This is a genomic window from Mesorhizobium sp. WSM4833, assembly GCF_055811095.1.
The window spans coordinates 517,312-566,948 of sequence record NZ_JBVVQG010000001.1 but is presented as its reverse complement, the minus strand read 5'-3'; the positions used below and the strand labels follow the sequence as shown (position 1 = coordinate 566,948).

Genomic DNA, 49,637 nt, shown 5'->3' with positions numbered 1-49,637 from the left:
GCGCGGCCGCCCCCCCCCCCGCCCCCCCCACCTGCTATTTGCCCACCCCCCCGCCCGCCACCCCCCCCCCCCCCCCCCCCGCCCGGGGCGCCCCCCCCTTCTCTCCGGTGGGGAGAAGAGACTGGCGCCAGCGCTGGCCGTCTCCTCTCCCCTCGGGGAGAGGTCGACCGAGCGAAGCGGAGGGCGGGTGAGGGGGCACTTTGCTCATCGCGTCCATCACCATCAGCGCCTTACGGCGCCTTGATCTCCATCATGCCGGTGGCGGTGCGGGCCGAGTATTGCGGCCGATACATGTCTTCCACCGTTGCCGCGGGGTGCGCATAGGTACCCGGCGTCACGGCGCGCACGACATAGGCGAGGGTCAGATTGTGGTCGTGGTCGCCGTCGGCCGGGTTGAATGCCGCGACGAAACGGTCGTCGCGGAATTCGAGATGGGCCGCATCGGTCTGCGCAAGCCACGAGAAGTTCGTCAACTGGGCGCTGGAGACCAGGCCGGGATTGTCGATCTCGAAGCCGGCCGGCAACAGGTCGGTGACCAGCAGGCGCGACGGCCATGTGTTCTGCTCGTTGACCTTGAGCACGACGACATAGCGTTCGTTCTGAGTCGCCTCCGTGACATTGGCTTCGGTGCCGTCGAGCTTGTAGTAAGTGCGGCTGATTGTGAAGCCGTCGCCGCCGGCCGGCAGCGGCTGGACCGGCGACGCCACCGTGGTGACGACGGCCTGCAGCGGGGTCTTGCCGGTGTTGGCGATGGTCAGCGGGCTGTCGACAAGGTCAGAGCCTTCGACCTGGTTGGAGTAGCCGCCGGAATGCGCCGCGCCATTGACGGTCAGCGTGATCGTATCATTGCCTTCTTTCAGCGCGCGGGCCGCCAGCAGCATCCAGGATTCGTCCTGGGTGCTGGTCCAGCGGGCTTCGGCGCGTTCCCTGGTCACCAGCTTGATCAGCTCCGGCACGATTGTCGGTACCGGCTTGGATTCCGCCGCCAACGCCAGCATCGCCGCGCCATCACGCAGCCGCGAACCGTAGTCGGAGCGGTAGTAGTCGTAGTCGGTGGTCGACTTGGCCAACTGCAGGGCAGTTTTGAACGTCGATTCCGCACGCGGTGTATCGCCGTAGAGCGCCAGGCTTGCCGCCAGCTGGGCAACGGCCATCGGGCTGGAAAAAGCTTCGAGTTGCGTGTCCGCATAGTAGCGCAGGTCGCCGATCGAGGCCTTCTTGTTGCGGGCCAGAACGTAGAGGGCGTAGGCGATCTCGCTGCCCCGGTCCTGGACGCTCTGGTCGTAGCCGAGTGAGTTCTGCAGGTTGCTGAGCGCCTGGTTCATGGCCAGGCTCGGCACGTCGTATTTCTGCTCGCGTGCCCTGGTCAGGAAGTCGGTGACATAGGCATCGAGCCACAGATCGCCGGAGCCCGGGCCCCACAGGCCGAAGCTGCCGCCCGAGGCCTGGTAGCTCAGAACCTTGTAGATGGCGTCCTGGATGCGGCCATGGATATCGGGATCGCTGGCCATGCCGATGCCGGACGCCAATTCATTGACGTAGAGAAGCGGCATGGCGCGGCTGGTGGTCTGCTCGGCGCACCCATAGGGGTAGCGGTCGAGCGTCATCAGCAGCGAAGGCACGTCGAAGGCGGCAGCCTGCGAAACGCCGACGCTGACAGAGGCGCCGTCGAGCAGGCTTGCCGCGAGCAGCTCCTTGTCGACGCGAAGCGCGCCGCCATCGCCCTTGAGGTCGACCACCAGGCGGGTGGTGACCGGTAATTGCGCCGGGCGCACCGGCACATAGAGCGTCTGCTCGACCTTGGTGCCGTCGGCATGGGCAAGCTTGATGGTGAGCGAGGCATTGCCGGCCGTCTGAGCGATCAGCGGCACGGTCAGCGTCTGGCGCTTGCCCTGGGCGAGCGTCAGCTTCTGGGGCAGAGGCTTGTCGCCCGTCGACAGGTCGCCCGTCGTTTCGATCGAGAACGCATAGTCGCCGGCCGGACCCTCGGTGTCGGCGACGTCGAGGCGCATAACGGCGGCGTCACCAGGCGCCAGGAAGCGCGGCAGGCCGGCGGTGATGACCACGGGATCGCGCACGATCACGTCGGACTGGGCGTGGCCGACCGCGTCCTTGGTCCAGGCGACGGCCATGACGCGCACGGTGCCGTTGAACTGCGGGATGTCGAAGTCGACCCGCGCCTTGCCGTCGGCGTCAAGCTCGACGACGCCGGAAAAGAAGGCGACAAGCTTTTCGGTCGGCGGGCTGCCTTGCGCCTGCATGTTGGCGCCGTCGCCGCCGGTCCTGAGCTTGCCGGCGTTGCCCAGAGAACCGTCGATCAGGCGACCGTAGATGTCGCGGATTTCCATGCCCAGCATGCGCTGGCCGAAGAACCAGTTCTCCGGATCCGGCGCCTTGTAGCTGGTCAGATTGAGGATGCCGACATCGACGGCGGCAACCATGACATAGGCATTGCTGCCCGCCTGCACGCCGGCGACCGAAACCGGGATCGACAGCTGCTGGCGCGGCATGGTCTTGTCCGGTGGCGTCAAGGTGATGGCGAGCTTCTTCGAACCCGGATCGACCTTCAGCCATTTCACGCCGATGGCGCGGGCCGGCATGCGCGTCTCCTGCGCATCGCCCGGCCGGAACAGGGTTGCGGTGACATAGGCGCCGGCGCCCCAGTCGTCGCCGACCGGAATGTCGACGGTGCTGCCGCCGGCCGGCACTGACGCCGTGATGGTCTTCAACAGCTTGTCGGAGCCGATGTTGATCAAGAGTTCGCCGGCAAAATGCGGCGAGATTTTCAGCTTGGCCACTTCGCCGGCGGCATAATTGTCCTTGTCGAGGGCGATTTCGAGGCCGTCAGGCGTTTCGGTGGTGGTCGAGGAGACATACCAGCCGGCGTCGAACTCGTAGCTGGTCGCCGGTCCTTCGGGATCGGCGGTTTCAACCTCGAGCCTGTACTGACCCCAATCGACCGGCACGGAGACCGTTGCGTCGCCGTCGGCGTTGAGGTCGACCTGGCCGTTGGCGATCGACTTGGTGAAGGTCACCGGCTCGTAATTCCACGAATTGTTGGAGCGGTACCACTGGTAATTGCGTTCGACCTTGACTAGCGTCCATTGCGCGCCTTTCAGCGCCTCACGCTTGCCGTCGGGATCGACGGCGATCAGGCTGAACTTGGCCGTGCCGCCTTGCGGCACTTCATTGTCGGCGAAATCCGGACGAATGCCGATCATATGGCCCTGCGGGCGGATGCCGATGTTGAGCGAGCGCTCGATGGCGCGGCCGCCGGTTTCACGCATCCTGACCGTCACCTTGGCGTCGACCAGCTTGGTGGTCGAGGGCAGTTGGTCGACGGAGACCGGGAAGGTCACCTTGCCGTCATCGCCAACCACCGGCAGATCGGCGAGGGGGGTGACCGTGGGTTCGGCCGACTGCTCGTCGGCGAGACCGAAGGAAAAGCCCTGGAAACGGTCCCAGTCGCGCGACGTCGACAGCGTCAGCTCGCCTTCCAGCGCCAGGCCTGCTGCCGGCGCGCCATAGAGGAAGCGGCCGTCAATGTCGATGTTGGCGGTTTCGCCCTGGGCGATTTCCTGCTTGTCGGCCTTCATGTCGAATTCGATGCGATCCGGAACGAAATCCTCGACCAGGAACATCTGGCTGGCCACCGCGGGCTGCTTGGGATCGGTGTAGATCGACACCGACCAGGTGCCGCGCATGGCGTTGGGGGCGAGCGGCAGGTCGACGGCATGGCCGCCGGCCGATGCGCCGTCGCTGACGATACGGCGGTCCTCGACGCCGTCGGGGCGCGAGAAGATGAAGGTCAACGGCAGGTTTTCGACCGCCTTGGCGGCACCGTCGCGAGCAAGTGCGGCGACATGAACATCCTCGCCGGCGCGGTAGATACCGCGTTCGGTCCAGGCATAGACGTCGAGCGCACCTGGCGCCGCGCGCCCGGTGACGCCGCGGTCGGACAGGTCGAAGCCGGCCCGGCCCATGTCGAGGAAGACGAAGTCATTGTCGCCCTGCTTGGCCATCAGCACGGCCGGCACCATGCCGCCGTCGCCGCGCGTCAGGCCGGGGTTGAAGACGGCATGGCCGTCGGCATCCGACGTCGCCGTGCCCAGAACCTCATTGTTCCTGGCGACCAGCGTCAGTTCGGCGCCGGCGATCGGCTTGGCGCTGCCCAGCGAACGGGCAAAGACATTGAGCCCGTCCTGACCGGTATAGGTCGACAGGCCGATGTCGGAGACGACGAACCATTGCGTGGCCATCGAGTTGTAGTCGTCGCTCTTGTCGTTGACGGCCTGGGCGGTCAGCACGTAGACGCCGGGCTTGCGCTGCGGCACCGCCTCGTCGACCGGGAAGGAGGTGGTGACCTCCTTGTTGAGGTCATTGGCGATGTCGAGCTGGCCTTGCCAGACCGGCGCGCCCATCTGCTCGGAAATGTTGGAGATGTCATAGCCGTCCAGCTGGTGCAGGAATTGGTAGCCCGACAGAAGCTGGGCGAGCGAACGATCGCCGATGCGATAGAGCTTCATCTCGGCAGCGTTCATGTTGACGGTAACGATCGGAATACCGCGGCGCGCGCCGGCCGGCAGCACGAAGCTATCACCGGTGAAGCGGGCGGACGGTGCGCGGTCCTGGACATAGATCGACAGCACCACGGGTGCCGCGGTCACTTCGCCGATTGCCGCCGGCAGGCCGGCGCGGAAGGTGACGTCGTAGTGCTGGCCATGCTCCAGCCCTTCGACGCAGATCTGCTTGTCCTTGGCCTCGACGCCCTTGGGCGGTGCATTGTCGACGGTGACGAATTGCGCGTAATCGACGCCGGTCTTGACCAGATCTTCGGAGAATTGCGCGCAGATGCGCGGCGCGCTGGTGTCGGCGTCGATGGTGTGGTCGATAACGCGGAAACCCTTGCGCGCCTTCAGATCGGCATAGTCGGCCTGGACCGCCGGCGACGGGTTCAGGGCAAGGCTCGCCTCATAGGCCTGTAGCGCCGGCCGGTAGAGATCGCGCTTGTCGAGGCCGTTGCCGAGCAGCGCCAGCACTTCGGCGCGCGTCTTGGTGGTGCGCAGTAGTTTATAGGCATTGAATGCGGCCGAAGTGCCGTTCGTCGGCAAAGTGGAAGCTTCGGATGTGCTGGCGGCGGGCTGCACGGCCAGCGTTTCACGCGCCAGGTTGAGCCAGAGCTGGCCATCATCGGGCAGTACCGAGACAGCGGCCTCGTATTTCAGCATGGCGGAGCGGTGGTCGCCGGTCAGCACGGCCTGTTCGGCGGCACTCAGCAAGGCAGCCATGCCTTCTGTCGGCTTGTCATAGGCCGGGCCGAGCAGCTTGTTGCGGTATTGCTGGGCCTGGTCGGCCATCCAGTTGGGGAAAAAGGCGAGTTCCGGCGGCGCGCCGATATCAGGATCGCCATCGATGTTGACGACCTTGCCGGCGACCGCGCCGTTGAAGGTTTTCAACTGGTTGTAGTCGGATTTGAGGAAGCACCATTTGGCTTTTTTATTGTAGGTGAAGGCGCGGCAGGCCGGGTCTCCCAGGCATGTCGCCTTGCACTGGTCGATTGTCACATTCTGGTCGGACCTGAGATCAAAACCGAAATAATCGGAATTGTCCGTTGTCGCGATACGCCGGGCCTCGGCCGCCTGCGAGACGCTGCTCCAGGCCAGGACATTGGCCCAGGCAAAAAACAGGAGAATCAGAATCGAAAGACCACGAGCCGCGCGCATTGCCATAACACCCCTCCAGACACAGCTGACGTCCGGGCATGATCAAGCTTCAGTCAGGCTTGTCAACACAAGGACGCGGCAGGGTTCCGCCTGCCAACGGTTTCCTTTCCGGTCGATGACCGGTAGTACCTCCATAGGACAGGGGATCACGCTTTCTTGCGGCGACGCAAAAGGTGTGAATTCCAAGCCCGTCCTATTTCAGACAATTGGATTGTGGCCCCTTTACGAGCGCTTCAGAACTTCATTCCAATTTTAGTTTTGTAACCTAGGTTGTCTTAATGCCGGCGCATGAAGAGCAGATGTCAGGAGGTCGCGCGCCAGGGCGTGCGCTTCCGCGCGCCCTGCTGCTGGCCATGATGTGCTCGACCGTGCTCGTCGCCGAATCGCCCCCGGCGGCCGCTTTCGAGCTTTTCGGCATCAAGCTGTGGGGATCGTCCAGCGACGAGGATGCCGACATCGTCGATCCTCTGCGCTACGCCGTGACCATCAATGCCCCCGACGCGGACAAGGACCTGGTCAAGAAGCTCGAAAATGCCTCGGCGCTGAAGAGCGACGAGGAGCGTCCGGTTTCAGGCTCGCTCGGGCTGATGGCCAAGGCGCGCAGCGACCGAGAACAGCTTGTCGCCGCGCTTTATGCCGATGCCCGCTACGAAGGCGTCGTCACCGTCACCATCGACGGCAAGCCGCTCGACGATTTGCCGCCGGATGCCGAATTCAAGGGTCCGCAGCCGGTTCCCGTGGCGATCGACATTGCAACCGGGCCGAAATTCACCTTGGGCAATATCAGGCTGCAAGGCGACGCGGCAGGACTGATGAGCGCCGATTATGGCCTGATATCAGGCGGCGACGCCGGATCCGGCGCAGTGCTCAAGGCCGAGGCGCTGATCGTGCGGACGCTGAAGGAGCAAGGCAGGCCGCTGGCAGAGGTGACGGACCGCCAGATCGTCGCCGACCATGCCACCTCGACGCTCGACGTGACGCTGACGGTCGCCGCCGGACCGGTCGCCGGCTATGGCCCGACCACCGTGGAAGGCACCGAGAAGGTCGACCGCGACTTCACCGAATACATGACCGGCCTCAAGCGCGGCCGGCAATACTCGCCGCAAGAGATCGACGATGCGCGCGACCGGTTGCTGGCGCTCGAGGTCTTCAACAGCGTGACGTTCAAGGAAGCCGACAAGCTCGATGCCGACGGCAACATTCCGATCGGCGTCCAGGTCAGCGAGCGCAAGCCACGCTATTTCGGCGTCGGCGGCACTTTTTCCAACACCGAGGGGCTGGGCCTCGAGGGCTATTGGGGCCACCGCAATTTGTTCGGCCGGGCCGAGAAGCTGCGCATCGATGGCAAGATCAGCGGCATCGGCAGCAACGATCTCGGCGAACTCAACTACAATGCCGGCATCATGTTCGAGAAACCCGGTGTGATCGGACCGGCATCGAAGTTCTTCGCCGGCGTCAAGACGGTGCTCGAACATCCTGATGCCTATGACCATTTCTCGGTCAAGGGCAGCGCCGGCCTGTCCTACGAACTGACCAAGAAGCAGACGGTTTCCGCCGAGGTGGCGCTCGACTATTCCCGCATCCACGACGCTTTCGGCAAGCACAAATACCTGATCGCCAGCATTCCGCTGCAATATGTCTACGACAACAGGGACAACCGCCTGAACCCGACCAGCGGCTTCCGGGTGCTGGCCTATGCCGAGCCGAGCTACGACATTTTGAATGGTGCGGCCTTCCTGAAGCTCAAGGGCGAGGGATCGGCCTATCAGTCGCTGGATTCGGCTTCCAAGTTCGTGCTGGCCGAACGTGTCGCCATCGGGTCGATCGTCGGCACCGGGCTTCAGAATGTGCCGGCCGACCGGCGCTTCTATTCCGGCGGCGGCGGTTCGGTGCGCGGCTACGCCTATCAGGGCATCGGTCCGAAGGATTTCACCGGCCAGCCGATCGGCGGCCTGTCCTTCTTCGAAACCTCGGTCGAGATGCGCATCGCCATCACCGACACGATCGGCATCGTGCCGTTCGTCGATGCCGGCACCGTGTCGACCAAATCGGTTCCCGATTTCTCCGATGTCAAGGTCGGCGCCGGCGTCGGCCTGCGCTATGTCACGCCGTTCGGGCCGCTGCGCATCGACGCGGCCGTGCCGCTCAACCGCGATCCGGGCGATCCGCATTTCGGCATCTATGCCGGCATCGGACAGGCATTCTGAGCGATGAAAACAGTCTGGCGCATCCTCCGCATTGTTCTCTACACCCTGCTGATCGTGATTGCGGGAGCGATCGGCGCGCTGGTGGTGCTAACCAAGACCGAGCGCGGCCGCGACAATCTCGCCGGCATCATTTCGCGGCTGGCATCGACCGACGACCGCAAGATCACGGTCAGCGGCATAGACGGCATCTGGTCGGGAGCCCTCAGCGTCGACCATGTCGTGCTGGAGGATCGCGAGGGTGCCTGGCTGGTGGCGCGCAAGGTGGCCGTCGACTGGTCGCCGCTGGCGCTGCTGTCGAAAAACTTCAGCGCCGACCGCATCGCTGCCGAGCGCATAGAACTCGCCCGGTTGCCGGTGGCCAGCACGCAGCCGGCGCCGAGCGGCGGCACGACGACGCTGCCGGTTTCCATCGACATCAAGCAGATCGACCTGCCCGAGATCGCGCTTGGCCAGCAACTGGCCGGCAGCGGCATCGCCGAACTTGCCGCCAGGGGCATGCTCAAGGCCGATGCCGCGCCGCTGGCGGTCGAGACGGTGCTCAACGTCACCCGCCATGACGGCAAGCAAGGCAATGTCGACGCCAAGATCCACTTTGCGCCGGCGGACAACAGGCTCGATCTTGACCTCAAGGCCTCGGAGCCGGCAGGCGGCATCATTGCCAATCTGCTCAAGCTTCCCGATACGCCGCCGGTCGACATAATTGTCTCGGGCACCGGGCCGCTCGCCAATTGGAACGGCATCGGCACGTTCTCGGTCGACGGCAAGATCGTCACCCAGCTGACAGGCCGGCACCAACTGACCGACAAGGGTAATCATGTTGAGGCCAAGGGCGACGGCGATTTCGCTCGCTTCCTGCCTGAGAATCTCAAGCCGCTGTTTGCCGGCAAGACCAGCTTCGATGTCGCCGGCACCGCCACATCGGCCGGTGGCGTCAGTGTCGACCGCGCCAACATCGACAGCGATGCGGTGCACGGCACCGCGACCGGCATTGTCGATCCTGCCGGCGCCAGCGACCTCTCGATCGAACTCGCCGCCAAGGGTCCGCCCGTTGTGATCAGCGTCGGCAGCAAGGCGCAACCGATCACGCTGGCGATCAGCAATGCCACCGCCCGCGCCTTCGGCGACGGCAAGGCACCGATCATCGACATCGGCGCCTCCTTCGTCTCCATCGTTGCTGGCGGCACGCGGCTGGATGATCTGGCGGCGCAGATCCATTCCGACGGCTTTGACATCCAGAACCGCGCCGGGCCGGTCACCGTCAAGCTGCAGGCGGGTGGTCTCAACACCGACGTGGCGACGCTGGCGCCGCTGATCACCGGCAAGATCGATGTCGATCTGGCCGGGTCGGTCAGCAAGGATGCCATTGCCATCGACCAGGGCACGCTGCGCTCCGATGCGCTCAACGCCTCTCTGACGGCGACGGTGGCGCTTGCCGACCTGTCGATGCAGCTGAAGATGAACGCGGATGCCGTGGCGACGGCCTTTCCGCCGCAGATCGCCTCGGTGCTCGGCGCCCGGGTGAAATTCTCGGCCACCGCGGCCCGCGATCCGCAGGGATCCTTCGCCGCCAACTCGATCGAATTCACGTCCGGCACGCTCAGCGCCGCCGGCACGGCCAGCATGCAGGGCACCGACATCCAGGCCGACATCAAGGGCAAATTGGGCGACGTTTCCGTGCTGTCGCCGACAGTCGGCGTGCCGGTTGCCGGTGGCGTCGATTTCGCGCTGTCGGCAAGCGGCGCGATGACGGCGCCGGATTTCACCGTTACCGCCGATAGCGACAGCCTGACGGCATCGGGCCGCACGGTGAAGAGCATCAAGCTGACGGCGAGCGGCAAGGCCGATATCACCAGTCCCGCCGCCAACGTATCGCTGACCGGCTCCGTCAACGACCAGCCGCTCGATATCAAGGCAGCACTGGTGACAAGCGAGGGCAAGCGTTCGATCAACGGATTCCTGGTCTCGCTGGGCGACAACAAGGTCTCGGGCGATCTCGCGCTGGACGACAAGTACATGCCGCTCGGTACGCTGACGCTCGACGCGCCCGCTATCGACCAGTTGGCCGCACTGGCCGGCCAGGCGGTGACGGGCGACATCGACGGCACCATCGGCTTTGCCAAGGAGGGCGACGCGCCCTCCGTCACGATCGATGCGAAGAGCACTTCGATCGCGCGTGGCGACGTGACGGCCAAGGCCATCACCGTCAATGCGCTGATCGCCAATTATCTCAAGGCGCCGGCGATCGCCGGTTCGATAAAGGCTGACAGCGTCACTTCCGGAACCACCGAAATCAGCGGCATCGGCGTCGACCTGAAGCGCCACGGCGATTGGACCAATTTCACCGGCGGCGCCACCATAGCGGGCATTCCGGCGACCGCTGCCGGCCGGGTGAAGATCGCCGACGGCAAGACGAGCGTCGAGATTACCTCGGGCGAGGCGACGGTTCGCGGCATCAAGGCCGCAATCGCTCAGGCGTCGACACTGAGCATCGCCAACGGCACGGCCAGCATCGAGAAACTGGCGCTCGATGTCGGCGGCGGTTCGGTGACGCTGTCGGGCACTGCCGGTCAGACGCTCGACCTCGCGGCGCAATTTTCGGCACTGCCCGCGGCGCTCGCCAATGAATTTTCGCCCGGCCTCGACGCTGTCGGCACGCTCAGCGGCACGGTTGGAGTGACCGGACCGCCGGCCGCTCCCGATGTCCGCTTCAATGCGCAACTGGCCGGTGTCGAAACCAGCCAGACCCGGCAGGCCGGGCTCGGGCCGCTCGCCGTCGATGCGGCCGGCAGCTACACCTTGGCCGGCGGCGTGATGCTCGATCAGGCGACGCTGACCGGCGACAAGATTTCCGGCAAGGCGACCGGCACCCTCAATCCGAACGGCGCCAGCGATTTTGCGCTCGATCTCATCTCATCCGGCCCCAGCCTGCCCCTGACTGTCGGCAGCGCCGAGAGCCCGGTCAAGATCGAGATCCGGTCCTTGTCGGCAAAGGTGGCGGGCGAGAGCACGCGGGCCCGCCTGGATGTCTCCGCGATCCTGCCCTCGATCGTCACCAGTCCGGCGAGGGTGGACGGGCTTGCCCTGGCGTTGCACTCGGATGCGTTCGATCTGAAGAACCGTGCAGGGTCGGTTTCCGGCACAGTGTCGGTGGACAAGGTCGGTCTCGACAATCCGGTGATTGCGCCGCTGATCGCCGGCAAGGTCACGGCGGCGCTCAGCGGTCGCCTGACAGCCGATGCGGTTGCCATAGACAGCGGCTCGCTCAAGAGCGATGCGCTGAACAGCCAGGTTGCCGGCCAGGTATCGCTGCGTGACGGTGCCATAGACCTCAACCTGAAGGCGGATGCCCCATCGTCGGCCTTGCCGGCGGCGGCACGCGGCATGCTTGGCGAACGCGCTGAGATCAGCGCCACGCTGAAGCGCGACCCCAACGGCAGTATCGCTATAGGCGGATTGAAGCTGACCTCGGGCGCGCTGACCGCAGACGGGCAAGCCAGCCTTGCCGACAACAAGGTGGCCGCCGACATCAAGGGTGCGCTGAGCGACATCTCGCTGCTGTCGAAAGACGCCAAGGGCGCCATCGCTTTTGCGTTGAACGCGCAGGGCCCGGCCGCGGCGCCGGACCTGTCGTTGACGGTCGATAGCGACAGGCTCCTGGTGGCATCGCGCGAGATCACCGGGCTGAAGCTGACCGCCACCGGCAAGGCCGATGCTGCCAATCCGGCGGCGAATGTGCAGCTGACCGGCAATGTCGCCGGCCAGGCGCTGCAAGGCAGTGCGGTGCTGGCGACGGCGGACGGCAAGAGCGCCATCAATGGCCTGCTGCTGTCGCTCGGCAAGAACAGGATTTCCGGCGATCTGGCGCTGGATGAAAAGTTCGTGCCGGTCGGCACCATCGCGCTCGACCTGCCCGATATCGGCCCGCTGGCAGCACTTGCCCTGGAGAAGGCCGAAGGCGATGTGCGCGGCACGATCGCCTTTTCGAAGAACGGCAATGCGCCACAGGTCGCAATCAAGGCGGCGACAGCATCGATTACGCGCGGCGACCTGCAGGCGAAAGCCGTCTCGATCGATGCGCTGGTCGCCAACTATCTGGCGGCGCCCGTGATCTCCGGAAAGATTCGCGCCGACACCGTCACGTCGGGCGGCACCGTGATCAGCGGCATCGATGTCGACTTGAAGCGCGACGGCGACTGGACGGGCTTCTCCGGCGGCGCAACCGTCAAGGGCATTCCGGCACAGGCCGCCGGCCGGGTGAAAGTGGCCAACGGCACGACGACCATCGAGCTTGCCTCCGGCCAGGCGACTGTCCAGGGCATCAAGACGGCCATCGCCCAGGCCTCGACCGTCAGCATTGCCAACGGCACAACGACGCTGGACCGGCTGGTGCTCAACCTGGGCGGCGGCACGGCGACGGTGACCGGCAAGGTCGGCACGGCGCTCGACATCAATGCGACGCTGGCGCGCGTGCCGATGTCGCTCGCCAACAGTTTCTCGCCGGGGCTCGACGCCGCCGGTTCGATCTCAGGCACGGTCAAGGTGACGGGTGCGCCGGCGAACCCCGCCATTGCCTTCAACCTCGACGCGGCCGGCGTGCAGACCTCGCAGACGCGCGGTGCCGGTGTCGGTGCGGTGAGTGTCTCCTCGTCGGGCACCTTCGGCGGCAACAAGCTGACCTTCAATGCCAATGTCGGCGATGGCGCCGGCCTTGGCCTCAAGGGCGGCGGCACCGTGACGACGGCCGGCACGCCGTCACTGGTGCTCGACTTCAATGGCGTCGTGCCGTTCGGCCTGCTCAGCCAGAAGCTTGCCGCGCAGGGCCTGTCACTGTCTGGAACCGCCAATGTCAACGTGCAGGTGCGCGGTCCCGCGACATCGCCCGTCATCGGCGGCAGCATCAGCACCTCGGGTGCGCGCCTTGTCGATGCGCGCTCCGGCCTCGCCGTCAACGATCTCGCCGCCGATGTCTCGATTGCCGGCGGCGTCGCCAGGATCAACCGGCTGACCGGAACGCTGTCGACGCGCGGCAGCCTGTCGGCCAGCGGCACGGTCGGCATCAACCCGGCGCAGGGTTTCCCGGCCGACCTGTCGATCAAGCTGGTCGACGGCCGCTATACGGACGGCAGGGTGGTGACCGCCAATCTCGGCGGCGACCTGACGATCAAGGGACCGCTGACCTCCGCACCGGTCATCGCCGGCACCGTCAATCTCGCCAAGACGGTGATCACCGTTCCCGACAAATTGCCGGGCTCGCTGGCGGCGCTCGACGTCAAGCACAAGAACGCGCCGGGCGCGGTCAAGGCGCAGGACAAGGCGCTGCGGCCGCCGACGACCAGCGGCAAGGGCGGCGGTAGCGGCCTTGCGCTCGATGTCACGGTCAACGCGCCGAATCAGATATTCATCCAGGGCAGGGGCGTTGATGCCGAACTTGGCGGCTCGCTGAAGCTGACCGGCCCGGCCTCGTCGCCGCAAGCGGTCGGCACCTTCACCTTGCAGCGCGGACGACTGTCGATCCTCGGCAAGCGGCTGACCTTCACCGAAGGCACGGTCGGGTTTTCCGGCTCGCTGGTGCCCTATCTCAATTTGACGGCGACCACGACGACGACCAGCGCCACCGTCACCATCGTGGTGTCGGGCGAAGCGACCAATCCGAAGTTCACCTTCTCCTCGGTGCCGGCGCTGCCCGAGGATGAGGTGCTGGCGCAATTGATCTTCGGCCGCTCGATGTCGAACCTGTCGCCGCTGCAGATCGCCCAGCTCGCCGAAGCGGCGGGGCAGCTGGCCGGCGTCGGCGGCTCGACGTCGCTGCTGGAAAACCTGCGCAGCGCCATTGGCGTCGACGATCTCGACGTCACCACCGACGATCAGGGCGGCACGGCGGTTTCGGCCGGAAAATACCTCAACGACCGCACCTATGTCACCATCCAGAAGGGCGACAAGCCGGGCTCGGGCAAGGCGACGATCGACCTCAATGTCGGGCGCGGCGTCAAGCTGCGCGGCGAGGCCAACGATGCCGGCGAAGCCAAGGGCGGCATCTTCTACGAGAAGGAATACTGACAGTCCGGCGGGGCTTTTGGCCTCATGGTGGATCGATTCTGGTGCTGTGCGGGCCAGAGTAAATGTCTCAGTTTAATCGACTATCGCGATTCCAGAAGAATCCGTCGGACAGTAGCAAATTTGCGCCAAGACTGTCGTTATCACGCGAACCGCTCCCCTTTCAAAGTTGCACATTCCCTAACATGTTCTCAATCCACGCCGTCTTTGACATCATGGCCTGGATGCGGAATGTTAAAAGGCGGAAAGCCAACAATGGGAGTTAAGTCATGACAATTTATAAGAGTAATGGCGATCGCGTTCCGGATCACATCCTGGCCATGGCCGAAGAAGCCAAGGCAGGCAAGGTGGACCGCCGCGAATTCCTGGCCATGGCCAGCGTCTTCGGCGCATCGACGGCAATGGCTTACGGCTTGCTCGGCCTCGCCGATCCGACGCCGGCGAAGGCCGAAGAGGTAAAGGGCAAGAAGGGCGGCACGCTGAAGATCGCCCAGTGGATCAAAGATCCCAAGGACCCGCGCAAAGCCGACTGGTCGGAAATCGCCAATGCCGAGCGCCAGGCGCTGGAGCCGCTGGTCAAGTACACCTCCGAATACACGTTTCGCCCCTATCTGCTGGAAAGCTGGGACGTCAACGACGACGCCACGCAGTATACGCTGCATGTGCGCAAGGGCGTCACCTGGTCGAATGGCGATGCCTTCACCGCCGATGACGTCATCTTCAACCTGAAGCGCTGGGCTGACAAGAAAGCCGAAGGCAATTCCATGCCCGGCCGTCTCGGCTCGCTGGTCAAGGACGACAAGCTCGACGAAAGCGCCGTGACCAAGCCGGACGACCACACGGTCGTGCTTAAGCTCAGCAAGCCGGACATCGCGCTGATTCCGAACATGTGCGACTATCCCGGGCTGATCGTCCACAAGACCTTCGATGAGAAGGGCGGCGACTTCAAGGCCTGCCCGATCGGCACCGGTCCGTTCGAACTCGTCTCCTACGATGTCGGTCAGAAGGTGGTCTACAAGCGCCGCACCGATGACAAGTGGTGGGACGGCGAAGTGTTCCTCGATGGCCTGGAATTCATCGACTACGGCACCGATCCGGCAGCCATGGTCAGCGCTTTCGAGGCCGGCGAAGTGCACACCAATTTCGAGACTTCGGCCGACTATGTGTCGATCCTCGACGGCATGGACCTGGTGAAGTCGGAAATCGTCACCGCGTCGACCATCGTCTGCCGCACCAACGTCAACAACAAGCCCTATGGCGACCAGAAGGTGCGCAACGCGCTGCAGCTTGCGGTCGACAACAATGTCGTCTTGCAGCTCGGCTACGGCAATGCCGGCTCGGTCGCCGAAAACCACCATGTCTGCTCGATCCATCCGGAATATTACGAGCTGCCCAAGGTTGCCCGTGATCCGGCCAAGGCGAAGGCGCTGATGGCGGAAGCCGGCCAAGCCGACTTCGAACACGAGCTGATCACCGTCGACGAAGACTGGCACAAGAACACCGGCGATGCGATCGCCGCCCAGCTGCGCGACGCCGGCATCAAGGTGAAGCGCACCGTTCTGCCTGGTTCGACGTTCTGGAACGACTGGACGAAGTATCCGCTGTCGATGACCAACTGGAACATGCGTCCGCTCGGCGTCCAGGTTCTGGCCATCGCCTATCGCACCGGCGAGGCCTGGAACGAGGCCGGCTGGTCGAATCCGGACTGGGATGCCAAGCTCAATGCGGCGCTCGCCGTTGCCGACGCCGCCAAGCGCAAGGACATGATGAAGGACATCGAGCAGATACTGCAGGATTCCGGCATCATGATCCAGCCGTACTGGCGCAAGCTCTACAGCCACTCGGTGAAGGCGGTGCAGAACTACAAGATGCACCCGACCTTCGAGCGCGACTACGGCAAGGTCTGGCTCGACCAGGCTTGATATCGCATCGACATGGAGGGAAGGGGCTCGCTCCCTTCCCTCGCTCTTTGCATTGTCCGTCCCTGCTGGTCCGCACATTCTCAAAAAAGTTGCGGACTCGCGGGCAAGGCCATGCAACAAAAACAGGGTTGATCGCATCCGAAGGCCTGTTTGACAGCCAGCCCCGCCGGTCACGGCAGGGTTGGCTTTCATAGCCGGCTCAAACCCCAACCCATCGGCAGGGGGCCGCCATGCTTTCCTTCGTTATCAGGCGTCTAGGCACCATGGCATTGACGATGCTGTGCCTGACCATGGTCGTCTTCTTCCTGATCAACCTCGAACCCAATCTGAAGAAGCTGGCGATCAGCCAGACCGAAATGCATACGTCGGCCGAGCAGCTCGAGAGCTGGCTGGTCAACCATGGCTACCGGCAGAACTTCTTCGTCCGCTACGGCCAGTGGCTTGGCGTCTTGCCCAAGCAGCCGGTAACCGACCCGGCGACCGGTAAGCCGGCGCAGCGTTTCTCCTTCTGCAACGATCCGCTCGTGCCGACCTTTGCCGGCGTTTTCCAGGGCGATTTCGGCTGCTCGACCAAGTTCAAGGCGACCGTCGCCTCAAAACTGTTTCCGGCACTCGGCGCTACCGGCATCCTGATGTTCTGGGTGCTGGCGGTGATGGTGCCGATCTCGCTGCTGATCGGCATTCTGGCCGGCATGCGTGAGGGGTCGCGAACCGACCGGGTGCTGTCCGTGGCGTCGATCGCCTCGACGGCGACGCCTGAATATGTGTCGGGCGTCATCTTCACCGTCATCTTCGCCTCATGGTTAGGCTGGCTGAACGGCTCGGCGGCTTCGGCCAGCCAGGGCATCACCTTCTACAATTTCACACTGCCGGTGATGACGCTGGCGATCTACGGCATCGGCTATATCGCCCGCATGACGCGAGCTTCGATGGTCGAAGTGATGACGCAGCAATATATCCGTACCGCGCGGTTGAAGGGTCTCTCCTTCGGCAGCGTGGTGGTCAAACATGCCTTGCGCAACGCGCTGATCGCACCGTTCACCGTCATCATGCTGCAGTTCCCTTGGCTGCTCACCGGCGTCGTCATCGTCGAGGTGATGTTCCGCTACCAGGGCTTCGGCTACACGCTGGTCGAGGCGGCCGGCAACAACGATATCGACCTTTTGCTCGGCTGCTCGCTGGTCTCGGTGTTCATCGTCTTGATCACGCAGCTCATTTCCGATGTCGGCTACGCATTTCTCAATCCGCGTATCAGAGTTCAGTAGGGAGCGAAGCCGATGCCGGTTCAATACATCAGTGGCTTCACCGTCGTTTTCGAAGTGCTGTCGCGCTTCTGGCCGGTCTGGATCGCGCTCGTCATCGTCATGGGCGCGAGCTTCGCCTACAAGAAGAAGCTGGCGCTCTACGGCCAGCTGTTCGACAGCGGTGTCGGCATCGTCGGCGTCGGCATCTGCCTGTTCTGGCTGTTCACGGCGATCTTCGCCGCGACCATATCGCCCTTCGATCCGCTGGCCCAGATTCCGATCATGAAGGACGTGCTGCCGGGCGCCGTCGAACCGCAGTCGGGACTGACCTATCTGTTCGGCGGCGACAAGCTGGCGCGCGACGTGTTTTCGCGCATGGTCTATGGCAGCCAGATCGTGCTGATCATCGCGCCTGCCGCGACCGGCTTCGCGCTGATGGTCGGCATCACGCTCGGCCTGCCCGCCGGCTATTACGGCGGCAAGATCGACACCGTGCTGTCGTTCCTGGCCAACCTTGTGCTCGCCTTCCCGGTGATCCTGCTGTTCTACCTCTTGGTGACGCCGGGTATCATGGACACGCCGATCCCGTACGGCATGGCCGGCGTGTTCTTCCTGTTCCCGATCATCTTCTTCAGCGTGCTGTTCTGGACCCGCTACAAGAACCGGCCCGACCGGCTTTACATCCTGCTCGGCATCACCCTGATCCTCGGTGGCTGGATCTATCTCGGCCTTGTGTTCGATAAGGACCCGCTGCACATCGTCCATATCGATCCAAACCAGCTCAACATCTTCGTGGCGGTGGTGTTCGCCTCCAGCCCCGGCGTGTTCCGCATCGTGCGTGGCCTGGTGATGGACATCAAGACGCGCGACTATGTGGCGGCGGCGCAGACGCGCGGTGAATCGCCCTGGTACATCATGCTGTGGGAGATCCTGCCCAATGCGCGCGGGCCACTGATCGTCGATGCCTGCCTGCGCATCGGCTACACCACGATCCTGCTCGGCACGCTCGGTTATTTCGGCCTTGGCCTGGCGCCGGAAAGCCCGGACTGGGGCACCGCGATCAAGGACGCCAGCCGCCTGCTGCGCTCCTTCATCCATCCGGCGCTGCCGCCGACCATCGCACTGATGTCGTTCGTGCTGGGCTTGAACCTGCTCGCCGACTCGCTGCGCGAACAATCGATGAAAGACTGATGTCGCGGGTTTCGACCCGATGGGCCTGAGAGAAACAGGCCTGGAAGAACCAGGATTGGAGCGACCCATGAACGAGGCAGTTCGAAATCCCGCCAAGCCGACCCCCGGGCCAACCAAAGGGCCGATCATCGAGATCGAGAACCTTTCGATCTCCTTCTTCACCCGCAAGGGCGAGATACCGGCGGTCATGGATTTTTCCTGCACCGTCATGCCGGGCGAGGCGATGGGCATCGTCGGCGAATCCGGCTGCGGCAAGTCGACCGTGTCGCTCGGCATCATGCGCGACCTCTCCAACATCGGGAAGATCGTCGGCGGCAAGATCAAGTTCCAGGGCAAGGACATGGGCGAACTCTCCGACGAGGAGTTGCGTTCCATCCGCGGCAACAAGATCGCCATGATCTACCAGGAGCCGATGGCGAGCCTGAACCCGGCGATGAAGGTCGGCCAGCAGCTGATGGAAGTGCCGCTGATCCACGACAAGGTGTCGAAGGAAGAGGCCTATAAACGCGCCCTCGATATGGTGCGCTCGGTCAAATTGCCCGATCCCGAGCGTATGATGCGCTCCTATCCGCACCAGCTCTCCGGCGGCCAGCAGCAGCGCATCGTCATTGCCATGGCGCTGCTGTCGAAGCCGGCGCTGCTTTTGCTCGACGAGCCGACGACGGCGCTCGACGTGACGGTGGAGGCGGGCATCGTCGATCTGGTCAAGGGGCTGGGCGAGAAGTTCGGCACGTCGATGATCTTCGTGTCGCACAATCTCGGCCTGATCCTGGAAACCTGCGATCGCATCACGGTGATGTATTCGGGCGAAGCGGTGGAGACCGGCAAGATCAAGGACGTGTTCGACCGGATGCGCCACCCCTATACGCAAGGGCTGTTCCGCTCGATCCCGCTGCCGGGCGCCGACAAGAACTCACGGCCGCTGATCTCCATCCCCGGACAGCTGCCGCTGCCGCACGAGCGGCCCAAGGGCTGCAATTTCGGCCCGCGCTGCCACCATTTCGTCGAGGGTGTCTGCAACGCCGCCGAAATCCCGATGATCGAGGTCGCTGGTCACGAAGGCCATTTCTCGCGCTGCGTGCGCTTCAACGAGATCGACTGGGAGGCGCTGCCACCCGGTGCCAAGAAGGTCAATGAGCGCGTCGTGCCCGGCGCGCCGGTGCTCAAGATCGAGGACCTCAGAAAATATTACAGGGTCGGCGGCAGCGAGGTGTTCGGCTCGAGCGAGGGCCGCGTCGTCAAGGCCAACGAGACGATCTCGTTCATGGCGCGCGAATCCGAGACGGTCGCCATCGTCGGCGAATCCGGCTGCGGAAAGTCGACGCTGGCCAAGGTGCTGCTCGGGCTGGAGACGGCAAGTGCCGGCACGGTGACGCTGGGCAACACGGAAATCCAGTCGACGGGCATCGACAAACGGAGCGTCGACACGGTGTCGTCGATCCAGATGGTGTTCCAGAATCCGTTCGACACGCTCAATCCCAGCCATTCGGTCGGTTCGCAGATCATCCGCACGCTGGAGAAGTTCAATGTCGGCAAGACGGTTGCCGATCGCCGCAAGCGCATGCTGGAGCTGCTCGACCTAGTGAAGCTGCCGCGGGCATTCGAAACCCGCAAGCCGCGTCAGCTTTCGGGCGGCCAGAAGCAGCGCATCGGTGTGGCGCGAGCCTTTGCCGGTGACGCCAAGGTGGTGGTGGCCGACGAGCCGGTCTCGGCATTGGACGTGTCGGTGCAGGCGGCGGTGACCGAACTGCTGATGGACATCCAGCGCAAGAACAAGACGACGATGCTGTTTATCAGCCACGATCTGTCCGTCGTTCGCTACATCGCCGACCGCGTCGTCGTCATGTATCTCGGCTACATCGTCGAGCAAGGCACCACCGACCAGATCTTCGCACCGCCCTATCATCCCTACACCGAGGCGCTGCTGTCGGCGATCCCGATCGCCGACACGAGTGTCGTGAAGAAGCACATCGTGCTGGAAGGCGACATCCCGTCGGCGATGAACCCGCCATCCGGCTGTCCGTTCCAGACCCGTTGCGGCTACAAGAAGCTGGTGCCGGACAATCTCTGCGAGACCAAGGTGCCGCCGGTCAAGCATCTCGGCGACGGTCATATGAGCCTGTGCTGGCTCTCCGACGACGTGCTGGCCAAGATGGAGCCCGTGATCAAGTTCGACAAGGAACACGCCGCGCACGAAGGTATGCCGGACGACGCGCCGCATGGCGATGGCCCCGGTTTTGCTGGCACGCCACCAAAGCGTCCGCGCGGCAAAAGGCCGAGCTGACCGTCCGAAGATCGAGATTAACGATGCGGCAAGCTCAGTTCCCGCACTCGCTCAACTGCTGGGCATAGTCCCGCGCCATCTTGTCGGTGGCCCGGGCATAGCCCTGCACACCGGCATCGCCCCTGTTGCCGCGGCCATAGGCGGTCCAGCCGAGATAGTAGGCAAGGTAGAGATTGTAGGTGTCGTTGCGGGCGACGCCGTAGGTGTCAGATGTCTTGGAATGATACCAGCCGACGAAATCGACCGCATCGGCGAATTTCGTCCGCCGCGCCGCCCAGTTGCCGGTCTCGCGCTGATATTGCGACCAGGTGCCGTCCAGCGCCTGCGAGAAGCCGGTGGCCGTGGAGACGTGCTTCCACGGAATGAAGCCGAGCAGCTTGGTACGCGGCGGCCTTGCATTGCTCTTGAAGCCCGATTCCTTGCGCACCGTCGCCATCAGTACGGGAACGGGAATGCCATATTTCTGTTGGGTGCGCTCGGCGGCAGACTGCCAGTTGTCGAACCAGCCGTCATTCTGGTCGAAGACGGCGCAGACATTGTTGATGTGGCTGGGCGGCGTGGCGCAGGCCGAAAGCGCCAGCAACACGCAAACCGCACCAATTTTACTAAAACTCGAACTACGCATCGGCAGAGCAATAGGCCGAAATCATAAAGGGAATCTTGCAGCGTCCATTAACGCTTCGCCCGAGCGGTCGCTCGAGGAAATCCCATATCAACAATCCGACATATTTCGTCGTATTCTATAAATGGATACTGCGGAAATGCCGCCGTGGCTAAAATCACGCCCGCAAACGGCGTATTTATGACAGCTTGCCTGGTTTGCCGGGGCTTTGATGCCAGGCATGAACGAACCAAGACGCAAACGCGGCGCCGAGCGCACCAGCAATCGGGGGCCATCGGCCATTCCGCAACTGCCGCTCAGGCGGGTGACCAATCCCTATCCGCCAATGGCCATGCTGTCGCCCGATCAGATCGAGCAGATCCATCAGGCGTCGATGCACATATTGGAGAATTTCGGCATCGAGGTGATGAGCCCGCGGGCGTTGTCGCTGTTCGAGAAGGCCGGCGCCAGGGTCGACCATGCCTCAGCGAATGTCCGCATCGATCGCGGTCTGATCGAAGACGTGCTGAAGACCACGCAGCCCAGCTATGTGTTGACGCCGCGCAACCCGGCCAACGCGGTTCATCTGGGCGGCAACACCATTAATTTCACCCTCGTTGCCGGGCCGCCCAATGTCCATGACATGGAGCGCGGCCGCCGCGCCGGCAATTTGCGCGACTATTCGGATCTCACACGGCTGGCGCAGCATTTCAACTGTATCCACATGCTGGGCAACCAGGTCTGCGCGCCGGTGGAGCTGCCGGCAAACTCCCGCCATCTCGACACTTATTTCACCAATCTGACGCTGACCGACAAGAGTTTCCACGTCTCGGCGATCGGCCGGGGCAGGGCGCTTGATGGCATCGAGATGATGGCGATTTCGCGTGGGCTGACGCTCGACCAGATGCGCGACGATCCCGGCATCACCACCATCATCTCGGTCAACTCGCCGCGCCGCTTCGACGAGATGATGGCCGAAGGCCTGATGACCATGGCCGAGTTCGGCCAGTCGGTGGCGGTGACGCCGTTCATGCTGATGGGGGCGATGAGCCCGGTGACGCTGGCCGGGGCGCTGGCGCAGCAGAATGCCGAGGCGCTGTTCGGCGTCGTGCTGACGCAGCTTGTCCGTCCGGGCGCGCCGGTCATGTATGGCGCCTTCACCTCAAATGTCGACATGAAGTCGGGCGCGCCGGCCTTCGGCACGCCTGAGAACACCAAGGCCAACATTGCGTCAGGGCAACTGGCGCGGCGCTACGGGCTGCCCTACCGCACGACGCCGGGCTCGGCCTCCAACGCCGCCGATGCGCAGGGCGCCTATGAGACGCTGATGGCACTGTGGGGCGCGGTGCTCGGCCACGGCAATCTCGTTTACCACGCCGCCGGCTGGCAGGAGGGCGGGCTGACGGCGTCGTTCGAAAAACTCATCATCGATGTCGAGATGATCCAGCATATGATGGAGTTCTTGCGCCCGATCGAAGTCAATGAGGCGGAACTCGCCGTCGAGGCTTTGGGTGCGGTGCCAACCGGTGGGCATTTCTTCGGCGAGCCGCACACGCTGGAGCGCTACGCCACTGCCTTCTACCAGCCGATGCTGTCCAACTGGCAGAATTACGAAGCCTGGCAGGAAGCCGGCGGCCTCGACGCCACGGCACGCGCAACGCGGCTGTGGAAGAAAGCGCTGGAGGACTATGTCGAGCCGGTGATGGATATCGCCGTGCGCGAGGCACTAGAGGCTTACATGGCCAGGCGCAAGGAAGCGATCGGGCAGGGCGAGCCGTGATCGTTCCCAGCTTGAGTCCATTCACCCATTCAACTCACTGATATCAGAGAAAAAATCCATGAAATCGCATGCAAAGGTCGTGGTCATTGGCGGTGGCGTCGTCGGATGCTCCGTGTTGTTCCATCTCGCCCGCCACGGCTGGACCGATGTTGTCCTGCTCGAGCGCGACGAGCTGACCTCAGGCTCGACCTGGCACGCGGCCGGGGGCATGCACACCATCAATGGCGACCCCAACGTCGCCAAGCTGCAGAAATACACGATCAATCTCTACAAGGAGATCGAGGAGCTTTCCGGCCAGGCGACCGGCGTGCATCTGACCGGTGGCGTGCTTCTGGCAGCGACCGAGGCGCGGCTCGACTGGCTGCGCGGCGTCGTCGCCAAGGGCCGCTATCTCGGCATCGAGCTCGAGGAGATCTCGCCCAACGAAGCGGCCGAACTGATGCCGCTGCTCGATCCCAAGCAGTTCGTCGGCGCGGTCAGGAACAAAGAGGACGGCCATCTCGATCCCTCCGGCGTCACCCACGCCTATGCCAAGGCCGCGCGGAAACTTGGGGCGGAAGTGGAACGTTTCACCAAGGTCGAGGACATCGTGCGGCGCCCTGACGGGCTGTGGCGGGTCATCACCAACAAGGGCGAGGTGGTGGCCGAGCATGTCGTCAACGCCGGCGGCCTGTGGGCGCGCGAGGTCGGCCGCATGGTCGGCCTCGAACTGCCGGTGCTGGCCATGGAGCACATGTACCTGATCACCGAGGACATGCCGGAGGTCGCCGCCTGGAACGCCAAGACCGGCACCGAGATCATCCACGCGGTCGACTTCGACGGCGAGCTTTACCTGCGCCAGGAGCGCGGCGGCATGCTGATGGGCACTTACGAAAAGGCCAACAAGCCATGGTCCGAATACCAGACGCCATGGAATTTCGGCCATGAATTGCTGGCGCCCGACATCGACCGCATCGCGCCGTCGCTTGAGGTCGGCTTCCGCCATTTCCCGGCCTTCCAGAACACGGGCATCAAGCAGATCATCAACGGGCCTTTCACCTTCGCGCCCGATGGCAACCCACTGGTCGGGCCGGTGCGTGGCCTGCCGGGCTTCTGGGTCGCCTGCGGTGTCATGGCGGGGTTTTCGCAAGGCGGCGGCGTCGGCCTCGCTTTGTCGAACTGGATGATCGAGGGCGATCCCGGCGCCGACATCTGGGCGATGGATGTCGCGCGCTACGGCGACTGGGCGACGATGGCCTATACCAACGCCAAGGTGCGCGAGAATTATTCCAGGCGCTTTTCGATCCGCTTCCCCAATGAGGAGCTGCCCGCCGGGCGGCCGCTGAAGACGACGCCGGTCTACGACCTGCTGTCGGCCAAGGGTGCGCAATGGGGCGTTGCCTATGGGCTGGAAGTGCCGCTGTGGTACGCGCCGGAAGGCGTCAAGGACGAATTCTCCTGGCGCCGCTCGAGCGATTTCACGCAGGTCGCCAAGGAGGTCGCCACAGTTCGCGACGGTGTCGGCCTGTCGGAGATTTCGAGCTTCGCCAAATACAAGGTGACGGGTGAGGGAGCGGCCGCCTGGCTCGACCGGATGCTTGCCTGCAAACTGCCCAAGCCCGGCCGCATGACGCTGGCGCCGATGCTGAAGGAAGACGGCAGACTGATCGGCGATTTCACCCTCGCCAATCTCGGAAGTGAGGGCTGGTTCCTCGCCGGCTCCGGCATCGCCGAGCAATACCATATGCGCTGGTTCGAGAAGCACCTGCCTGACGATGGATCGGTCCGCATCGAGGCGCTGGGCGCGAAGCTCACCGGTCTGTCGATCGCCGGCCCGAAGGCGCGGGATGTGCTGGCAAAGGCGACGCGCTCGGATGTCTCCAACGCGGCCTTTTCCTTCATGGCCATTGGCCGGATGGATATCGGCATGGCGCCGTGCCTGGTCGGCCGTGTGAGCTATACCGGCGATCTCGGCTACGAGATCTGGGTGGCGCCGGAATACCAGCGCGCCGCCTATCAAGCGCTGATGGCGGCGGGCGGGGAATTCGGCATCGGCCTGTTCGGCTCGCGCGCGCTCAATGCGCTGCGGCTGGACAAGAATTACGGCTCATGGGGGCGCGAGTACCGGCCGATCTACGGGCCGCTGGAAGCGGGGCTCGACCGCTTCGTTGCTTACGGCAAGGACGCCGATTTCATAGGCAAGGCCGCGGCGCTGGCCGAGCGCAGGCAGGGCGGCAAATTGCGCCTGCGCGCTTTTATCGTCGATGCCGACGATGCCGATGTCATTGGCGATGAGCCGATCTGGTTCGATGGTGCGGTGCGCGGCTGGGTGACGTCGGGCGGCTATGCGCATCATTCGAAGAAATCCGTCGCCGTCGGCTATGTGCCGAAGGAGATCGCTGATGAGAGCGACGGCTTCGAGATCGAGCTGCTGGGCAAGCGCCATGCGGCGCGCATTCAGGCGGTGCCGCTGTTCGACGCCAATTTCGAACGGATGCGTGCTTGAAGCGCTTCGGCTTCGCCGATGCGCTTCAGATTCCTGTTTTGTGGATGTCGTTGTCCCAAGACCGCCGGGCACTTTTGGGCGACATGCACCAGGCCCGCATCCTCTTTCTGGCGTCAGGCGCTGCGGCGGCTGTCCAGCGCGAAGGCGCCGGCGCCGGCAAACACCAGATAGAGGAAGATGAAGCAGAACGAGATCGCCGAATCGCCGCCATTGTTGACCGGGAAGAAGTCGCGCGGCATGTGCGCCATGAAATAGGCGATCGCCATTTCGCCGGCCAGAAGGAATGCCACCGGTCGCGTGAACAGGCCCAGCGCGAGCAGGATGCCGCCGGCGAATTCGAGGATGGCGGCAGTCGTGGTCAGCCCGGAAAGGGCGTGCGGATCGACGCTGACGGGGAAGTTGAACAGTTTCTGGCTGCCATGCTCGATGAACTGCAGCGCGGTCATGATGCGCAACACGCCGAGCGCCTGCGGCTGGTATCTGGAGAGGCTTTCGAAAAGCTTCATAATGACTCCATTTTCAATCCGTCCGGCCATAGATTATCGCCCAGGAATGGACCATTCACTTCCCATGGCCTGGCGTCAACAATCGGTGATTGAAAATGTCCCCAGCTTGACCCTTCATATTTTTCCCGCAAAGGTTGCATTTCTATCGTTGTGGTTGTATTAGTGCGGCCACTCTAGAAATGTGGGTTCCCTTTGCCATGAAAAAAGTCGCCATCAGCCTCTTCGCAATTCTTGCAGGCACCAGCTTTGCCATGGCCGAGGACGCCGGCTGTGAGGCCTTCAAGTGGCCCGTGACGCGGGAGCAGACCCTGTTTGCCGCGGCACCGGCAACGCCGTCCGGAGCGGCACTGGCGGTTGGTGCGGCTGCGGACCTGGCGCTGGTGCCGGTAGAGAAAGCCGGTTTTGCGGTAGCGCCCGAACGTGCGCCGGCATCAGACAGTTTCGGGGCCGTCGCCAGCGTGGAGGTGCCGTCCGAGGGAGCCATCCAGATAAGTCTCTCGGGGGAGGCCTGGATCGATGTTATCCAGGATGGCCAGGCCATCAAGTCGGCGGGCTACAGTGGCGTGAAAACATGCCCTGGCATCCGCAAGAGCGTGCGCTTCAAGCTTGCGCCCGGCCCGGCCACCGTCCAGTTCAGCGGCGCGAAAAAAGCTGAGTTGAAGGTTGCGGTGCTGGCGCCGGAATGAGGCGGCGCCAGGCAGGGGGGAGAGGCCTTCATCGGTGGTCCGATGAAGGCCCGCACTTTGTGTCGGCGGTGTTCGATCGCCGTCAGCGGACTGGCGCCATCAAGGCGAAGTGTGCGCCTTGCGGGTCCTGGCACTGCACGATCCAACTGCCGCCGGGGACCTCCATCGGCCCCATCAGGATCTTGCCGCCATTGTCGGTGACCCGTTTGGCCGCCGCGTCGATGGCCGCAACGTTGAAGTAGAATTGCCAGACCGGCACCGGGATCTGCGCGGGCTTGTTCATGATGCCGCCGCCGGATTCGGGGCCGGCCGTAAAAGTCTGGTACGTGCCCATCGGGCCCATGTCGAAATCGCCGGCGTCGACCCAGCCGAACTGGTCGGAATAGAAATCGAACGCGGCTTTCCAGTCCGACGTGTAAAGCTCGTGCCAGCCGATGTGGCCCGGCGTGCTGGCCGGCACGACAGGCTGGTCGGGACCGTTCGGCTGCAGGAACATGAAGGTCGCGCCTTGCGGATCGGCGACGACGGCAAAGCGGCCGACGCCCGGAATGTCGTCGGGCTGGCGGTGAACGGTGCCGCCGGCTTTCTCCAGCGATGCAGTTGCGGCATCGACATCCCTGGTGTGGATATAGCCGAGCCAGGCAGGCGGCATGCCCATCTTGGCGGCATCCTCGGGCAAGGTCATCAGGCCGCCGACGCCACGTTCGCCGACATTCATGACGATGTAGCGCGGCATGCCGGGTGCCTTATCGAAGGGCTGCGCCGTCCAGCCGACCACTTGGGTGTAGAACGCCTCGGCGGCGTCGAGATCTGATGTCATCAATTCGTACCAGAAGAAGGGCATCGGGGTTTTTGGCATTTTCGGTCTCCTCACCTTTCATGGATCGATCGTCGTCCATCATAGGACGATCCTCACGACGGAAATCCGACACCGCCCGGACAACAATGGGTGTGTGTGCCAAGCGTTCCCTGATTGCGCATCCAGCGGTTTTCGATTTCTCTGCGGTCATGAGGGGTTGTCGTCCATGCGCTTGATGTCGCTCACGCCCGAGCTTGTCGCACTGTGCCATCGGGAAGAGGCCGATCCCGGTTCGGACCCGAGCTGGACAGACATGAACGACGAGGACTTTCGAACCCTCGCCTTGCGACTGTCCAATGAAGCCGATGAGGGACCGTTATGGGTGTTCGCCTATGGGTCGCTGATCTGGAAGCCGGAATTCGAGTCGGTCGAGCAACAGCTCGCCACGGCCTTCGGCTGGCACCGCTCCTTCTGCCTCGACATGGTGCGCTGGCGCGGCAGCGCCGAGCAGCCTGGGTTGATGATGGCGCTCGAGCGGGGCGGGCGCTGCAACGGCGTGATCTATCGCTTGCCGGAGGGTGAGAAGCCGGCGCAGATCGAAAGGCTGTTGCGGCGCGAGATCAGCGACCATGAAAGCATCGAGACGGTTCGCTGGCTGCCGGTGCATACGCCGCAGGGTAAGCTGCGCGCGCTCGGCTTCTGGGTCGGCGTGAAGGGCAGGGGAACGTCGCTGAACCAGCCGCTGGACAGAGTGGCGAGCGTGCTGGCCGGAGCCTGCGGGCATATCGGATCCGGCGCCGAATATCTCTACAACACGGTCAGCCATCTCGAAGCATTCGGCATCCGCGACCGCAATCTGTGGCGATTGCAGGAATTGGTGGCGCAGGAGGTCAGGGCCATCCATGGCCGCAAGCTTGAGCCTGGCCTTTCGCTCGCACTGCAAGCCCGACCGCAGTCGCAATAATATGAGTAAAAAAATCATATTATTGCCGAGCCTTTTCAGGGACTTGCGCCGAAAATTGACCAATTGATAAAAAAATAAAACGTGCTAGCCTTCCTCAAAAGAAAACATGGGGAACTGACGATGCCAGAAGGCCAATTCAGGGAAGGCATTGCGGGCGGCAGGCTCTCGGCCGACCAGTATGCGGATAATTTTTCCGACCTGCATCCGCCGCTCGATCACCACGAGGCGCTGGTCGAATCCGACCGCTGCTATTTCTGCTACGACGCACCGTGCATGAATGCATGCCCGACTTCGATCGACATTCCGTTGTTCATCCGCCAGATCTCGACCGGCAATCCGATCGGTTCGGCCAAGACCATCTTCGATCAGAACATATTGGGCGGCATGTGCGCCCGCGTCTGCCCGACCGAGACGCTGTGCGAGGAAGTCTGCGTGCGCGAGGTGGCGGAAGGCAAGCCGGTGCAGATCGGCCGCCTGCAGCGCTACGCCACCGACGTCGCCATGGGCGAGAACAAGCAGTTTTATCCGCGCGCCGAGCCGACCGGCAAGACGGTCGCCGTGGTCGGCGCCGGGCCGGCCGGCCTTGCCGCCGCGCACCGGCTCGCCCGCCACGGCCATGACGTGACCATCCTGGAGGCGCGCGCGAAGGCCGGCGGCCTCAACGAATACGGCATCGCCGCCTACAAGAGCGTCGACGATTTCGCCCGGGCCGAAGTCGACTACGTGACCGCGATCGGCGGTATCGACATCCAGAACGGCAAGGCGCTCGGCCGCGACTATCAGCTGTCGGATCTGATCCGCAACTACGACGCGGTGTTTCTCGGCATGGGCCTTGGCGGTGTCAATGCGCTGCGTGCCGATGGCGAGGACGCTGACGGCGTCATCAACGCGGTCGAGTTCATTGCCGAGCTGCGCCAGGCCAGCGACCTTTCCGGCCTGCCGGTTGGTCGCCGCGTCGTCGTCATCGGTGGCGGCATGACGGCCATCGACGCCGCGGTACAGTCGAAGCTGCTCGGCGCCGAGGAGGTGACGATCTGCTACCGGCGCGGCCAGGAGCACATGAATGCGTCTGAGTTCGAGCAGGATCTGGCCGCTGCCAATGGCGTCAGCATCCGTCACTGGCTGCAGCCGAAGCGGGTGATCGCCGAGAGCGGCAAGGTCACTGCCGTCGAACTCGAATACACCGCCCTCAACGGCGACAGGCTTGCCGGCACCGGCGAGACGCTGACGCTCGTTGCCGACCAGGTGTTCAAGGCGATTGGACAGAGCTTTGTCCCGGCCGCCCTCAATGGCAGCGGTGCATCGATCGGCCTCGAAGCCGGTCGCATCAAGGTGGATTCGGAAGGTCGCACGTCGCTTGCCAAGGTCTGGGCCGGTGGCGACTGCATCTTCGGTGGCGACGACCTGACCGTCTCGGCGGTCGCGCAGGGACGCGACGCTGCGGAGAGCATCAATCGGGCACTGACCTCGAACGGGAGGGCATGAGCATGGCGGATATCAGAAACAATTTCGTCGGCATCAAGTCGCCCAATCCGTTCTGGCTGGCCTCGGCGCCGCCGACCGACAAGGCCTACAACGTCATCCGCGCCTTCAAGGCCGGCTGGGGCGGCGTGGTGTGGAAGACGCTGGGCGAGGAAGGGCCGCCTGTCGTCAACGTCAACGGTCCGCGCTACGGCGCGATCTGGGGCGCCGACCGCCGCCTGCTCGGCCTCAACAACATCGAACTGATCACCGACCGCGACCTGCAGGTCAATTTGCGCGAGATCAAGCAGGTCAAGAAGGACTGGCCCGACCGCGCCATCGTCGTCTCGCTCATGGTGCCTTGCGTCGAGGAGGCCTGGAAGGCGATCCTGCCTGTGGTCGAGGAGACGGAGGCCGACGGTATCGAGCTCAATTTCGGCTGTCCGCACGGCATGTCGGAACGCGGCATGGGCGCCGCCGTCGGCCAGGTGCCGGAATATATCGAAATGGTGGTGCGCTGGTGCAAGCAGAACACCCGTATGCCCGTCATTACCAAGCTGACGCCCAACATCACCGATGTGCGCAAGCCCGCGCGCGCAGCACATGCCGGCGGCACCGACGCGGTGTCGCTGATCAACACCATCAATTCGATCACTGGTGTCGATCTCGACAGCTTCGCGCCGCAGCCGACCATCGACGGCAAGGGCTCGCATGGCGGCTATTGCGGGCCGGCGGTGAAGCCGATCGCCATGAACATGGTGGCCGAGATCGCGCGCGATCCGGAAACGCAGGGCCTGCCGATCTCCGGCATCGGCGGCATCACCACCTGGCGTGACGCGGCCGAATTCATGGCGCTCGGCGCCGGCAATGTGCAGGTCTGCACGGCGGCGATGACCTACGGCTTCAAGATCGTGCAGGAGATGATCGCGGGCCTGGAAAACTGGATGGACGAGAAGGGGCACGCCTCGCTCGACGACATCATCGGCCGCGCCACGCCCAATGTCACCGATTGGCAGTATCTCAACCTGAACTACGTCGCCAAGGCGCATATCGACCAGGATGCCTGCATCAAGTGCGGCCGCTGCCACATCGCCTGCGAGGACACTTCGCACCAGGCGATCACCAGCATGGTCGACGGCGTCAGGCACTTCGAGGTCATCGAGGCCGAGTGTGTCGGCTGCAATCTCTGCGTCAATGTCTGCCCGGTCGAGAACTGCATTACCATGGAGCCGCTGGCAGCCGGTGTGATGGACCAGCGCACCGGCAGGCCGGTATCGCCGGTCTACGCCAACTGGACCACGCACCCGAACAACCCGATGGCCAAGGTGGCTGCGGAGTAGGAACTACCCCAAGAGAAAAGCGGCGCTTTCGAGCGCCGTTTTTCATTTTCCTATTGCAGATAAGAATTATCCACGATAGTATGTATCCATGAATAAGGAACCTGTTCGATGAAGCTGGGCGAGGGTGTTGAAGCAGCCATCCATTGCGCCGCCACGCTGGCCAGTGTGGAAGGCAATAGCACCATGCCGGGCGCCGCTCTCGCCGAGGCCTTTGGCCTTTCGCCGAGCTATCTGCTCAAGCATCTCAACATGCTGAGCGCGGCGCGCATCCTGGAATCGGTGCCCGGGCCTGCCGGTGGCTATCGGCTGGCGCGGCCAGCCGAGCGCATCACGCTGCTCGACATCGTGCTGGCCGTCGAGGGCCGCGAGCCGGCCTTCCGCTGCGGCGAGATCCGCCAGCGCGGTCCGGTGAAGCTCGATGCGTCGGCCTATGTGAAACCCTGCGGCATCAACGCCGCGATGCTGAAGGCCGAACGCGCCTATCGCGCCGCGCTCGCCGAGACCAAGCTGTCCGATATCGTGGCCACCTACGCGGCAGAAGGCGATCCCAGGTCGCTTGCTGCGAGCTGCGCCTTTGTCGAGCGCCACCAGCGGCCGCAGAAATCCAGATAACCCCAAAACCTCAAAACCCAAGCAGACGTGAAAGGACAAGACGATGAAACAGAGGCTGCAATTTTTCGCCAAGGCGCCGGAGATCATGAAGGCGGTGTCGGCGCTCAACAAGGCGGTGGACGAATGCGGGCTCGAGGTGAGCCTGCTGCACCTGATCAAACTCAGGGCTTCGCAGATCAATGGCTGCTCGTTCTGCGTCGAGATGCACAGCCGCGAGGCCAGGCGCGACGGCGAGACCGAGCAGCGGCTCTATCTGGTTTCAGCCTGGAAGGAATCGCCGCTGTTCTCGGAGCGTGAACGCGCGGCTTTGGCCTGGACCGAAGCCGTCACCCTGATCGCCAACAATGGCGTGCCGGACGAACTTTATGCACGTACGCTGGAGCATTTCTCAGAAGAGGAGCTGGTCAAGCTGTCCGTTGCGCTCGGCATGATCAACACCTGGAACCGGCTGTGCATTCCGTTCCAAGCCATACATCCGATGCCGGCGGCCAAGGCCGCCTGATTGTCCAATCATGTTGGGAGCGCCGTAGAGAGCGCGCTCCCACTGCCTTAAACCTTTAAAGGGGAGAGTTTGATGCCTGCGGATTTGCCTTCGACCTTGTTGTTTCTCGCTCGCTTGCTGCTCGGCGGCGCCTTCGTTTTCGCCGGCCTGCGCAACATCCAGAACGCGGCCTTCCTGACCCAGCTGATGGCCGCGCGCGGTGTGCCGCAGGCGCGGTTGGCACTGTGGACTGGTATCGTGCTTCAGGTCGCCGCCGGTGTGCTGGTCATCGCAGGATTGTGGACGGCACTCGCGGCCACGGTGCTGCTGCTGTTCCTCATCGTCGCCACGCCGATGTTCCACAATTTCTGGGACCATCAGGGTCCGGACCGTGCGTCCCGCATCAATGGCTTCGTCGGGAATGTTGCCCTGAGCGGTGGCTTTCTGACCCTGATCGCGCAATCCGTTTAACGCACAGTTCCATGCCGACTGCGGCCTCTGGTGCCGACGGCTCGACCATAAAATCGGAACCAATCGAGCCGTTGACGCATTTCACACCTGCATGCCCAGCATCCAGGATGAAATATGAAAATCGCCCATGTCGCGCCGCTTTATGAATCGGTGCCGCCAAGGCTCTATGGCGGCACCGAGCGCATCGTCTCGTATCTGACCGAAGCGCTGGTCGATCTGGGTCATGAGGTGACGCTGTTTGCCAGTGGCGACAGCCAGACCTCCGCGAAGCTGGTACCCAGCCGGGAACGCGCGTTGCGCCTCGATCCGCGTCCGCTCAAATCCGAGATCGCGGCGCATCTTTCGATGCTTGCGCAGGTGAGGGAACGGGCGTCGGAGTTCGACGTCATCCACTTCCACCTCAGCCACTTCCTGCACTTTTCCTTCTTTGAGGATATTGCGGAGCGGACGGTGACGACGCCGCATGGCAGGCTGGATTATGTCGACCTGGCGCCGGCCTATGAACGGTTCCCGCGCTTTCCCCTGATTTCCATTTCGCACAGCCAGAAGGCGGGCCTGGCCAACGCCAACTGGTTGGCGACGATCCATCACGGATTGCCGACTGCTCTCTACGAGCCGACGTTCGAGACGGCCGCCGAAGAACCCTACCTTGCCTTCCTCGGCCGGTTCTCACGCGACAAGCGCCCGGATCGCGCCATCGAGATCGCCTTGCGTTCGGGGCTCAAGCTCAAGCTCGCGGCAAAGATCGGCGACGACGATCGCGCCTATTTCCGTGAGGTGGTCGAGCCTTTGATCGATGGCGATCGCGTTGTCTATGTCGGTGAGATCGAGGAAAACCAGAAGGCGGAATTTCTCGGCAAGGCGGCCGGCCTGCTGTTCCCGATCGACTGGCCGGAGCCGTTCGGCCTTGCCGCCATCGAGGCAATGGCCTGCGGCACACCGGTCATCGGCTGGAGTTGCGGTGCGCTGCCGGAGATCATCGATCAAGGCGTCACCGGTTTTATCGCTGACACAATGGATAGCGCGGTCGCTGCGGTGCCGGACTTGCTGCAACTCGACAGGCGAAAGGTGAGGACCGTTTTCGAAAAGCGGTTCTCCGCCCGAAGAATGGCCGGCGACTATCTGGCCGCCTATGCGGGCCTGATCGGCGTCCCGAGCACGGCGAAGGCGTCTTGAGCAGCGACGTGCTCGAGCCACGGCAACGAAACAACAGGGATCTTTGACGAATGGCCCAACTCGATGAGCGCCAGCTCGATCCTGCGGTTGCGCTTGCATCGCTCGACGCCACCGCCCCTCGCGAGCCGCATCGGTTGTTTGCGCTCAAGCAGGGCGATTGCTTCGCCGTTGCCGACGCCTATGGCGACATACGTGGCGCCGGCGACGGTTTCTTTCGCGACGACACGCGGGTCCTTTCCGAGTTCCGGCTGACCGTCGGCGGCAGGCAGACATCTCTGCTCGGCGCCTCGCTCAGCCAGGACAATGTGCTGTTCACCACCAATTTGACCAATCTGCCGATACAGAGCGCCGGTGGACGCGACATCCCGCAGGGAGCCATTCACATCGAACGCGTCAGACTGCTTTGGCAGGACAGGCTGTTTGAACGCATCACCCTTTCCAATTACAGCCGGGAACACTCGACGATCAGCGTTTCCCTGCACTATTCCGCCGATTTCCGCGACATGTTTGAAGTGCGTGGCTCGACACGGCTGAAGCGCGGGCTGGCCCATGCCGCCGAAACAAACGCGACGTCGGTCCTGCTGCGCTATGATGGGCTCGATGGCCTGGCCCGCCTCTCGGCGATATCGTTCTCGCAGGCGCCGGACCAACTGAGTGCCAACCGTGCCGATTTCCTGATCGCCGTGACCAAGCGCAGCAGGAAGGTGCTTTATGTCGAGGTCGGTCCCGAGGTGGCCGACAAGCCCGACCGCGACCGGTTCCGCGCCGCTGCCGCCCGCGCCCGTTTTGGCATGCGGGCCAAACGTCGCCATGGCGCGACGGTGCGCAGCTCGGGCCGTGTCTTCAACGACTGGGTCGAGCGCGCCCGCGCCGATGTCGCGCTGCTGACCACCGAGCTGGCGACCGGCCCCTATCCCTATGCCGGCATCCCCTGGTTCTCGACGGCGTTCGGCCGCGACGGTGTCATCTCGGCACTGCAGATGCTGTGGCTCAATCCGGGACTGGCGCGGGGCGTGCTGGCCTTTCTGGCCCAGCATCAGGCGACCGAGACATCGCCGTTCAGCGATTCGCAGCCGGGCAAGATCATGCACGAGACCCGCAAGGGCGAAATGGTGGCGCTGCGGGAGCTTCCCTTTGGCCGCTACTACGGTGGCGTCGATACGACACCGCTCTACATCTATCTTGCCTGTGCCTACGCCGATCGTACCGGTGACATGGCGTTCATCGACGGCCTGTGGCCGTCGCTGTGCGCCGCGGCCGAATGGACGGAGGAGGCGGGCCGGGAGACCGGATTCGTGACTTACCAGCGAGCGGCGGAGTCCGGCCTCGCCAACCAGGGATGGAAGGACAGTTTCGATTCGGTCTTCCATGCCGATGGCCGCATTCCCAAGGGCCCGATCGCCCTTGTCGAAGTGCAGGGCTACGTCTTTGCCGCCTTCCGGGGGCTGGCGGCACTTGCCCGTCGCCGGGGCGAGAACGACAGGGCCGACCACTGGGATGATCGCGCCGAAGCGATGCGGGTTGCCGTGGAACGGGATTTCTGGCTTGACGATCTCGGCTTCTATGCGCTGGCAATCGACGGTGCCGGCGAGCCCTGCAAGGTGCGGACCTCGAATGCGGGGCATCTGCTCTTTGTCGGATTGCCTGAGCCTGCGCGGGCCCAGATGGTGGCTGACCAGCTGCTTTCCGCCTCCTTCCATTCGGGCTGGGGACTGCGGACGCTCGCCGACGATGCCGTGTTCTTCAATCCGATGTCGTACCACAATGGCGCGATCTGGCCGCACGATACCGCCCTTTGCGGTGCCGGGCTGGCGCGCTATGGCGAGCGCGAAAGCGTGGTTCGCCTGATGAGCGGCACGTTCGAATCCGCGGTCCATTTCAACATGCGGCTGCCCGAACTGTTCTGCGGTTTTACACGTGCGCCGGGCGAAGCACCCATCGCCTATCCCGTCGCCTGCCTGCCGCAAGCGTGGTCGGCGGGCTCCGCTTTCATGTTGATGCAGGCCTGTCTTGGCCTGGAGATCGACGGCTGGGAGGGTGAGATTCGCGTTGGCCGCCCCAGGCTGCCGATCGGCATCGACACGCTGACACTGCGGCACCTGGGCGTCGGCGACCGGGTCGTCGATCTCACCTTCCAGCGCGTCGGCGACCGGGTCGTCGCTTTCCTGGCCGACCGCCATGAAGGGCTGGTGCCGCTCATAGTAAGAACATGATCCGAACAAAATTGGCGGAACCGATCCAGGCCTTGTGCGTTGCAAAAACACTGGTCCGAACGCCGACCACGTGGCCGGCGGACCGTTTCAAACGGGAAACACGAACAAACGGTCGCCGACGGCCGGGGTGAGTTGACGTTCAATGACAAACTACGGTGCGGACCTGCTCTGGGTTCTGATTTTCGCGAGCCTCGGTTTTTCCGCTCTTGCCGTATTCCTCTCCATATCGCGGCACCGCCGCCGTCATCCTCCTGCCGTCCCACATACGGCAGGCGAAGATGTGGCCGCGGAGGCCGCGCGCAAGGTGATCCGGGAGTTCGAAAAGAACGGCCAATCGGCCGATGCCGCGCTGGTGACCTGGTCGCCCGAAACATTGCGCAAGATCCTGGCCGACGATCTGCCCGATGCGCAGGTTATCGTGGTGTCCAATCGCGAGCCGTACATCCACAATGTGAAGGACGACGGCGTCGAGTTGCTCGTCCCGGCCAGCGGGCTGGTGTCGGCGCTCGAGCCCATTACCCGCGCCTGTGCGGGCACCTGGATCGCCTATGGCGGCGGAACGGCGGACCGCCTCACCGTCGACGACCACGATCGCGTGCAGGTGCCGCCTGGCAACCCGTCCTACACGCTGCGCCGGGTCTGGCTGACGGAGGAAGAGCATCAGGGCTATTATCTCGGTTTCGCCAATGAGGGCCTTTGGCCGCTTTGCCATATCGCCTTCACCCGGCCGATTTTTCGCGCCTCCGACTGGGCTGCCTATGAAGCCGTCAACCGGAAGTTTGCCGATACCGTGGTTGCCGAGGCGCGCAACGAGCGGCCGATCGTGCTGGTTCAGGATTACCATTTCGCGCTGCTGCCGCGCATGATCCGCGAGCGCCTGCCGGAGGCGATCGTCATCACTTTCTGGCACATCCCGTGGCCAAATTCGGAAGTGTACAGCATCTGCCCATGGCGTGAACGCATCCTCGAAGGCCTGCTCGGCAGCTCGATCATCGGCTTCCACACCCAGTTCCATGCCAACAACTTCACCGAAAGCGTCGATCGCTTCCTGGAAAGCCGCATCGAGCGGGCCGATGCGGCCATCTCCTACGGCGGACGGACCACATTGGTGCACGCCTATCCGATCTCGATAGAATGGCCGGCGGACCTGCTGGCGAAACTTCCCGCTGTCGACGATTGCCGCGCTCGCATGCGCGAGAGGTTCGGCCTTAAAGCGGATGTGAAGCTGGCCGTCGGGGTCGAGCGCCTCGATTATACCAAGGGCATTCTCGATCGGTTTCACGCTTTGAACGAATTGTTCAAGCGACAGCCTGAGTGGATCGGAAAACTGGTCTTCCTGCAGATCGCGGCACCCAGCCGCGGCACGCTGCCCGCCTACAAGCTGCTCCATGACGAGTGCCACCGTTATGCCGAAGAGCTCAACCGGCGTTATGGCAGCGAGGGCTACAGGCCGGTGATCATGGTGGCCGAACATCACTCGCAAGAACAGGTCTACGAGATCTATCGGGCCGCCGACATATGCATGGTCACCAGCCTGCATGACGGCATGAACCTCGTCGCAAAGGAATTCGTCGCCGCGCGCGACGACGAGCAGGGCGTTTTGATGCTCAGCACATTCGCCGGCGCCTCGCGCGAATTGCTGGAGGCGCTTATCGTCAACCCTTACGATGCCGCCATGATGAGCGGAGCGCTGTTGCAGGCACTGACCATGTCGCCCGAAGAACAGCGCGAGCGCATGCGCCCCATGCGCGAGACAATCCGCAACAACAATGTCTATCGCTGGGCCGGCAGCATGCTTCTGGATGCGGCGCGTTTGCGCAAGCGCGGGGACCTCGATCGGGTGACCGGTGCCGTCAGCGATCCGCCGCCCAGCGTCGACAATGTCGTCTCCATTTTTGAGCGCAGACGGGTGGCGATGTCATGAGCGATGCGCTGCAAAACATTGTTGGCGAGACCCTGCACAAGCCACAGGCCGTCATGGAGAAACCGCACACTGTGCTGACCGGCGAATGGGCGTTGTTCCTCGACGTCGACGGCACCCTGCTGGAACATGCCGAACACCCGGACGCCGTCTCGGTCAGCGATGAGCTCCGCTCCTTGCTGCAAGGCCTGGATCGCAAGCTGAACGGGGCATTGGCCTTCATAACAGGCCGTTCCGTCGCGGCTGTCGATCATCTGTTTCAGCCTTTGAAGCTGCGCGCCGCCGGGCTCTATGGCCTGGAACATCGGCTCCTACCGAACGACGACGTCGAAGTCGCGGATGAGCCGGCGGATATTTCTGCGCTTGCCGACGAGATCGAGGCCGAGCTCGGTCGTGGCGCCTATATCGAGCGCAAAGGACGGGTGCTGGCCATCCACACGCGCGCCGCCCCGCATCTGCTTCCGCGCGCGACGCAGCTTGTCGAGCAGGCGCTGGCCACGCTGCCAAAGGGCTACCGGGTGGTTCCCGGCAATGCCGGTGTGGAACTGCTGCCGCTCGAGGCCGCCAAGGGCGCCGCGATCCGGCGTTTCATGGAAATTGCGCCATTCACGGGCCGTCGCCCGGTCTTCCTGGGCGACGACACGTCGGATGAAAACGGTTTTGAGGCCGTCAATGATGCCGGCGGCATATCGATACGCGTCAAACCACCAGCGCACACCGCAGCGCGGTACGGGCTTGCCGACGTTGTCGAGACGCTGGCCTGGCTGAGAGGTCAACTTTAGATCCAGCCGACGCAACCGCGATCGCGCCTCCTGGAAAGGGCAAGGAAAGGAACGGTTTCGATGGGACGCTTTGCACAATTGGTCCGAGAGATCACCCCGAACTGGCTGCACTCTCGCTCCTCCCGCCATGACATTGCCGACGTTTCACCGTCCGACGCGGATTTCAGCTGGCAAGAGGCGATCGACAACAAGATGTATGGGGCTGATACGCCTGATTATTCCTACGTTCCGGAAAAGCCCGCTGCGGTGAGACCGGGCGGTGACAGCCCCGGCGAAAAGAGCGTGCGGGGCGGTCCAAAGAGAGCCAATTGAGGGTGAAAGCCTGTCGGCGCCCGATGAACGCTACGCCGCAAATCGCAGTCCGCCGTCGCAGGTCAGCACCTGACCGGTCATGAAGCCGTTGGAGACGAGGAAGGCTATTGCCGCGGCGACGTCTTCGGCGCGACCGATGCGGCCGACCGGGGTCCTGCCGGCATAGTCGGCAAACAGCGCCTGCCTCTGCTCCTCGGCCAGAAAGTCCCACCAGGGCGTGTCGATGACGCCTGGCGCCACGACATTGACGCGCAGCGGTTTCAACTCCATCGCCAGGATCGGCACCACGGTCAACAGCATGCCGTTGATGGCGGCGATACCGGCGACGCCGGGCGTTGCGAGCTGCGCCGACACCGCCGAGATGAAGGTGACCGATCCGGCCTTGTTGAGTGTCGGCAAGGCGGCCTGCAGGCAGGACAGCTGCGGGCGGACCTTTTCCTCCACGCCACTGCCGATGTCACTCAGGTCAAGCGCCGGGAACGGGCCGAGGCCCTTGCCGCCGCTGGCCGCCAGCACCAAGTGATCAAAGGGGCCGAGGCGCTCGAAGAATTGACGGACCTCATCCGGCTTCGACGCGTCGAAAGCGGCCTTCTCGGCAGCACCGCCAAGGCTCTTCCAAGCGCTCTTCAGTTTCTCCTCGTTGCGCCCGGTGATGGTCACCTTCATGTCCGGGCCAAGCAGTTTGCGCGCCGTCGCCAGCCCGATGCCGGACGAGCCGCCGATGATGACGGTGTGTTGGATTGCCTTGGTCATCAATGCTGTTCCTTCGATGTGGGGGAGGCCGGACCGATGAGATCGAGGCTCAAGCTTCTCAGCTGTTGCCTTGCCTTGGCGTCGTAGGCCTGAGCATCGGCGCGGGATTCCCGCAGGCCGTCGAAATAGAGGCCGCTTTTCCCGTTAAGCGTGGGTGAGGTGGCGAGATTGAGGATGGCATCGGCGCCGGTCTCGACCGAGCTCCACGGCGTCACCCCGGCCTGCCGGACCATGGTTGTGTTCATGTAGCTCGCCGGATGCAATGCGTTGACGGTGACGCCGGTGCCTTTCAACTGTTCGGCCAAATCGACGGTGAACAGGATCTGCGCCAGCTTGCTCTGGCAATAAGCGCGCACCCCGTCATAGGAGCGGGTCAGCATGACATCGCTGAAGTCGATCGCCTGCTGCCCCGCAGAGGCGACATTGACGATGCGCGCCGGCGCACTGGCCTTCAGCAATGGCAGGAGCTCCGATGTCAGCAGGAAACCGGCGAGATAGTTGACCGCGAAGCGCAGTTCATAGCCGTCGGCACTCACCTGCCTTTTGGCACCTTGGCCCGCTGTGCCGATGCCGGCATTGTTGATGAGGATGTCCAGCCGGTTCGTCCGGGCGCGCACCGCCTCGGCGAGGTGGCGCACCTCGGCCAGCGAAGAGAGGTCGGCGACCAGAAGCTCGGCCTTGCCGCCGGCGGCTTCGATCTCGGTGACAACAGCCTTGCCGCGCGTTGCATCGCGGCCGTGCACCAGCACACGGGCGCCCGCGGCGCCGAGCCGTTGCGCGACAACGCGGCCGACGCCGTCTGTCGAGCCGGTGATGAGGATCGTCTTGTCTTTGAGTTCCATGTTCAGAGCCTCCGTTCTGTTGCTCTGAACGGAAGATGGGGCAGTTGGCACTGGCCAAACAGTTCAAACTTTATCCTGGTATCAATACTGCTATAATACGCGCATGGAGTCCCAACCTCACGCGGCCCCCACACGTTCGGCTGAAGACAGCCGCCGGCGCGAACTCGGCGCCTTCCTGCGCTCGCGCCGCGAAAGGCTGACGCCCTCGGCCGCAGGCATCGCCATCGGTCTCAGGCGACGTACGCCGGGCTTGCGCCGCGAGGAGGTGGCGATGATCGCCGGTGTCGGCACGACCTGGTACACATGGCTGGAGCAGGGGCGGGAGGTCAGGCCCTCGGTCGAGGTGCTGACGGCGCTCGCCGAAGCACTGCGCCTCGACGCCGCCGAAAAACAGCATCTGTTCATCCTCGCCGACCGCCAGCAGCCGGAGCGCCGTGCCGTAGCGCCGGAAAAGGTCGATGGCCCGTTGCTGCACATGCTGCAGAGCCTGGTGCTGCAGCCGGCCTATGTCGTCGGGCGGCGCTGGGACGTGCTGGCCTGGAACCCGGCGGCGGTGGCGGTGTTCGGCGATTATGGTCTGCTGGAGGGTGACGCCCGCAACATCGTCCACATGGTGTTCACGAGCCCGCATCACCGGCACCTGCTGGTTGACTGGGAGCAACTGGCGCGCACCGTGCTGGCCTCGTTCCGGGCCGCGAGCGCCCGCTATGTCGGCGATCCGGATTTCGAGCGGCTGATCGAGTTGATGACCCGTTCGAGCCCCGAATTTCGTGCCTGGTGGCCGCAGCGCGACGTCGCGCATCGGTTGTCGGGGGTGAAACATGTCCGGCACCCGAGCGCGGGCGCCATGACCTTCGAGCATATGAGCCTGTCGATCGGCGACGGCTCGGACATGAAGCTGATCGTCTACACGCCGTTAGCCGAGCAGAATTCGATCGCCAAGCTGCAGGCATTGCTGGACGCGCTGCCGGCCGAGCGGCGCAGCGCCTGAGGTTGGCTGGCGTCCCCCTCGGCTTCGTCATCCACGGGCGAAGCGGACGCGGAGACCCGAGGATCCATGCCGGGACGTTTGCCGAAGAGTACTACGGAGCAGAATTTGGACCTTTGCGGCGCGTTGAAGTCGCGGCATGGATTCTAGGGTCTGCGCCGCGTCGCTTCGCTCCTTGCTTCGCCCTAGAATGACGAAACCATTTAGCCCTTCGGCTTCAGCCCATCGAGGAACAACTGCTCGAGAAATCTTGCCGCATCCTCGAAGCGGCCGTCGCCGCCGCGGTTCGGTCCGAGCACGGCGCGGACCTGGACGTCGAAATCGGCATAATGCTGCGTCGTCGCCCAGATCGAGAAGATCAGGTGCCACGGGTCGGTCTTGGCGATCTTGCCGGCGCGCATCCAGCCCTTGATGACGGCGGCCTTCTCGTCGACCAGCGTTTTCAGTTCGCCCGCCAGCAGCGGCATGATGCGCGGCGCGCCTTGCAGGATCTCGTTGGCGAACAGCCGGCTCTCGCGCGGAAAATCGCGCGCCATCTCCAGCTTGCGCCTGATGTAGCTGCGCAGTTCGGTTAGGGGATCGCCAATGTCGTCGAGTTCGCGCAGTGGCGCCAGCCAGGTGTCGAGCAGGCGCTGCATCAGCGTTTCGTGGATGTCTTCCTTGCGCCGGAAATAATAGAGCAGGTTCGGTTTCGACATGCCGGCGGCTTCGGCGATCTGGTCGATGGTCGAGCCGCGAAAGCCGTTGGTGGAGAAGACCTCAAGCGCCGCCTCCAGGATGAGTTCGCGCTTTTCCTGCTGGATGCGGGTGCGGCGAGGGGCATCCGTGCCGATGGTCACCGTTGCAAGCCCTCGTGTTGAGGCTCATCTGGACCAATTCTCTGGACCAGTTTTTCCCTAGCCTGTGGAACGCACTTCAGGTGCCGCATTTCCGCTAGTAATCCTTGACCGCCTACAGGGCGGTGCTAACGTTTGTCCAATCGGTCAAAAATTTGCGTAGCATGAAAACGCGGCAAAGACCAAGCGTTGGGCGCAGCGAAACAGTTTACAAGGGGAAGTCCTGGTCATGTCCAACCGGCTGAAAGTCACGCCGAACGATCTCAGTGCATTCTGGATGCCGTTCACGGCAAACCGGCAGTTCAAGCAGGCGCCGCGCATGATGGTGTCCGCCAAGGACATGCATTACACAACCAGCGACGGCCGCAAGGTGCTCGACGGCACCGCCGGCCTGTGGTGCGTCAATGCCGGCCACTGCCGTCCGAAGATCACCGAGGCGATCCAGCAACAGGCTGCCGAACTCGATTATGCGCCGGCCTTCCAGATGGGCCATCCGATCGTGTTCGAACTGGCCAACCGCCTGGTCGACCTGGCGCCCAAGGGCATGGACCATGTCTTCTTCACCAATTCCGGCTCGGAATCGGTCGAGACCGCGCTCAAAATGGCGATCGCCTATCACCGTGTGAAGGGCGAGGGCTCGCGCACCCGGTTGATCGGCCGCGAGCGCGGCTATCACGGCGTCAATTTCGGCGGCATCTCGGTCGGCGGCATCGTCACCAACCGCAAGATGTTCGGCACGCTGCTCGGCGGCGTCGACCATATGCCGCACACGCATCTGCCGGAAAAGAACGCCTTCACCAAGGGTGTGCCGGAGTATGGCGCGGAACTCGCCAACGAGCTGGAGCGTATCGTCGCCCTGCACGACGCTTCGACCATCGCCGCCGTCATCGTCGAGCCGGTCGCCGGCTCCACCGGCGTCATCCTGCCGCCGAAGGGTTATCTGGAGAAGCTGCGCGAGATCTGCACCAAGCACGGCATCCTGTTGATCTTCGATGAGGTCATCACCGGTTTCGGCCGTCTCGGCACACCGTTCGCCGCCGACTATTTCGGTGTCACGCCCGACATCATGACCACCGCCAAGGGCGTCTCCAACGGCGTCATCCCGATGGGCGCGGTGTTTGTGAAGAAGGAGATCCACGACGCCTTCATGACCGGCCCCGAGCACATGATCGAGTTCTTCCACGGCTACACCTATTCGGGCAACCCGATCGCCTGCGCGGCCGCACTCGGCACGCTTGACACCTACAAGGAAGAGGGCTTGCTGACCCGTGGCGAGGAGCTGGCGCCGTACTGGGAAGACGCGCTGCATTCGCTGAAGGGCGAGCCGAACGTCATCGATATCAGGAACATCGGCCTGATCGGTGCGATCGAGTTGGCGCCGATCGCCGGCCAGCCGACCAAGCGGGCCTTCTCGGCCTTCGTCAAGGCGTTCGAGCGCGGCGCGCTGATCCGCACCACCGGCGACATCATCGCGCTGTCGCCGCCGCTGATCATCACCAAGGGCCAGATCAACGAATTGATCGACCATGTTCGCGATGTGCTGAGGTCAATCGATTGACGGACTGACGCGGTCGGTTGAGGTCGGCGCGGCAGCGCGCCGACCTGACCTTTGCTTGCAACGAACCATTACAGTCAGGCGGGCAACGCACCGATCCCGGTCAGGATCACCCGCTTGATATTTTCCTTGGCTTCCCGCCATTGCCGGTCGGACAGAGGTTTTCCGCCATTGAGTGTCTCGATCTGATGGCCGAAATCGGCGTAGTGCTGGGTCGTAGCCCAAAGCATATAGAGCAGATGGCGCGGATCCACCGGGTCCATCTTGGCTTCCTCGATCCAGCGCCTGATGATCTCGACGCGGCCGTCGGTCCATTCGCGCAGCGTCGATTCCATATAGTCCTGAAGCACCGGCGCCCCGTGCATCACTTCGGAGGCCCAGACCTTCGAGCCGTCCGGATGGCGGCGTGATATTTCCATCTTGGCGTCGATATAGGCACTGATGCCGTCTATGGGCCCGCGCGCCGCGTCGAAGCAATTGGCCGCCTGTAGCCAGATTTCAAAGATGTTTTGAACGACCGACCGGTAAAGCTCTTCCTTGGTGGCGAAATAGTAGTGGAGATTTGCCTTCGGCAATCCCGCCAGATCCGCAATCAACTGCATCGTGGCGCCGCCAAACCCTGCCTCCGCAAACACCTTCTCTGCAGCGACGAGAATGGTTTTTTCATTCTCTCGGCGGATCTCCTGTCGCCGCATGGGGCGGGTGGGTTCTGCCATGTCTACCCCAAGATTCTAGTTGACCGCTTGGTCAGGTTGTGTAGTTTAAAAGCTGACCATACGGTCAAGCTGTAAATCACTCAAGGGGCGACAAGACCCCCGGTGTAGATGGGAACTCGAGATGGCCGCACCCGGCGAGAATCTGCGAATCAATTCAGACCGTTTGTGGGATTCCATCATGGAGATGGCGAAGATTGGCCCCGGCATTGCCGGCGGCAACAATCGCCAGACCGTGACCGACGAAGACGGCGAAGGGCGGCATCTGTTCAAGCGCTGGTGCGATGCGGCCGGGCTCGAAATGGGCGTCGATGAAATGGGCACGATGTTTGCCCGCCGCGAAGGCACCGATCCCAGCCTGCCGCCGGTCTACGTCGGCAGCCATCTCGATACGCAGCCGACCGGCGGCAAGTATGACGGCGTGCTCGGCGTACTGGGCGGGCTTGAAGTGGTGCGCTCGCTCAACGATCTCGGCATCAAGACCAAACATCCGATCGTCGTCACCAACTGGACGAACGAGGAGGGCTCGCGCTTCGCGCCGGCTATGATGGCGTCCGGCGTGTTCGCCGGCGTGCTCGACCAGGCCGATGTGTACGGGCATGTCGACAAGCAGGGCAAGAAATTCGGCGAGGAACTGGAGCGCATCGGCTGGAAAGGCCCCGAGAAGGTCGGCGACCGCAAGATCCATGCCTTCTTCGAACTGCATATCGAACAGGGTCCGATCCTCGAGGACGAGGATATCGACATCGGTGTCGTCACCCATGGCCAGGGCCTTAAATGGCTGCAGGTGACGCTGACCGGCAAGGAAGCCCATACCGGCTCGACGCCGATGCCCAAGCGCCGCAATGCCGGGCTCGGCATGGCGCGGGTGATCGAACTGGTGCATGAGATCGCCATGGACTACCAGCCCGATGCCGTCGGCGCGGTCGGCCATATGGAGGTCTATCCCAATTCGCGCAACATCATCGCCGGGCGCACTGTCTTCACCGTCGATATCCGCTCGCCGGAAAAAGAAGTGCTGGACGCGATGGATGGCCGCATCCGCGAAGGCATCGACACGATCTGCGATGCACTCGACATCCGCTACGAGATCGAACAGGTCGGCGCTTTCGATCCGGTGACTTTCGATGCCGGCTGCGTCAAGGCGATCCGCGATGCCGCCGACCGCCTTGGCTATTCCCATCGCAACATCGTTTCCGGTGCCGGCCACGACGCCTGCTGGATCAACCGTGTCGCGCCCACCGCGATGGTGATGTGCCCTTGCGTCGATGGCCTCAGCCACAACGAGGCCGAGGAGATCACCAAGGAATGGGCTTCGGCGGGTGCCGATGTCTTGTTCCACGCGGTGGTGGAGACGGCTGTCATCGTGGAGTGAGCTTAGAATCCACCTTCCAAACGACGCTCGTAAAGAAGCGCGAAGAGAACAAGGGAACAGTCAATGACCAAAGTCATCCGAAACGGCACCATCGTCACCGCCGACCGCACCTGGAAGGCCGATGTGCTGATGCAGCACGGCAAGATCGTCGCCATCGGTTCGGGCCTGCATGGCGACCATGAGTTCGACGCCACCGGCTGCTACATCATGCCGGGCGGCATCGACCCGCACACCCATCTCGAAATGCCGTTCATGGGCACCTATTCGGCCGATGATTTCGAATCCGGCACGCGCGCGGCGCTCTCCGGCGGCACGACGATGGTGGTCGATTTCTGCCTGCCGGCGCCTCAGCAGTCGCTGCTCGAAGCCTTGCAGATGTGGGACAACAAGACCTCGAAGGCGTCATGCGATTACTCCTTCCACATGGCGATCACCTGGTGGGGCAAGCAGGTGTTCGACGAGATGGCCACGGTCGTCGACAAGGGCATCACCTCGTTCAAGCATTTCATGGCCTACAAGGGCGCGCTGATGGTCGACGACGACGAGATGTATGCGTCGTTCCAGCGCTGCGCCGATCTCGGCGCGCTGCCGCTCGTTCATGCCGAGAATGGCGACGTGGTGGCGGCACTGTCGCAGAAGCTGCTGGCTGCCGGCAACAACGGCCCCGAGGGCCACGCCTATTCGCGGCCGCCCGAAGTGGAAGGCGAGGCGACCAACCGCGCCATCATGATCGCCGACATGGCCGGCGTGCCGCTCTATGTCGTGCATGTCTCCTGCGAGCAGAGCCACGAGGCGATCCGCCGGGCGCGCCAGAAGGGCATGCGGGTGTTCGGCGAGCCGCTGATCCAGCATTTGACGCTGGACGAGAGCGAGTATTTCGACAAGGACTGGGACCATGCGGCACGCCGCGTGATGAGCCCGCCCTTCCGCAACAAATCGCACCAGGACTCGCTGTGGGCCGGCCTGCAGGCGGGTTCGCTGCAGGTGGTGGCGACCGATCATTGCGCTTTCACCACCAAACAGAAGCGCAACGGCGTCGGCGATTTCACCAAGATCCCGAACGGCACCGGCGGGCTTGAAGACCGCATGCCAGTGCTGTGGACCACAGGCGTCAACACCGGCCGGCTGACGATGAACGAGTTCGTCGCGGTGACCTCGACCAACATCGCCAAGATCCTCAACATGTATCCGAAGAAGGGCGCCATCGTAGAGGGCGCCGACGCCGACATCGTTGTCTGGGATCCCAAGCGCAAGAAGACAATTTCGTCCAAGAAGCAGCAATCGGTGATCGACTACAATGTCTTCGAGGGTTTCGAGGTGACCGGCCTGCCGCGGTTCGTGTTCTCGCGGGGCGAACTGTCGATCCAGGAGGCCGAGGTCAAGGCCAAGCCCGGCCATGGTGAATTCGTCGGCCGCGAGCCGAATGCGGCGGTCAACCGGGCGCTGTCGACCTGGAAGGAAATCTCCGCGCCGCGCAAGGTGGAACGCACCGGCATCCCCGCGACCGGGGTTTGAGGTGCGGCGCGGGGGACTTCTTTTCGCGGCAGTTTTGGTTCTGGTGGCCAGCCAAGTGTCGGCGGCCGGCATCGACCTAGCCAAACCTTATGGCAACAAGTCCGGCTGCATCAACAAGAACGGCCAGGAAGTCTACGCCGAGGACATGCTGCTTCTAACCAACACCGACTTCATCACGGCGACGAGCGCTTGCACCTTCACCGGCAAGAGGGTCCAGGCCGACGGCTCGCTTGTGGTGAAGGCGGAGTGCGAGGCCGAAGGCGAAGAGGGCAAGTCGCCCGCCACCTTCATCATCAAGCACAGCACCAAGAACGCCAAGAAACTGGTGGTCGCGGATGCGGACGGCACCGTCTATGGGGAAGTGTCTCGGTGCCGATGATTGCCGAAGCTGGCGGGCGCAAACCTCTAGCAATTGGCCGACGGGCGCCTAGCCCGGCGAAGTCAGCTTCCGGCGACCAGCGCATCCAGTTCCGGCAGCAGGACGACGCTTTCCTGTTCGTTGGGATCGGTGCGCGCAATGACGGCAGAGGACGGGGCGCCGCTCAGGTTAGCCGGCAGATGCGGCACGCCGGCGGGGATGTAGAAGAGATCACCGGCCTTGACGACGATATGATGCTCGAGCCGGTCGCCATACCAGGTGTGAACTTCGCCGGAGAGCACATAGATCGCCGTCTCGTGGCTCTCGTGCATATGCGCCTTGGCGCGGGCGCCGGGCGGCATGGTGAGCATGTGCATGCAGATGCCGGACGCACCGACGGTCTCGGCGGCAATGCCGGCGAAATAGGTCAGCCCCTGCTTGCCTTCATAAGTGCTTTCAGGGCGGATAAGATGACAAGTGGGTTTGGGCGACATCGGGGAAACTCCGGGCGTCGATCGCGTGGGACAAGGTCAGAGGGACAGGGCCAAATGGGACAGGGCAAGTGGAAAACAACATCGCGATAAAAGCAATCGGATTCCAGCCGCCGCAGGAACGGAAACAGGCAGGCGGCAGCCGATGACGGGGAATTCGCCAGCCGTCGTCGCGGCAAGCAAACTCGGGCTGACCTTCCAGACCAATGACGGGCCGGTGCAGGCGCTGTCCAATGTCGATCTGACCATCGGCAAGGGCGAGTTCGTCTCCTTCATCGGGCCTTCGGGCTGCGGCAAGACCACGCTGCTGCGCGTCATCGCCGATCTGGAGAAGCCGACCTCGGGGGCGATTTCCGTCAATGGCATGACAGCAGAGCAGGCGCGCGAGAAACGCGCCTATGGCTATGTCTTCCAGGCGGCGGCGCTGTTTCCGTGGCGGACCATCGAGCGCAATGTGGGGCTGCCGCTGGAGATCATGGGCCTATCCAGGGCGGAGCAAGGCGAGCGGATCAAGCGCACGCTCGGCCTCGTCAACCTCTCTGGATTCGAGAAGAAATATCCCTGGCAGCTCTCGGGCGGCATGCAGCAGCGCGCCTCGATTGCCCGTGCGCTGGCATTCGACGCCGACCTGCTGCTGATGGACGAGCCGTTCGGCGCGCTGGACGAGATCGTGCGCGACCATCTCAACGAGCAGCTGCTGGAATTGTGGGGACGCACCAACAAGACCATCTGCTTCGTCACCCACTCCATTCCGGAGGCCGTCTATCTGTCGACGCGCATCGTCGTCATGTCGCCGCGCCCCGGCCGCGTCAGCGACATCATCGAATCGACGCTGCCGAGAGAGCGGCCGCTCGACATCCGCGAGACGCCGGAGTTTCTGGCGATCGCAGCGCGGGTGCGGGACGGGCTGCGCGCGGGGCACAGCTATGACGATTGAGGGAGCAAACGACGGGCTCCCTCCTCTCCCCAACGGGGAGAGGGTGGCCGGAGCGAAGC

General features: G+C 63.5%; 36 protein-coding genes (1 of these 36 running past the window's edge). 27 read left to right on the top strand and 9 right to left on the bottom strand.

The genetic code is table 11. The features are described 5' to 3' along the window. Nucleotides 1-230: 230 nt before the first annotated feature. Entirely contained in the window at nucleotides 231-5,729 is a 5,499-nt protein-coding gene (locus AC0L2D_RS02720) for an alpha-2-macroglobulin family protein (protein WP_473540301.1), read from the bottom strand. A gap of 272 nt (nucleotides 5,730-6,001) precedes the next feature. Between AC0L2D_RS02720 and AC0L2D_RS02715 the strand changes: the two genes are divergently transcribed. The 6 genes from AC0L2D_RS02715 (at nucleotide 6,002) to AC0L2D_RS02690 (ending at nucleotide 20,625) form a co-directional block, all read left to right on the top strand. Beyond that, complete coding sequence (locus tag AC0L2D_RS02715; RefSeq protein WP_473540300.1) at nucleotides 6,002-7,930, top strand: autotransporter assembly complex protein TamA; 1,929 nt, start codon at nucleotides 6,002-6,004, stop codon at nucleotides 7,928-7,930. Nucleotides 7,931-7,933: 3 nt separating this feature from the next. Further along, nucleotides 7,934-13,987, top strand: a complete 6,054-nt coding sequence (locus tag AC0L2D_RS02710; protein WP_473540299.1) for a translocation/assembly module TamB domain-containing protein — start codon at nucleotides 7,934-7,936, stop codon at nucleotides 13,985-13,987. 266 nt (nucleotides 13,988-14,253) lie between these two features. After that, the gene (locus AC0L2D_RS02705; protein WP_013530882.1) at nucleotides 14,254-15,906 is read left to right on the top strand and encodes an ABC transporter substrate-binding protein; all 1,653 of its coding nucleotides are present in this window, start codon (nucleotides 14,254-14,256) and stop codon (nucleotides 15,904-15,906) included. Between the two features lie 230 nt (nucleotides 15,907-16,136). After that, complete coding sequence (locus AC0L2D_RS02700; RefSeq protein WP_013530883.1) at nucleotides 16,137-17,171, top strand: ABC transporter permease; 1,035 nt, start codon at nucleotides 16,137-16,139, stop codon at nucleotides 17,169-17,171. A gap of 12 nt (nucleotides 17,172-17,183) precedes the next feature. Then, on the top strand, nucleotides 17,184-18,341 hold the full coding sequence (locus tag AC0L2D_RS02695; RefSeq protein ID WP_013530884.1) for an ABC transporter permease: 1,158 nt from the start codon (nucleotides 17,184-17,186) through the stop codon (nucleotides 18,339-18,341). Nucleotides 18,342-18,408: 67 nt separating this feature from the next. Next, nucleotides 18,409-20,625, top strand: a complete 2,217-nt coding sequence (locus tag AC0L2D_RS02690) for a dipeptide ABC transporter ATP-binding protein (RefSeq protein ID WP_024501517.1) — start codon at nucleotides 18,409-18,411, stop codon at nucleotides 20,623-20,625. 34 nt (nucleotides 20,626-20,659) lie between these two features. Here AC0L2D_RS02690 and AC0L2D_RS02685 read toward each other — a convergent pair whose 3' ends face one another. Next, complete coding sequence (locus AC0L2D_RS02685) at nucleotides 20,660-21,250, bottom strand: transglycosylase SLT domain-containing protein (protein ID WP_024501516.1); 591 nt, start codon at nucleotides 21,248-21,250, stop codon at nucleotides 20,660-20,662. 217 nt (nucleotides 21,251-21,467) lie between these two features. Here AC0L2D_RS02685 and AC0L2D_RS02680 point away from each other — a divergent pair, with 217 nt between their 5' ends. Continuing rightward, the gene (locus AC0L2D_RS02680) at nucleotides 21,468-23,006 is read left to right on the top strand and encodes a trimethylamine methyltransferase family protein (RefSeq protein WP_473540298.1); all 1,539 of its coding nucleotides are present in this window, start codon (nucleotides 21,468-21,470) and stop codon (nucleotides 23,004-23,006) included. Nucleotides 23,007-23,064: 58 nt separating this feature from the next. Next, the gene (locus AC0L2D_RS02675) at nucleotides 23,065-25,491 is read left to right on the top strand and encodes a GcvT family protein (protein ID WP_473540297.1); all 2,427 of its coding nucleotides are present in this window, start codon (nucleotides 23,065-23,067) and stop codon (nucleotides 25,489-25,491) included. Nucleotides 25,492-25,604: 113 nt separating this feature from the next. Here AC0L2D_RS02675 and AC0L2D_RS02670 read toward each other — a convergent pair whose 3' ends face one another. Then, nucleotides 25,605-25,997 carry a DoxX family protein gene (locus AC0L2D_RS02670; protein WP_013530889.1) on the bottom strand — a complete coding sequence of 131 codons (393 nt, stop codon included), beginning with the start codon at nucleotides 25,995-25,997 and terminating at the stop codon, nucleotides 25,605-25,607. A 197-nt stretch (nucleotides 25,998-26,194) separates the two neighbouring features. On the opposite strand from AC0L2D_RS02670, the gene AC0L2D_RS02665 reads away from it, so the two are divergent. Continuing rightward, nucleotides 26,195-26,683: a hypothetical protein gene (locus AC0L2D_RS02665; RefSeq protein WP_084652544.1), complete on the top strand. Its 489-nt coding sequence runs from the start codon at nucleotides 26,195-26,197 to the stop codon at nucleotides 26,681-26,683. An 82-nt stretch (nucleotides 26,684-26,765) separates the two neighbouring features. Here the strand turns inward: AC0L2D_RS02665 and AC0L2D_RS02660 are convergent, their stop codons facing one another. Next, entirely contained in the window at nucleotides 26,766-27,542 is a 777-nt protein-coding gene (locus AC0L2D_RS02660) for a VOC family protein (protein ID WP_013530891.1), read from the bottom strand. A 166-nt stretch (nucleotides 27,543-27,708) separates the two neighbouring features. Here AC0L2D_RS02660 and AC0L2D_RS02655 point away from each other — a divergent pair, with 166 nt between their 5' ends. From AC0L2D_RS02655 to AC0L2D_RS02605, 11 genes are all read left to right on the top strand, one after another. Beyond that, the gene (locus tag AC0L2D_RS02655) at nucleotides 27,709-28,446 is read left to right on the top strand and encodes a gamma-glutamylcyclotransferase (RefSeq protein WP_473540296.1); all 738 of its coding nucleotides are present in this window, start codon (nucleotides 27,709-27,711) and stop codon (nucleotides 28,444-28,446) included. Between the two features lie 120 nt (nucleotides 28,447-28,566). After that, the gene (locus AC0L2D_RS02650; RefSeq protein ID WP_473540294.1) at nucleotides 28,567-29,931 is read left to right on the top strand and encodes an NAD(P)-dependent oxidoreductase; all 1,365 of its coding nucleotides are present in this window, start codon (nucleotides 28,567-28,569) and stop codon (nucleotides 29,929-29,931) included. Between the two features lie 2 nt (nucleotides 29,932-29,933). Beyond that, nucleotides 29,934-31,247 (top strand): NAD-dependent dihydropyrimidine dehydrogenase subunit PreA, encoded by a 1,314-nt coding sequence (preA, locus tag AC0L2D_RS02645; RefSeq protein WP_064994048.1) that lies wholly within the window; start codon nucleotides 29,934-29,936, stop codon nucleotides 31,245-31,247. Nucleotides 31,248-31,355: 108 nt separating this feature from the next. Then, a complete protein-coding gene (locus tag AC0L2D_RS02640) occupies nucleotides 31,356-31,859 on the top strand; it encodes an RrF2 family transcriptional regulator (RefSeq protein WP_064993854.1) in 504 nt (167 codons plus the stop codon). Between the two features lie 43 nt (nucleotides 31,860-31,902). Next, nucleotides 31,903-32,361 (top strand): carboxymuconolactone decarboxylase family protein, encoded by a 459-nt coding sequence (locus AC0L2D_RS02635; protein ID WP_024501510.1) that lies wholly within the window; start codon nucleotides 31,903-31,905, stop codon nucleotides 32,359-32,361. A 72-nt stretch (nucleotides 32,362-32,433) separates the two neighbouring features. After that, entirely contained in the window at nucleotides 32,434-32,811 is a 378-nt protein-coding gene (locus tag AC0L2D_RS02630) for a DoxX family protein (protein ID WP_013530897.1), read from the top strand. A 114-nt stretch (nucleotides 32,812-32,925) separates the two neighbouring features. Then, entirely contained in the window at nucleotides 32,926-33,987 is a 1,062-nt protein-coding gene (locus AC0L2D_RS02625; RefSeq protein WP_127384953.1) for a glycosyltransferase family 4 protein, read from the top strand. Nucleotides 33,988-34,037: 50 nt separating this feature from the next. Then, complete coding sequence (locus AC0L2D_RS02620; protein ID WP_473540291.1) at nucleotides 34,038-36,200, top strand: amylo-alpha-1,6-glucosidase; 2,163 nt, start codon at nucleotides 34,038-34,040, stop codon at nucleotides 36,198-36,200. Nucleotides 36,201-36,342: 142 nt separating this feature from the next. Continuing rightward, a complete protein-coding gene (locus AC0L2D_RS02615) occupies nucleotides 36,343-38,124 on the top strand; it encodes an alpha,alpha-trehalose-phosphate synthase (UDP-forming) (RefSeq protein WP_013530900.1) in 1,782 nt (593 codons plus the stop codon). Further along, entirely contained in the window at nucleotides 38,121-38,903 is a 783-nt protein-coding gene (gene otsB, locus AC0L2D_RS02610; protein ID WP_224675561.1) for a trehalose-phosphatase, read from the top strand. The genes AC0L2D_RS02615 and otsB overlap by 4 nt, the downstream gene beginning before the upstream one ends. A gap of 60 nt (nucleotides 38,904-38,963) precedes the next feature. Continuing rightward, nucleotides 38,964-39,215 (top strand): hypothetical protein, encoded by a 252-nt coding sequence (locus tag AC0L2D_RS02605; RefSeq protein ID WP_473540289.1) that lies wholly within the window; start codon nucleotides 38,964-38,966, stop codon nucleotides 39,213-39,215. 30 nt (nucleotides 39,216-39,245) lie between these two features. Here the strand turns inward: AC0L2D_RS02605 and AC0L2D_RS02600 are convergent, their stop codons facing one another. Together AC0L2D_RS02600 and AC0L2D_RS02595 are read right to left on the bottom strand one after the other, a co-directional pair. Then, complete coding sequence (locus tag AC0L2D_RS02600; protein ID WP_473540288.1) at nucleotides 39,246-39,968, bottom strand: SDR family oxidoreductase; 723 nt, start codon at nucleotides 39,966-39,968, stop codon at nucleotides 39,246-39,248. Next, nucleotides 39,968-40,810 carry an SDR family oxidoreductase gene (locus tag AC0L2D_RS02595; protein ID WP_027160669.1) on the bottom strand — a complete coding sequence of 281 codons (843 nt, stop codon included), beginning with the start codon at nucleotides 40,808-40,810 and terminating at the stop codon, nucleotides 39,968-39,970. Before AC0L2D_RS02595 ends, AC0L2D_RS02600 begins: the two co-directional genes overlap by 1 nt. A gap of 103 nt (nucleotides 40,811-40,913) precedes the next feature. On the opposite strand from AC0L2D_RS02595, the gene AC0L2D_RS02590 reads away from it, so the two are divergent. Continuing rightward, nucleotides 40,914-41,801, top strand: a complete 888-nt coding sequence (locus AC0L2D_RS02590) for a helix-turn-helix transcriptional regulator (RefSeq protein WP_027160668.1) — start codon at nucleotides 40,914-40,916, stop codon at nucleotides 41,799-41,801. Between the two features lie 200 nt (nucleotides 41,802-42,001). Here the strand turns inward: AC0L2D_RS02590 and AC0L2D_RS02585 are convergent, their stop codons facing one another. After that, a complete protein-coding gene (locus tag AC0L2D_RS02585) occupies nucleotides 42,002-42,637 on the bottom strand; it encodes a TetR family transcriptional regulator C-terminal domain-containing protein (protein ID WP_013530906.1) in 636 nt (211 codons plus the stop codon). 226 nt (nucleotides 42,638-42,863) lie between these two features. Here AC0L2D_RS02585 and aptA point away from each other — a divergent pair, with 226 nt between their 5' ends. Next, nucleotides 42,864-44,192: an omega-aminotransferase AptA gene (aptA, locus tag AC0L2D_RS02580; RefSeq protein ID WP_473540286.1), complete on the top strand. Its 1,329-nt coding sequence runs from the start codon at nucleotides 42,864-42,866 to the stop codon at nucleotides 44,190-44,192. Between the two features lie 74 nt (nucleotides 44,193-44,266). Here aptA and AC0L2D_RS02575 read toward each other — a convergent pair whose 3' ends face one another. Continuing rightward, nucleotides 44,267-44,905: a TetR/AcrR family transcriptional regulator gene (locus tag AC0L2D_RS02575; protein WP_013530908.1), complete on the bottom strand. Its 639-nt coding sequence runs from the start codon at nucleotides 44,903-44,905 to the stop codon at nucleotides 44,267-44,269. A 121-nt stretch (nucleotides 44,906-45,026) separates the two neighbouring features. Between AC0L2D_RS02575 and AC0L2D_RS02570 the strand changes: the two genes are divergently transcribed. The 3 genes from AC0L2D_RS02570 (at nucleotide 45,027) to AC0L2D_RS02560 (ending at nucleotide 48,171) form a co-directional block, all read left to right on the top strand. Then, a complete protein-coding gene (locus tag AC0L2D_RS02570) occupies nucleotides 45,027-46,277 on the top strand; it encodes a Zn-dependent hydrolase (RefSeq protein WP_013530909.1) in 1,251 nt (416 codons plus the stop codon). A gap of 63 nt (nucleotides 46,278-46,340) precedes the next feature. Next, nucleotides 46,341-47,792, top strand: a complete 1,452-nt coding sequence (gene hydA / locus AC0L2D_RS02565) for a dihydropyrimidinase (RefSeq protein ID WP_473540284.1) — start codon at nucleotides 46,341-46,343, stop codon at nucleotides 47,790-47,792. A 43-nt stretch (nucleotides 47,793-47,835) separates the two neighbouring features. Then, complete coding sequence (locus AC0L2D_RS02560; protein WP_244506838.1) at nucleotides 47,836-48,171, top strand: hypothetical protein; 336 nt, start codon at nucleotides 47,836-47,838, stop codon at nucleotides 48,169-48,171. 62 nt (nucleotides 48,172-48,233) lie between these two features. Here AC0L2D_RS02560 and AC0L2D_RS02555 read toward each other — a convergent pair whose 3' ends face one another. Next, nucleotides 48,234-48,644, bottom strand: coding sequence for a cupin domain-containing protein (locus tag AC0L2D_RS02555; protein WP_013530912.1), 411 nt, complete (start codon nucleotides 48,642-48,644; stop codon nucleotides 48,234-48,236). A 142-nt stretch (nucleotides 48,645-48,786) separates the two neighbouring features. Here AC0L2D_RS02555 and AC0L2D_RS02550 point away from each other — a divergent pair, with 142 nt between their 5' ends. Both AC0L2D_RS02550 and AC0L2D_RS02545 read left to right on the top strand, forming a co-directional pair. Then, nucleotides 48,787-49,578: an ABC transporter ATP-binding protein gene (locus AC0L2D_RS02550; RefSeq protein ID WP_013530913.1), complete on the top strand. Its 792-nt coding sequence runs from the start codon at nucleotides 48,787-48,789 to the stop codon at nucleotides 49,576-49,578. Continuing rightward, on the top strand, nucleotides 49,568-49,637 hold the beginning of the coding sequence (locus AC0L2D_RS02545) for an endonuclease domain-containing protein (protein WP_473540282.1). It continues 467 nt past the right edge of the window; only the first 70 of its 537 coding nucleotides appear in the window; its start codon is at nucleotides 49,568-49,570; its stop codon lies beyond the right edge, outside the window. The genes AC0L2D_RS02550 and AC0L2D_RS02545 overlap by 11 nt, the downstream gene beginning before the upstream one ends.

What these genes read in the sequence shown, in the direction of transcription:
- AC0L2D_RS02660 (WP_013530891.1), bottom strand. Translation starts at nt 27,542, where the DNA reads ATGCCAAAAACCCCGATGCCCTTCTTCTGGTACGAATTGATGACATCA.
- AC0L2D_RS02635 (WP_024501510.1), top strand. Translation starts at nt 31,903, where the DNA reads ATGAAACAGAGGCTGCAATTTTTCGCCAAGGCGCCGGAGATCATGAAG.
- AC0L2D_RS02650 (WP_473540294.1), top strand. Translation starts at nt 28,567, where the DNA reads ATGCCAGAAGGCCAATTCAGGGAAGGCATTGCGGGCGGCAGGCTCTCG.
- AC0L2D_RS02605 (WP_473540289.1), top strand. Translation starts at nt 38,964, where the DNA reads ATGGGACGCTTTGCACAATTGGTCCGAGAGATCACCCCGAACTGGCTG.
- AC0L2D_RS02640 (WP_064993854.1), top strand. Translation starts at nt 31,356, where the DNA reads ATGAAGCTGGGCGAGGGTGTTGAAGCAGCCATCCATTGCGCCGCCACG.
- AC0L2D_RS02720 (WP_473540301.1), bottom strand. Translation starts at nt 5,729, where the DNA reads ATGGCAATGCGCGCGGCTCGTGGTCTTTCGATTCTGATTCTCCTGTTT.
- AC0L2D_RS02670 (WP_013530889.1), bottom strand. Translation starts at nt 25,997, where the DNA reads ATGAAGCTTTTCGAAAGCCTCTCCAGATACCAGCCGCAGGCGCTCGGC.
- AC0L2D_RS02695 (WP_013530884.1), top strand. Translation starts at nt 17,184, where the DNA reads ATGCCGGTTCAATACATCAGTGGCTTCACCGTCGTTTTCGAAGTGCTG.
- otsB (WP_224675561.1), top strand. Translation starts at nt 38,121, where the DNA reads ATGAGCGATGCGCTGCAAAACATTGTTGGCGAGACCCTGCACAAGCCA.
- AC0L2D_RS02600 (WP_473540288.1), bottom strand. Translation starts at nt 39,968, where the DNA reads ATGACCAAGGCAATCCAACACACCGTCATCATCGGCGGCTCGTCCGGC.
- aptA (WP_473540286.1), top strand. Translation starts at nt 42,864, where the DNA reads ATGTCCAACCGGCTGAAAGTCACGCCGAACGATCTCAGTGCATTCTGG.
- AC0L2D_RS02715 (WP_473540300.1), top strand. Translation starts at nt 6,002, where the DNA reads ATGCCGGCGCATGAAGAGCAGATGTCAGGAGGTCGCGCGCCAGGGCGT.
- AC0L2D_RS02685 (WP_024501516.1), bottom strand. Translation starts at nt 21,250, where the DNA reads ATGCGTAGTTCGAGTTTTAGTAAAATTGGTGCGGTTTGCGTGTTGCTG.
- AC0L2D_RS02680 (WP_473540298.1), top strand. Translation starts at nt 21,468, where the DNA reads ATGAACGAACCAAGACGCAAACGCGGCGCCGAGCGCACCAGCAATCGG.
- AC0L2D_RS02705 (WP_013530882.1), top strand. Translation starts at nt 14,254, where the DNA reads ATGACAATTTATAAGAGTAATGGCGATCGCGTTCCGGATCACATCCTG.
- AC0L2D_RS02550 (WP_013530913.1), top strand. Translation starts at nt 48,787, where the DNA reads ATGACGGGGAATTCGCCAGCCGTCGTCGCGGCAAGCAAACTCGGGCTG.
- AC0L2D_RS02710 (WP_473540299.1), top strand. Translation starts at nt 7,934, where the DNA reads ATGAAAACAGTCTGGCGCATCCTCCGCATTGTTCTCTACACCCTGCTG.
- AC0L2D_RS02630 (WP_013530897.1), top strand. Translation starts at nt 32,434, where the DNA reads ATGCCTGCGGATTTGCCTTCGACCTTGTTGTTTCTCGCTCGCTTGCTG.
- preA (WP_064994048.1), top strand. Translation starts at nt 29,934, where the DNA reads ATGGCGGATATCAGAAACAATTTCGTCGGCATCAAGTCGCCCAATCCG.
- AC0L2D_RS02590 (WP_027160668.1), top strand. Translation starts at nt 40,914, where the DNA reads ATGGAGTCCCAACCTCACGCGGCCCCCACACGTTCGGCTGAAGACAGC.
- AC0L2D_RS02655 (WP_473540296.1), top strand. Translation starts at nt 27,709, where the DNA reads ATGCGCTTGATGTCGCTCACGCCCGAGCTTGTCGCACTGTGCCATCGG.
- AC0L2D_RS02665 (WP_084652544.1), top strand. Translation starts at nt 26,195, where the DNA reads ATGAAAAAAGTCGCCATCAGCCTCTTCGCAATTCTTGCAGGCACCAGC.
- AC0L2D_RS02555 (WP_013530912.1), bottom strand. Translation starts at nt 48,644, where the DNA reads ATGTCGCCCAAACCCACTTGTCATCTTATCCGCCCTGAAAGCACTTAT.
- AC0L2D_RS02570 (WP_013530909.1), top strand. Translation starts at nt 45,027, where the DNA reads ATGGCCGCACCCGGCGAGAATCTGCGAATCAATTCAGACCGTTTGTGG.
- hydA (WP_473540284.1), top strand. Translation starts at nt 46,341, where the DNA reads ATGACCAAAGTCATCCGAAACGGCACCATCGTCACCGCCGACCGCACC.
- AC0L2D_RS02700 (WP_013530883.1), top strand. Translation starts at nt 16,137, where the DNA reads ATGCTTTCCTTCGTTATCAGGCGTCTAGGCACCATGGCATTGACGATG.
- AC0L2D_RS02620 (WP_473540291.1), top strand. Translation starts at nt 34,038, where the DNA reads ATGGCCCAACTCGATGAGCGCCAGCTCGATCCTGCGGTTGCGCTTGCA.
- AC0L2D_RS02615 (WP_013530900.1), top strand. Translation starts at nt 36,343, where the DNA reads ATGACAAACTACGGTGCGGACCTGCTCTGGGTTCTGATTTTCGCGAGC.
- AC0L2D_RS02675 (WP_473540297.1), top strand. Translation starts at nt 23,065, where the DNA reads ATGAAATCGCATGCAAAGGTCGTGGTCATTGGCGGTGGCGTCGTCGGA.
- AC0L2D_RS02625 (WP_127384953.1), top strand. Translation starts at nt 32,926, where the DNA reads ATGAAAATCGCCCATGTCGCGCCGCTTTATGAATCGGTGCCGCCAAGG.
- AC0L2D_RS02575 (WP_013530908.1), bottom strand. Translation starts at nt 44,905, where the DNA reads ATGGCAGAACCCACCCGCCCCATGCGGCGACAGGAGATCCGCCGAGAG.
- AC0L2D_RS02595 (WP_027160669.1), bottom strand. Translation starts at nt 40,810, where the DNA reads ATGGAACTCAAAGACAAGACGATCCTCATCACCGGCTCGACAGACGGC.
- AC0L2D_RS02690 (WP_024501517.1), top strand. Translation starts at nt 18,409, where the DNA reads ATGAACGAGGCAGTTCGAAATCCCGCCAAGCCGACCCCCGGGCCAACC.